This is a genomic window from Microbacterium sp. SL75, from assembly GCF_026625865.1.
Classification (GTDB): Bacteria; Actinomycetota; Actinomycetes; order Actinomycetales; family Microbacteriaceae; genus Microbacterium.
Genome location: NZ_CP113067.1, coordinates 625,155 through 680,451, shown reverse-complemented (window position 1 = coordinate 680,451; position 55,297 = coordinate 625,155). Strand labels below are relative to the sequence as shown.

Here is a 55,297-nt window from a genome sequence, read left to right as displayed (position 1 = left end):
TGGGAGAACGTCTACGCCGACAAGCTCTGGACCTACTCGCTGGATGCCGTGTGGTCGGGCCTGCAGGCCGCGTACGCCGCACTGGTCGCCGACGTGCAGCAGCGCTTCGGCGTCACCCCCGAGCGCTACGCCGCGATGGGTGTGTCGGCGATGATGCACGGCTACCTCGCGTTCGACGCCGAGGGCGAGCTGCTCGCCCCCTTCCGCACGTGGCGCAACACCAACACCGGTGTCGCTGCCGCGGAACTCACCGAGCTGCTAGGCGTGAACATCCCGCTCCGGTGGTCGATCGCTCACCTGCACCAGGCCGTCGTCGACGCCGAGCCCCACGTGCCCGAGATCCGCTTCCTCACCACCCTCGCCGGCTACGTGCACGGGAAGCTCACCGGCGAGAAGGTCCTGGGCGTGGGGGATGCCTCGGGCATGTTCCCCATCGACTCCGCGACCCGCGACTACGACGCCGAGCTCGTCGCCCGCTACGACGCGCTCGCCGCGGGGCGGATCCCCGCCCTCGAAGCCCTGCTGCCGAAGGTGCTCGTCGCGGGTACGGCTGCGGGCGCCCTCACCCCGGAGGGAGCCCAGCTCCTCGACCCGACCGGAACCCTGCGTCCCGGCATCCCGTTCGCTCCTCCCGAGGGCGACGCGGGCACCGGTATGGTCGCCACCTGCGCCGTCGCTCCCCGCACGGGCAACGTCAGTGCCGGCACGAGCATCTTCGCGATGCTCGTGCTCGAGCGCCCGTTGAGCCGGGTGCACCACGAGCTCGACCTCGTCACGACGCCGTCGGGCGATGCGGTCGCCATGGTCCACTGCAACAACGGCGCGAGCGAGCTCGCCGCCTGGGCGGACATGTTCACCGCGTTCGCCGCCGCGGCCGGCACCCCGGTGACGCCGGATGCCACGTACACGGCGCTCTTCGAGGCGGCGCTGAACGGCGAGGCCGACGCCGGCGGGCTCCTCGCGTACAACCACCTCGCCGGAGAGCCCATCGCGGGCCTCGACGAGGGGCGCCCGCTCGTGGTGCGCACGCCCGACAGCCGCCTGACCTTGCCGAACTTCATGCGCGCGCAGCTGTACGGCGTCTTCGGCACGCTCGCGCTCGGCATGGACGTCCTCCACGGCGAAGGCGTGCAGCTCGACAAGATGTACGCGCACGGCGGCATGTTCCGCACTGCGGGAGTGGCCCAGCGCTTCCTCGCGGCGGCTCTCGACGCACCCGTCGCCGTCGCCGAGACGGCCTCCGAGGGCGGCGCGTGGGGCATGGCCGTGCTCGCGGCCTACGTCGCCGACGAGTCGGGTCGCGACCTCGACACGTGGCTGCGCGAGACGGTGTTCGCCACCGCCCCGATCGTCACCGCCGAGCCCGAACCCGCCGATGTCGCCGGCTTCTCGTCCTACCTCGACCGCTATCGCGCCGGACTCGCCGTCGAGGCCGCCGCCGTGGCATCCCTTTGAAGACCCCTCACGAAGGAAAAGACATGACCCGCACTCCCCTCAAGAACGACCTCGGCGGCTACGAGGTCTGGTTCGTCACCGGCAGCCAGAACCTCTACGGCGAAGAGACGCTGAAGCAGGTCGCCGAGCAGTCGCAGGCCGTGGTCGAGGGCCTTTCCGGCCTGCCGGTGAAGGTCGTCTGGAAGCCCGTGCTGAAGGACTCCGACAGCATCCGACGCATGGCGCTGGAGATCAACGGCCGCGACGACGTCATCGGCGTGATCGCCTGGATGCACACCTTCAGCCCCGCGAAGATGTGGATCTCGGGGCTCGACGCCCTGCAGAAGCCGCTGCTGCACCTGCACACGCAGGCCAACGTCGAGCTGCCGTGGAACGACATCGACTTCGACTTCATGAACCTCAACCAGGCCGCCCACGGCGACCGCGAGTTCGGGTATATCCAGACGCGCCTGGGTGTGTCGCGCAAGACCGTCGTCGGTCACGTCTCGAACCCCGCCGTGCGCCAGCAGATCGAGGACTGGGAGCGCGCCGCCGCCGGCTGGACCGCCGCCCGCACCCTCAAGCTCGCCCGCTTCGGTGACAACATGCGCTTCGTCGCCGTCACCGAGGGCGACAAGACCGAGGCCGAACTGCGCTTCGGCGTGCAGGTCAACACGTGGGGCGTCAACGAGCTCGTCGAGGCCGTCGAGCAGGCATCGGATGCCGACATCGACGCGCTCGTGCAGGAGTACATCGACAGCTACGACGTCGTCGACGAACTGCTCCCGGGCGGCGCGCGTCATCAGTCGCTGCGCGACGGCGCGGCGATCGAGCTGGGCCTGCGCTCGTTCCTCGAGCAGGGCGGCTTCGGCGCCTTCACCACCTCTTTCGAAGACCTGGGCGCGCTGAAGCAGCTTCCCGGTCTCGCGGTGCAGCGCCTCATGGCCGAGGGCTACGGCTTCGGCGCCGAGGGTGACTGGAAGACGGCGATCCTCGTGCGCGTCGCCAACGTCATGGGTGCGGGCCTGCCCGGCGGCGCCTCGCTCATGGAGGACTACACCTATGACCTGGTGCCCGGGTCGGAGCGCATCCTCGGCGCGCACATGCTCGAGGTCTCGCCCTCGCTGACCACGAAGAAGCCTCGCCTCGAGATCCACGAGCTCGGCATCGGCGGCAAGGACGACCCGGTGCGCCTGGTCTTCACCGCCGACGCGGGTCCCGCGCTCGTCGTCGCGATGAGCGACATGCGCGACCGCTTCCGCCTGGTGGCCAACGTCGTCGAGAACGTCGACGCGCCCGACCTGCCGAAGCTGCCCGTGGGCCGCGCGGTCTGGAAGCCCGCCCCCGACTTCGCGACCTCTGCCGGCTGCTGGCTCGCCGCCGGTGCCGCTCACCACACCGTCATGACGACGGCCGTGGGCATCGAGGTGTTCCGCGACTTCGCCGAGATCGCGAAGACCGAGCTCGTCGTCATCGACGAGGACACCACGGTCCGCGGCTTCCAGAGCGAGCTGCGCTGGAACCAGGCGTACTACCGCCTGGCCCAGGGCCTCTGATCCCCGCCGCCCCGGGAGCGCGAGCCCCGGGGCGGTGCGGCACGTGCCCGTTCCGTTCGCTCGGAACGCGCCCCGCTCGCCGAGGTGCCCCTTACCGCCTCGGCGAGCGGACCGTGCCCCGGATCCCTGGTGGCGGTGGGCTGCCCGGGATCCGGGGCACATCTCGTTCGCGGGGTGCGCGCTCCGCGCGTGAGCGCCCCGTCCCGGTCTCGGTGGGTTCGTGTCCCGGATCGTGCGGCCTTCAGGGTGCTCGGGCCGCCTTTTTCGGGACATGGATGCCGTGGCATCCGGGGTCGCGGCGTAAGCCGACCGATCAGGGCGACGCCGTCGGGGCGTAGGACGCCGGCGCCGCGCGGGGGCGGCCGAAGCGGCACGGACCTGGGGAGCGACGAGCAGGCGAGGAATACCCGCCGAGCAACCACGGTTGCCCCTCGTTCACCTCGACCGATGGGAACCCTCGTTTTGACTGACTCCTCACATGCCCTCGTGGTGGGCGCGACCGGTATCGCCGGCGGCGCCCTGCTGGATCGACTGATCGACGACGGCTGGGAGGTGACGGCGCTGTCGCGACGGGCCGGGGCGGCGCGACCGGGAGTGACCTGGCGGTCGGCGGATCTGCGCTCGCTCGAGGCGCTGACGTCGGCGCTGCGGGGTGTCCCGGTCACGCACGTCTTCTTCACCGCGTGGTCGCGGCAGGACACCGAGGCCGAGAACATCGCCGTCAACGGCGGAATGGTGCGCGATCTGCTCGCGGCGCTCGCCGACGCGCCGGTGCGGCACGTCGCTCTGATGACCGGGTTGAAGCACTATCTCGGCCCGTTCGAGGCCTACGGCCAGGGCGAGATGCCCGACACCCCCTTCCACGAGGACGAGCCGCGCCTCGACGTCGACAACTTCTACTACGCGCAAGAGGATGAGCTCTTCGCCGCGGCCCAGCGTCAGGGATTCACCTGGTCGGTGCACCGCTCGCACACCGTGCTCGGGCACGCGGTCGGCAACGCGATGAACATGGGCCTCACGATCGCCGTGGCCGCGGCGATCAGCCGTCACACGGGTCGCCCGCTCGTCTTCCCCGGCAGCGAGACGCAGTGGAACGGCCTCACCGATGTGACCGATGCCGATCTGTTGGCGAATCAGATGGTGTGGGCGGCGACTCATCCCGAGGGCGCCGACGAGGCCTTCAACACGGCCAACGGCGACGTGTTCCGCTGGCGCTGGATGTGGCCGCGCATCGCCGCAGACCTCGGAGTGGAGGCCGAGGGCTTCGACACCTCCCCCCGACCGTTCGCGCAGCAGATGGCCGACGCGGCACCGGTGTGGGCCGAGATCGTCGCGCAGCACGGTCTCGTCGAGCCCGACCTGGAGCGCGTCGCGTCGTGGTGGCACACGGATGCCGATCTCGGACGCGACATCGAGGTGATGACCGACATGTCGAAGAGCCGCCTGGCGGGCTTCACCGAGCATCACCGCACGCGCGACTCGTTCACGCGCTTGTTCGAGCGGTATCGTGCGGCGCGCCTGATCCCCTGAGGTCGCGGACGCCCTGGCATCCGCCGGCGCTCGGCCCTACAGCCGCTGCCCCAGCGCCCACAGGCGGTCGGCACGCCCCGAGATCGCCTCCGACAGCGCGAAGGCCTGAGAGTCGGTGAGCGATGCCACGTAGTCGACGATCCCGCGGGAGCGCGCGAGGCGTTCGGCGTCGGCATCCGAAGGGCGACGTTCCGCGGGCAGGGTCGCGTACTGCTCGCGGGCCAGGGCGATGAGTTCGCGCAGACGCCGCGGGGTGCGCGCGCGATCGAGGTCGTCGTCGAGCCACTCGCCCAGCGCCCGCACCGACCGCGCGAGGATGCGACTCATCCCGCGCTGCTGGATCGCCAGGTCGGGGCGGCTCAGCACGAAGCGCTTGTGCACGAATTTCAGCACCTCGACGTGGTGCCAGGCCCAGGGTGACAGCACGACCGGCCCCGCTCGGGGGGTGTCGAGGGGGCGCAGACGCGCCGACTCCTGGAACCGGCGGATCCACCGATCGGTGAAGGCGGCGAGTCGGCGCTCGGCCGTCAGCGAGCCGTCGAAGGGGCGCGCGAGCAGGTCGGTGACCATCTCGGCATCCACGTCGCTGACGGCGGCGAGGAAGGCCTCGTCGTCGGCGATCCACGGGTCGTCGCGGCGCATCTTTCTCCGCAGGCGTTCGAGGCCCGCCCCGGGCATGAGCTCGGCGCGCACCTCGGTGTCGTCGCGGTCGCGCCACTCGAGCACGTCGTCGAGCCAGCCGCGGAACTCCGCCGCGATGGGCGCGTGGTCGAGGATCCCCGCTCGGTAGAAGTCGTCGACGTCGTGCACCGAGTACGCGATGTCGTCGGCGAGATCCATGACGGCGCCCTCGATGCTCTGGCGCAGGGGTTCGGCATCGACCCCGTGCCGGGCCTCGACGAGGTCCTCGAGGTCGAGGTCGTACGCCGAGTACTTGTGCACCCGGTACGCGCCGTCGGGAGAGCGACGGATGCCGCGGGGCGGGCCGATCCGCTCGACGTCGGCCGCGTCGACCGACGGCGCCCACGGGTACTTCGCCGAGGCGGTGCGCACGGCCGCGGTGAGGTTGAGTCCGCGGGGGGCGTTCTCGACGACGTCGAGAGCGGTGAGGATGCGGTAGGTCTGGGCGTTGCCCTCGAAGCCGTCGGGCAGGCCCAGTTCCTCGCGCGCGAGGCGGTCGAGGGTGGTCTCGCCGAGGTGGCCGAAGGGCGGGTGCCCGAGGTCGTGGGCGTAGGCGGCGGCCTCGACGACCGTGGCGTTGCAGACGTCGCCCTCGCCGGCCTGCCGCGAGCGCGTGTTGAGCTGCAGGGCGACGACGCGTGCGATCGCGCTGACCTTGAGCGTGTGGGTCAGTCGATTGTGCACGGGTGCCCCGCCGATCGACGGCGACACGACCTGCGTGACGGCCGACAGCCGCGAGAAGTACGGCGAGAACTGGATGCGCTCCAGGTCGATCGACCACGGGTCGGCGCGAGCGTCGTCGTGGTCGGGATGCACACGGGATGCCGGGTTGCCGACGACGGCGCCTTGGTCGACGTCCACGCGCTCCGGGCGCGCGGCGAATGCCGGGGGAGTGGTCTCGTTGTGGAGCAAAGCGGTCCTCTCGCGGCGTCGACGACGTGGATCCACGCTAACGCGCCGTCTCGGCCGTGTCGTTCCCCGTTGACGGCGGTGGTTCTGGCGGCGAGGGCTCTCCTGCGTGGGGCGAGAGAGACGGCCGCCGCTCCCGCGGCCCCCCGTCGGTCCCTTGCGGGGTGGCCTTCAGCTCGGCAGGGGGCTGCGGTCAGGTTGTGGAAGGCGGAGTCCCGTGGCGGGCCGAATCGCAGAGAGTCACCCCTGGCGGGAGGTCTCGATCGTCTTCTCTGCGGCATCCAGGCCGGCCCGCAGGCCCTCGATGAACCCCGGAAGGAAGGGGGGCTGGAACGACGGGCGCGTGACCACCAGGATCTCCCGATGCCAGGGCTCGATCCCGGCAGGAGGGTGCACGATCTGTACGCGAAGGCCCCGCTCGAGTCCCGCGGCGACGACGGTGGCGGGCACCACGCTGACCGCGAGGCCCTCGCTCGCAAGAGTCAGCAGGCAATTCGGGTCCGAGCTCTCGAAGGCCACGTGGAAACGAAAGCGCAAGCGCTCCGACCAGGAGCCCAGAAGACGTCGATCTCCCAGAGAGCGATGCCCGAGGGCCCAATCCTTGTCGACCAGTTCCTCGAATGTCAGACCCGCCTCCGGCGCGGCCACCAGCAGCATGGGCTCCCTGCGCACCAGCGTCACCGTCAGCGGATCGTCGGCCCGCGGCGAGTCTGCGGGCAGGTACCGGTAGCCGACGAGCAGATCGAGCGCCCCGGATCGCACGAGGGGGATGGCATCCGGCGTCTCCATTTCGCGAACGTTCACACGCGGCCAGGAAGGGTCCTTCTGCAGGGACGAGAAGACGCGCGGAAGCAGGTACTGCAGTGCCGTTCCGTGCGTTCCCAGCGTGAGATCGGGGGCCTCGGAGCGGCTTATCGAACGCAGGCTGTCGGAGAATTCGGAGTTGGCGATCAGCAGCGGACCGGTGGCCGCCAAGAGGGCGCGGCCGGCGGCCGTGATGGCGATCCGACTCCCGGGTCGGCGGACGAGCAGTTCCACCCCCAACGCCCGTTCGAGTCCGGCGATGTGCTGGGTGATCGCCGACGGCACGTATCCCAGTTCCGCGGCTGCGGCCGCCATGGAACCGTGTTCCACGACCGCCGTGAAGCTGCGCAACCAGCGGAGGTTCATCGGGTCATTCATGAAGTGTGAACTCTCCCTTTAGAAAGCATCAGTTTACGCGAACGGGTCGAGAGGCCACGATGGACGACAGCGTCGCTCGTTGCCCCGGCCGGGGGACAGAGCCCGCACCCCGATGCACCGGTCATGCACCCCGCGAAAGAAGAGTCATGAAGCCCTCCACGGTCCCCTCGACGCTGGATGTCGACGACATCCGTTCGCACTTCCCCGCGCTTCGTGGCGGCACCGCGTTCTTCGACAGCCCCGGCGGGACACAGACTCCGACCAGCGTCGCTGCCGCCATCGGCGAGGCGCTTCTCGCTCCGCTCGCCAACCGGGGTCTCGTCACTCAAGCCGAACGCAACGCCACGAGCATCGTCGAGGCGTGCCGGTCCGCACTCGGAGATTTCTTGAACGTCCCGAGCCAGACGGTCGTCTTCGGACGAAGCGCGACGGCGCTCACCTTCGATCTTTCTCGGGCCATCTCGCGGACGTGGAAGGCCGGTGACGAGGTGGTCGTCACCCGGCTGGACCACAACTCCAATGTGCAGCCCTGGCTGATCGCGGCCGAACGCACCGGAGTGACCGTCCGATGGGTGGACTTCGACCCGGCGACCGGAGAGCTGTCGACGGATGCCGTTCGCGAGCAGCTCTCGGAGCGCACCAGGCTGGTGGCGGTCACCGCCGCATCCAACGTCCTCGGCACCATGCCGGACATCCCCCGGATCGCCGAGGCGGTCCATGGCGTCGGAGCGCTGTTGTACGTCGACGGCGTGCACTACGCCGCACACGCGCTGGTGGATGTCCCCGCGCTCGGTGCGGACTTCTTCGTCTGCTCGCCGTACAAGTTCCTCGGACCACACTGTGCGGCCGTCACGATGCGATCGGATCTTCTCGGCCAGCTGCAGCCCGACAAGCTGGCGACCTCGCCGAACACCGATCCCGAAAGATACGAGCTCGGCACCCTGCCCTATGAGCTGATGGCCGGCACGACGGCCGCGGTCGAATTCATCGCCGCGATCGGCGGCCCCGAGGGAACCCGCCGCGAACGCCTCGTCCGAGCGGTCGAAGCGATCGACGAGCACGAGACCGATCTGCGAGAAGTCATCGAGACCGGCTTCGCCGCCTTCGACGACCTCACCGTGCACTCGCGTGCCGCGCGTCGGTCTCCGACCCTGTTCATCTCGGTCGCGGGCGGTCGCGATCAGGAACTCGCCCGTTTTCTCGCGAGCCGCGACATCAATGCCCCGGCCAGTCACTTCTACGCCATCGAGGCCTCACGACGACTCGGACTCGGCGATGGTGGTGCTCTCCGTGTCGGGCTTGCGCCATACAACACGCGGGATGACGCCGACCGGCTCCTGAACGCGACGGCGGACTTCCTGGCATCCCGCCGGCCGTGAAAACCCGAACCCGGCGCCCACGCCGGGCGGCACCGTCGTGACCGTGGCGCTCGCCGGGAAAACGCAGCTCCCTCTTATACGCCTCGATGCTGACCGACGCAATCGTCCGAGTCGCCGAGCGCTCGAAAAGTACCCGGGTTAGCGTTGCGAACATGACGCTGAATCATGTTCGACGCGGGAGTGGCAGCCCACTGCTGCTGGTGCACGGCCTGGGCGCAGGCTGGCGATCTTGGACTCCGATCCTCGATGAGCTGGCCCGGCACCGTGAGGTCATCGCCATCGACCTGCCGGGATTCGGTGAGACACCGCCGCTGTCCGGTGACGTCTCGATTGCCACGCTGGCCGACTCCGTCGCGGACTTCATCCGCGAGCAGGGACTGGAGGGGGTCTCAACCGTCGGGCAGTCGATGGGCGGCCGAATCGTGCTCGAGCTTGCGCGGCGCGGAGTGGGCGGGGACAGCGTCGCTTTGGACCCTGGCGGGTTCTGGAGTCCCCGCGAGCGCGCTGTCTTCGCCGCCACGCTGCGGCCGTCGATCGTGCTGGTTCGCGCATTGCGCGGCGTTCTGCCCGCCTTGCTCAGTAATCCCGTCGGACGGACGGTGCTTCTGGCGCAATTGTCAGCGCGACCGTGGGTCCTTTCGCGGGAAACGGTGCTGCCGGACGTGCGCGGACTGGCCGATTCCCCCTCGGTCGGAGCCGCCATGAATGCCCTCACCAAGGGCCCCCTGCAACAGGGCGCCCCCGCGGGCACGGTACCCGGCCGGGTCACGATCGGGTGGGGTCGGCGCGACCTGGTGACCGTGCCCAAACAGGCCGATCGCGCCATCCACCTGTTCCCCGACGCTTCGCTGCACTGGTTCGAACGATGCGGCCACTTTCCGCAGTGGGACGTTCCCCACGAAGCGACACGACTCATCCTCGACAGCACCAGCTGAAGCGCGGGGCTGCGTGCGTCACCGGTCGCCACTGCTCGCCGCGCGGTTCCGAGCAGGTGCAAAAACCGGTGCGAGAGCCGATGCGGTGGTCTGTCTCGCACCCCGCCCGCGCCGTCAGCCCCGCCGCACCTCGACCTCGACGATCCGCGCGTCCTCGACGCCCAGCTCGTACGTCGGCCCGACGATCCGCAGCGCCACCGCTTCGTCGACGTCGGCGCACGAGGACCCGAGCCGCAGCTCCACCTCGCCCGCCTCGACGACGCGCCGCATCGAACGGTCGCTGTAGGCCAGCCGCGAGGCGGGCACGGTGAAGCGCACCTCGGCGCTTTCGCCGGGCGCGAGCTCGACCCGCGCGTACGCCACGAGCTGCGCCACCGGGCGTGTCACGCTGGCCACCGCGCGGTGCGCGTACACCTGCACGACGTCCGCCCCGTGCCGGTCTCCGGTGTTCGTCACGCGCGCCGACACGGTGAACGCGTCACCGGCGCGCACCTCGGCAGAAGCTCCGGATGCCGACACACCGGCGCCCCGCTCAACGCTCAAGCCGACGCCCTCGGCAGGTGCCGCTCCGGCGGACGCGACCCCGTCCGCCCGCAGCTCGCCACGCTCGAACGACGTGTACGACAGCCCGAACCCGAACGGCCGCACCGGAGTCGGGTCGGTGCTGGTCACCCCCGAGGGTCCGCCGAGCAGCGGGTGCAGGTACGAGTACGGCTGCGCGCCTGCCGAACGGGGGAGCGAGACGGGCAGACGGCCCGAGGGAGTGGCATCCCCCGCCAACAGCGCTGCCAGCGCCGGCGCGCCCTCCTCACCGGGGAAGAACGCCTGCAGCACCGCGGCGGGACCGCCCGCGGTGTCGAGCGCCCAGTCCAGGGCGTACGGACGGCCCGTCAGCAGGACGAGTACGACAGGGGTTCCCGTGGACACGACCGCCTCGACGAGCTGGCGTTGCACGCCCGGCAGGTCGAGGGAGTCGGCGTCGTTGCCCTCGCCGACGGTTCCGCGCCCGAAGAGCCCGGCGCGGTCGCCGACGACGACGATCGCCACCTCGGCGTCGCGGGCGAGGGCGGCCGCCGTGTCCAGACCCGAGAGATCGGTCCCCTCGACCGTGCATCCCTCGGCGTACGCGATCTCGCCGAAACGCTCGACGAGGGCTTCGCGCACGGTCGGCAGTGAGAAGCCGAGCGGGAAGCTCGGGTGGTGAGCGAGCACGTGGTTCGCGAACGAGTAGCAGCCCATCAGCGCGTCGGTACTGTCGGCGTTCGGGCCGATCAGCGCGATCCGTCCGGGTGAGGCGAGCGGCAGCACGCCCTCGTTGCGCAAGAGTACGACGGACTCCTCGGCCAGACGGCGCGCGAGCGCGCGGTGCTCGGTGTCGTCGAGGTCGACCGCGGTCGGGGCCGCGGAGAAGTCGGCATCCAGCAGCCCGAGATCCTCCTTCTCGGCCAGCACGCGCAGGACGGCACGGTCGACCACGGCTTCGGGGAGGGCTCCGGATGCCACCCGCTCGGCCAGGTGCGGATACGCGTCGGGCCCCGGGAGTTCGACGTCGATCCCCGCCTCGAGGGCGAGTTGCGCGGCCTCGCCGCGGTCGGCCGCGATCCCGTGCATCGATCGGAGGAACTCCACGGCGAAGTAGTCGGAGACGACCGTGCCGTCGAAGCCCCAGCGTCGGCGCAGCAGATCCGTCAACAGCTCGGGGTTCGAGGCCACCGGTACGCCGTCGATCTCGGTGTACGAGTTCATGACGCTGCGCACCCCGCCGTCGCGCACGGCCATCTCGAACGGGGGGAGGAAGACATCCTGCAGCTCGCGCCGACCGGCCGACACGGGTGCGTGGTTGCGGCCGGCGCGTGAGGCGGAGTAGCCCACGAAGTGCTTGAGTGTCGCGTGCACGCCCGCCGCCTGCAGCCCGCGCACGTAGGCCGTTCCGATGGTCCCGACGACGTAGGGGTCCTCGGCGATGCACTCGTCGACCCGGCCCCATCGGGCGTCGCGTACGACGTCGAGCACCGGCGCCAGGCCCTGGTGAACCCCCACCTCGCGCATCGATCGACCGATCGCGGATGCCATGAGTTCCACGGCATCCGGATCGAAAGAGGCTCCCCAGGCGAGGGGGGTGGGGAAGGTCGCCGCCTTCCACGCCGCGAAACCGGTCAGGCACTCCTCGTGGACGAGCGCCGGGATGCCCAGGCGCGTCTCGTCCTGCAGGCGGCGCTGTTCGCCCCACAGCCAGGCGGCGCGCTCGACGGGGTCGACGGGCCGCGTGCCGTAGACGCGCGTGAGGTGGCCGAGCCCGTGAGCGGTGGCATCCACGTAGGCGGTGGAGGTGACCTTCTCGCCCGAGAGCGGGGCGACGACCTCGTCGCCCTGGTCGACCCAGTACCCGACGAGCTGGGCGAGCTTCTCGTCGAGGGTCATGTCGGCCACGAGGGCCTTCACCCGAGGGGTGATCCCCCGTGTGCGGGCAGCGCCGACGTCGGTGTTCTGAATGGTCATCGTGGGATCAGCCCTTCACGGCACCGGTGAGTCCGCCCACGATCCGTCGCTCGAACACGCTGAAGAACAGCAGAGCGGGGATCATCGACAGAGAGGTGAAAGCGAGTACTCGGGCGGTGTCGACCGAGTACTGCGAGGCGAACGCCTGGGTGCCCAGCGGCAGCGTGTAGGCGGCCTCGTTGTTGAGGATGAACAGCGGCAGCATGTACGAGTTCCAGCTGTTGACGAAGGCCAGGATGCCGACCGTCACCACCGCGGGCACCGCGAGAGGCAGCACCATGCGCCAGAAGAAGCCGAGACGGCCGAGCCCGTCGATCGAGGCGGCCTCCTGCAGCTCGCTCGGAATGGCGGCGAGGAACGGCGACAGGATGATGATCGTCAGGGGCAGGGCGAAGGCGATCTGCGGCACGATGACGCCCGCGAGCGAGTTCGTCAGGCCGAGATTGCGCACCAGGATGTACAGGGGCGTGATCGCGACGGTCATCGGGAACATCAGGCCCGCGGTGAACAGGGCGTACACGGCTCCGCGCCCGCGGAAGCGGTACCGGGCCAGGCCGTAGGCCGCCATCATGCCCAGCGCGACGACGAACGCCGTCGTCGCGATCGCGGCGATCGCGGAGTTGCCGACCTGGCCCCAGAACGCGGGGCTCGCGAGCACGTCGGCGTAGTTCTGCCAGTTCCAGGTGGTGGGAAAGCCCGAGGGATCCACGGTGATCTCGGCGTTCGAGCGGAAGCCGCCGAGGATGATGTAGACCACCGGGGCGAGCATCATCCCGATCAGCAGCAGGGCGACGAAGCCGACGAACACCGAGCTGCCGCGGTTCGCTCCGGCGGGGCGTCGGCGCGGGGTCCTCCCGCCGCGAGGGGTGACGAGGGTGGCGGTGGCGGTCATTTCGAACCTCCCGTGAGAGCGCCGGCCGTGTCGCGCCGCAGCACGAAGCGCTGATAGACGAGGGCGACGGCGAGCGAGATGAGGAACATCACCACGGCCACGGCGCTGCCGTACCCGAAGCTGCCGGCATTGCGACCGTTGGCGACCATGTAGGTGGCCATCGTGGAGGTCCCCGCCGTGGAGGCGACGTACTGGCCCCAGACGATCCAGACGAGGTCGAACAGCTGGAGGGAGCCGATGATCGACAGGAACGCCCAGATGCGTATCGTCGGTCCCATGAGGGGCAGGACGATGTGGCGCTGGATCTGCCAGTACGAGGCACCGTCGATCGCGGCGGCCTCGCTCAGCTCCTCGGGAATGCCCTGGAGACCGGCGAGGAAGAGGATCACGGCGAAGCCGATGTACTTCCACGTGATGATGATGAGCAGCGTCCAGATCGCCAGCGCCGGATCGGAGATCCAGTCCGCGCGGAGCGAGCCGAGCCCGATCTTCTCCAGAGCCCCGTTGAGCGCGCCGCCCGACTGCAGCATGAGGCCCCAACCGAGACCCACGACGACCTCGGAGATGACGTAGGGCACGAAGATCAGCACGCGGATGAGCGACTGCGCGCGCATCTTGCGATTCAGCAGCAGCGCGAGGCCCAGCGCGAGAGGTCCCTGCAGCACGAGGGATCCGACGACGATGAACGCGTTGTGGCCGAGGGCTTCGTGGAAGGCCGGGTCGGTGAGGATGGTGATGTAGTTTCGCAGCCCCACGAAGTCGACGGGAGCGCCGAAGCCCGACCACTTGTAGAAGCCGTAGTAGGCGGCGAGGGCGACGGGCAGGATGACGAACGACACGAACACCACCAGGGCGGGGCCCAGGAGGATCGCGAGTTCGCCGCGGATGCGCCAGTTCTCGAGCCGCCGCCGCGCGGTCGGCCGCCCGGCCGAGGGGGCGCGTGTGGCGCCATCCCCGGCCGGGCGGCCTGACCCGGCGTCGGTCGCCGAGGTGGCGAGCTGGGTGGTCATGGTCGGCGTCCTCAGCGGGAAGCGGCGGCGTTGACGGCGTCGACGATGCCCTGCGGGCTGCCCTTGCCGGCGAACAGGTCGACGACGGCGACGTTCAGGGCGTTGCCGACGTTCTGTCCGTACAGGGTGTCGAGCCAGACCGAGACGTAGGGGGCGTCGGTGTACGCCTTCAGCGCGGACTGCAGGGCGGGGGTGGTGACGGCATCCGTCGCCTCGCTCGAGGCGGGGATGGTCTGGAAGGCCGCGGCGTACTTCTCCTGGTTCTCCTTGTTGACGAGGAAGTTCAGGAAGTCGGTGCACTGCGCGGGGGCGTTGACCCAGCACGAGTAGCCGTCGACGCCGCCCATGATCGCGCCCTCTTCGCCCTTGCCGCCGGGAACCTCGGGGAAGGGGAACCAACCGAGGTCGGCGAGGGGCTTCTCATCGGGCGTGAGCGAGGCGATCACGCCGGGGTTCCAGGCACCCATGAGTTCCATGGCGGCCTGGTGGTTGGCGAGCAGGCCCGCCGACGAACCGGCACCCTGCTGGGCCGCCGTGGTGAGGAAGCCGTCGTTGAAGGGCTGGGTCTTCAGGAACGACTCGAGGTTCTCACCCGCCTGCAGCCAGCACGGGTCGTCGAAGCTGCGGCTCTGCGCCGCGGTGTCCAGGACGTCCTTCGAGCAGGCGCGCAGCGCGAAGTTGTAGTACCAGTGGGCCGCGGGCCAGGCGTCCTTCGCCCCCACGGCGATCGGGGCGACGCCCGTGGCGCGGATCTTCGCGTCGGCGGCCTGCAACTCGTCGATCGTCTCGGGGGCGGCGGAGACGCCGGCCGCGGACAGGAGATCCTGCGAGGTGAAGATGCCCGAGGGGAGCACGGCGACGGGCATGCCGTAGTTCTTGCCGTCGACCTCGAAGGCGCCGAGCGAGTTGCCGAGAGCGGTCTTGACCTCGGGCGTGATCTTGTCGGTGAGGTCCATCGCCTGGCCGGCCGCGACGATGTCGGCGAGCTTGCCGCCGCCGCGAGCCATGAACAGGTCGGGGGCGTCGCCCGAGTTGAGGGCGGTCTGGAGCTTGCCGTCCATCTCTTCGTTCTGCAGGGCCTGGATCTCGATCGTGACGCCGGGATTCGCCGCCTCGAACGCCGCGGCCGTGTCTTCCCAGTACTTCTTGCCGTCACCCGTGGTGGAGTTGTGCCACAGCGTCAGCGTGACCGAACCGTCGGCGTTCTGGCCGCCGCCGCCCGCGGCGCAGCCACCGAGGGCGAGTGTTCCGGCGACGGCGAGGGCCGCTCCGGCGAGGATTTTGCGCGTGTTCATGTGATTCCCGTTTCTCTTCGTCGAGGTGCGCCGTGGGACGCGTCGGTGTTCGGCTGCTTCGCCGTTCGTGCGCTTCTCGGGGTCTGCTGCCCGCCGAGGTGTCAGCAGTGTCGCCCGGGTCTCGCGCGAACGTCAAACGTTTTCGAAAATGTTTTCCACGCTATGGTCGGATGCCATGACGAGGCGCGCGACCATCCACGACGTCGCCGCGGCGGCCGGGGTCTCGGTGGCCACGGTGTCGAAGGCGGTGAACGGGCGCTACGGGGTGTCGCCCGAGACCGTGGGGCGGGTCCTGGACGCCGTGAAGACCCTCGGGTACGAGTCGAGCCTCGTCGCCAGCAGCATGCGCTCGCGCCGGACGGGCGTGATCGGCGTGCTCGTGGCCGACATCGAGCCGTTCTCCGCCGAGATCCTCAAGGGAGTCGGGGGAGCCCTGTCCGACACCGGGTACGACCTCTTGGCCTACACGGGCGCGCGTCGCGACGGCGAGGGCTGGGAGCGCCGCTCGCTGAGCCGGCTGAGCGGCACGCTCATCGATGCGGCGATCATCGTCACGCCCACGGTCGTCAACGTCTCGGGAGAGGTGCCCATCGTGGCCATCGACCCGCACACGGGCCGGGGAGACCTGCCGACCGTCGAGTCCGACAGCTACACCGGCGCGCAGCAGGCCGTGCACTATCTCGTGCAGCTCGGTCACCGGCGCATCGGCTTCATCGCGGGGCGGCCCGATCTGCGCTCCGCGGTCGCCCGCGCCTCGGGGTACCGCGCGGGGCTCGCCGCCGCGGGGATCCCGTTCGACTCCGCGCTGGTCGGCGTCGGACGCTACGAGCAGGACGTCGCGCGCGAAGCCGCCGAGGCCATGCTCTCGCTCGACGACCCGCCCACGGCGGTGTTCGCCGCGAACGATCTCTCGGCGCTGTCGATCATCGAGGTCGCCGCCGCGCGGGGGTTGAGCGTGCCCGGCGATCTGTCGGTGGTCGGTTTCGACGACGTGCCCGAGGCCGCCCGCGCGCAACCCGCCCTGACCACGGTCCGCCAGCCGATGAAGCGCCTCGGCGCCGAGGCCGTGCGGATGGTGCTCGCGCTGCTGGCCGGGGAGACCCTGCCCGAGACGCACATCGAACTCCCGACGCGCCTCGTCGCGCGGGCGACGACCGCGCCGCCGCGCTCGCGCTGAACCGCGTGGGGCCCCGGCATCCGGTGCCCGCCCGCGTCGAGTGTCCATGACACGCCGCGCGGGACCGTGCCGACGCGGCGTGTTCTGGACACCCGACGAGTTCCTTCCCGGGGCGCGCGAAACGCCCGCTCCGCCCGTCGCGCGCCGCACCACCCCGCGGCTCGGGTACCGTCGAGGTGTGCCCACTGCCAGCAGTAAAGACGACGAGGTCGACCTCCTCATCGACGCCTGGTCGCAGTTGCTGCCCGACGTCGACCTGACGCCCCTCGACGTGATGTCGCGCCTGCGCCGCGCGGCCTTCCACCTGTCGAAGCTCCGCGCCAAAGCCTTCGCCAGCGCCGACATCGCCGTCTGGGAGTTCGACGTTCTCGCCGTGCTCCGCCGCGCCGGCACCGAGCTCAGCGCAACGCGCCTGATCACAGCGACCATGATCGGCAGCGCCGCCATGACGAACCGCCTCGACAAGCTCGCCGAGCGCGGACTCGTCAATCGCCGCCCCAACCCCTCCGACGGCCGCGCGATCCTCGTCGCGATCACCGCCGAGGGCATCGAGCGCGTGGACGCGGCGATGACCGAGCTCGTCCGCCTCGAAGCCGACGCGCTCCGCGATGTCAGCCGACACGACCAGGCCCTTCTCGCGAGCGCTCTGCGCGTGCTCGCGGCGGGCGAGACGCACGAGGCGTGATCGACCTCGTCGCCACCGTGACCCGACGCCCCGTCGTCCTCGACGGCGGCCTGGGCACCCTGCTCGAGGCGCGCGGCAACGACGTCACCTCCGCGCTGTGGTCGGCCCGCGTGCTGCGAGACGAGCCCCACGAGGTGCGCGCGGCCCACGCCGAGTTCGTCGCCGCGGGAGCCGAGGTCGTCATCACCGCCTCGTACCAGCTGAGTTTCGGGGGAGAGATCCCGGATGCCGAGGTCGAGGCGCTCCTGCGCCGCTCGGTGTCTCTCGCGCGAGAGGCCGGCGATGTGGCGGTCGCGGCCTCCGTCGGCCCGGTGGGTGCCCTGCGCGCCGACGGCAGTGAGTACACCGGCTCCTACGGGCTGAGTCTCGACGAGCTGCGCAGCGCGCATCGCCGCCGCTTGCACGTTCTCGCCGAATCGGGTGCCGACCTCCTCGCCGTCGAGACCATCCCCTCCGTTCTCGAAGTGGAGGCGCTCGCCCTCGAACTCGATGATCTCGGTGTCCCCGCCTTCGTCAGCGTCTCCGCCGACAGCACCGGTTACGCGCACCGAGGCGCCCGCGCCGAGGCCCTGCGCACCGCGGCATCGGTCTCGAGCGTGCTCGCCGTGGGCGTCAACTGCTGCGCGCCCGAGACGGTGCTTCCCGCGCTCGCCGAGGCTCCCGGCATCCCGCTCCTGGCGTATCCGAACACCGGTGAGAGGTGGGACGCCGCCACACGCACCTGGCATGGCGGTACGGCGCCCCTGGCCGACGCGGCACCTTCGTGGGTCGCCGCCGGCGCGCGTCTGGTGGGCGGTTGCTGCCGCTCGACGCCCGCCGACATCGCGGCGATCGCGGCCGCGGTGCGCTGAGGCCGCGATCGGGTGCGCAGCCCGACGGTTCGGGGCTCTCGGTTGCTCTCGGACCTGTTGCGGAGCAGCCGTGCGACGGCACCGGTCGATGACGCGGCCGAGGCAACGCGCGTGCGGGTGCGAGCGCTCAGACGGTGATCCGCGGCCGCCGCCGGGGTGTCGCGTCGGTGAGCAACTCGACCTCCTCGGGGCGCCAGCCGTAGTCGGCGGCCAAGCGCTCCCGCAGCGCGGATATCGCCGACGGCACAGAGATCTCCACGCCGTGCAGCGAGTCGACGGTCGAGGGGTCGAGATCTCGCGCGGCCCGGCGCAGATCCAGCAGCAGAACGCGGACGCGTTCGCGGCCGAAGGCGGCGGTGGCGAGATTCCAGTCGCCGATCGAGATCGAGGCCCCCCGGCGGCGGCCCCCGGCGGTGGCACCCGCGGAGGGCAGGCCGATGATGACGATCGAGACGCCGGTCAACAGCATCGCCGAGATGCCGGCCACGATGACACCGGTGGGGGAGAACACGGGGTCGAACGAGTCGCTCTCGAGCGAGAGGACGCCACGAGCCGTGGAGTACAGCGCGTATGCGCCCATCGCGGTGGTGAGCACGAAGCGGGATCGGCGGGGCAGCGCGCTCGCCCGGAACGCCAGGACGGCGCAGAGGCCGCAGGCGAGGGCGAGGGTGAACGCCTTGATCGTCGTGACCGCGGCGGGCGCGAGGGTGAAGCCCAGGGCGGCCACGGCGGCGACGGCCACCGCGATCGGCAGGGATCGGGTGAGGGGGCGATCGGGCGTCACGACGAGGGCGGCGCACAGCAGTGCGGGGGCGAGGATCATCGTGGTGTCGGCGGCGACCCGGGTCAGGTCTCCGGCTCCGTTCGACGCCATGATGTCCAGCACGGCCGCACCGACCGAGACCGCTCCCGAGAGGGCTCCGACCCTCAGGAACACACCGAGAGCGCCCGCGCTGCCGATACGCGGGAGGATCACGCAGATCACTCCGATCGCCAACACCACGCACATGACGGCTACGCCGATCGACAGCACCATGAAACCCCCCGGGGTCTCATCATGGCGGCGCCGTCTGGTACGCCGGCCGTCTTGACGGCGGCCGTGCCGGGGACTATCGACCCGGGCGGGGTCAGTCGAAATCCGCCGCCAGGGCGTTGCGGTGGTACTCGAAGATGATGCTCGTGCGGGTGGAGGCCACGCTGTGCCGGGCCGAGAGGTGGTCGACGACGAAGCGGCGCACGGCCGAGGAATCGTCGACCGCGATGTGCACGAGGAAGTCGTCCGCCCCGCCCAGGAAGAACAGCTGGATCACGTCCGGATGGCGGCGGATCTCGTGCGCGAACGCGCGAATGCTCTCCTGACGCTGCCCCGGTCGTAGCGTCACGCCCACGATCGCCTGCAGGCCCCGGCCGAGACGGCTCTGGTCGACGGCGGCGTGGAAGCCGGTGAGCAGACCGCGGTCGATGAGCCCCCGCAGTCGGGTATGAGCGGTGGATGCCGCGACCCCGAGCGCCTCGGCGAGCGCGGCGTTCGTCATGCGGGCGTCGGCGGACAGCAGCTCTATCATCCGGGCGTCGAGCGGGTGCAGATCGTCCCCGGCCATCGCAGATCCTTCGTTTCAGAGGACCGAAGAAGCCCTCGGTATCCGATGATATCGCCGTCCTCGCCGTAAATACCGACCTTTCTTCGGGGAAACACCACGGAAACACGCTTTTCTGCGATTCTCTCCGCAACGCTCATCCGCTCGAGGAGGAACCCATGCGCGTCTGCGTGCCCACCGAGATCAAGAACAACGAGAACCGCGTCGCGATGACACCCGCGGGAGTCGATGCGCTCGTCCACCGCGGCCACGAGGTGCTCGTCCAGGCGGGCGCGGGCGAGGGCAGCGGCTTCGCCGACGAGCAGTACCGCGCCGCGGGCGCCGAGATCGTCGCCACCGCCGACGAGACCTGGGCACGCGCCGAACTCCTGGTCAAGGTCAAGGAGCCCATCGCCCCCGAATACCGGTTCCTGCGCGCCGATCTCACCCTCTTCACCTACCTGCACCTCGCCGCCGATCGGCCGCTGACCGATGCGCTCATGGCCGCGGCGACCACGGCTGTCGCCTACGAGACCGTGCAGACCGCCGATCGCGCCCTGCCGTTGCTGGCGCCGATGAGCGAGGTCGCCGGACGCCTGTCGATCATCGAGGGCGCCCACCACCTGCTGCGCGCCTCGGGTGGCCGGGGTCTGCTCCCCGGCGGTGTGCCCGGCACCCCGCGGGCCAAGGTGGTCGTCATCGGCGGCGGCGTCGCCGGCGAGCACGCCGCGGCGAACGCTCTCGGTCTCGGTGCCCGTGTGACGGTCGTCGACATCTCGCTGCCCAAGCTGCGTCAGCTCGAGGAGCGCTTCGGCGGCGCGATCGAGACCCGCGCCTCGACCCGCCTCGAGATCGCCGAGCAGCTGGCCGACGCCGACCTCATCATCGGCTCGGTGCTCATTCCCGGGGCCGCCGCGCCCAAGCTCGTCACCGACGACATGGTCGCGGCGATGAAGCCCGGCTCCGTGCTCGTCGACATCGCGATCGACCAGGGCGGCTGTTTCGAGGGCTCGCGTCCCACGACGCACGACGAGCCGACCTTCCGTGTCCACGATTCGCTGTACTACTGCGTCGCGAACATGCCCGGCGCGGTGCCGCACACCTCGACCCGGGCCCTGTCGAACGCCACCCTGCCCTACATCACGCGCATCGCCGACCGGGGGTGGGAGGCCGCGGCATCCGCCGATCCCGCCCTGGCCAAGGGCCTGAACGTGCGCGCCGGCGTCGTGGTGAACGAGGGCGTACGCGCGGCGTTCGACCTCTGATCCGCGTCCCCGCGGTGGACACTCGACGAGGGCGGGCCGCCGCTAGCCGCGGAGCCAGGCGTAGGTGATCTCGGGGCGGCCCTGGCCGCCGTAGCGGGGTTCGCGGCGGACGCGACCGACGTCGGCGAGGTGCTCGAGGTAGCGCCGGGCGGTGACGCGCGACATGCCCTCGCTCTCGCCGACCTCGGTCGAGGACACGGCGCCGGAGGCCGTGCGCACGCGCTCCGCCACGGCCTGCAGCGTCTCGTCGCTCAGGCCCTTCGGCAGGGTCGGGGCAGCGATGGTCCGAAGCGTGCCCAGCAGCGCGTCGACCTCGGACTGCGTCGCCTCTCCCGCCGCGCGATCCAGGCCCTCGACGTAGGACCGGTACGCCTCGAGACGCTCGCGGAAAGCGGCGAACGCGAAGGGCTTGATGAGGTACTGTACGACGCCGATCGAGACCGCCGCGCGCACGGTCGCGGCATCTCGAACCGCGGTGACGGCGATGATGTCAACGCGAGACCCCATCGCGCGCACGCGTCGGGCGACGTCGAGACCGGTGCCGTCGGGCATCGTCATGTCGAGAAGGACGAGGTCGATACGGCGCTCGGGATCGCTCAGGGCGGTGAGCGCCGCGCGGGCTCCCGCGGCATGACCGGCGACCTCGAAACCGGGCACTCGAGCGACGTAGGCGGAATGCAGCTCCAACGCCAGCGCGTCGTCGTCGACGACCAGCACCCTGATCACGGCGCCACCTCCTCGGCGACGGCGGGAAGGAAAACGCGCACGGTCGTGGGGTCCTCCACCACCTGCAGCGTGCCGCCGTGCGCCGCGACGATGTCGCGCACGAGGGCGAGACCGACACCGCGGCCTCCGGCGGAGTGCGCCGGCTTGGTGGACGCGCCGAACGCGAAGGGATCGGCGAGCGCGGGGTCGAACCCGGTGCCGCTGTCGGACACCTCGAGCACCACGTCGCCTCCGCCTGCGCGAAGCGCCGCGTGCACCCAGCGGGGTTCGGCGCCGGCCGCCGCGGCATCCAGAGCGTTGTCGACGAGGTTTCCCACCACCGTCACCGCCTCGGCCGCGGGGAGCGGCAGCGCGGGCGCCGGCTCGGCGACGTCGAGGTCGAGGTGCACGCCGCGCTCGGCGGCCTCGTCGAGTTTGCCCAGCAGCAGGGCGACCACCACGGCGTCCTCGTCGTCCGAGACCAGGCGGTCGGCGAGCTCCTGACGTTCGCCGGTCGAGGCCACGATCAGACGGCGGGCTTCGTCGATGCGCCCGAGCTCGAGCAGGGCCAGCAGCGCGTGCAGGCGGTTGCCGTGTTCGTGGGTCTGCGAGCGCAGGGTGTCGCTGAGCGTGCGGACGCCCTCGAGCTCGCCGAGCAGCGCCTGCAGCTCCGACCGGTCGCGCAAGGTCATGACCCGACCGCGTTCCGGAGCGCGCCGGCCCGCCAGATCGCGCGCCTCCTCCTGGTTGACCAGCAGCACCCGCTCCCCGTTGACGACGGTCTCTTCGACCATGCGTCGACCGCTCGCGATGGCCTCGGCGAGGCCGGCGTCCATCTCGATCTCGCGGGGGTCGAGCGATACCTGCCCCGAGCGGGCCGGGGGCAGGCCCAGCAGGTCGGCGGCCTCGTCGTTGTAGAGCACGATGCGCCCGGCGCGGTCGGTGACCACGAGCCCCTCGCGCAGTGAGTGCAGCACCGTCTCGTAGCTCTCGACGAGACGCGACAACTCGGCGGGCGTGTACGAGCCGGTCACGCGTCGTGCGCTCTGTCGGACGTAGAGGGCTCCCAGTATCCCCATGCCGACGATGGCGGCGGATGCCAGGACGATCAGCGGTGCGCGAGCGGCGAGGTCCTGCTGCACGGCGCCGAGCGTGACGCCGACGGCGACCAGGCCCACGATGTCGCCGCTCTCGTCGCCCCCGTCGCGGATCGGCGCGATGGTGCGCACCGAGGGCCCGAGGGTTCCGTCGTAGACCTCGGTGTGCGTCTGGCCGGCAAGCGCCTCCGATCGCGAACCGAGGTACTGCTCGCCGATCTCGGACCTGTTGCGGTGGGTGAGACGGATGCCGTCGGGCGTCATGATCGTGACGAACGACAGGTCGGCGTCGGGGAGGATCTGCTCGACCATCGGCTGCAGGGCGCCGGAGTCGCGCCGCACGACCAGAGCGGCGACGTCGGGCTCGTGCGCGAGGGTCTCGGCGACGGAGCGGGTGACCTTCTCGGCCTCACGCTGGCCGGAGTCGTTCAACTGCACCGACAGCAGCGCCGCCAGCACGCCGGCGACGAGCACGACGACGCCCAGGGACACCAATGCCAGGCGTCCACCCACGCTCAGTCTCATCACCACGCCCTTCTCCGCGCTTGCCGTGAACAATACGACCACAAATCGCCGACGCGTCCGGCGTCGATCAAAGTCGTCACATCGACCGGCGCCCCCGCCGGACTCAACAAAGGCGTTAGAAAAGGGGAAGTCGCTCATGGCACTCTCACTCCGCACCACACGCGACGGCAGGCCGCGTAAGAAGATCGACCGCAACCACTGGCTCTACATCTCCGTCATCGTCGCGGTCGTGGCCGGTGTCATCGTGGGCCTGGTCGCCCCGCAGTTCGCCACGGCCCTCGAGCCCATCGGCAAGGGCTTCGTCAGCCTCATCAAGATGATGATCGCCCCGGTCATCTTCTGCACGATCGTCGTGGGAATCGGCTCGATCGCCAAGGCCTCCACGGTCGGCAAGATCGGCGGCCTGGCGATGGTCTACTTCCTCGTCATGTCGTCGTTCGCCCTGATCATCGGCCTCGTCGTCGGCAACATCATCCACCCGGGCGAGGGACTGAACATCGCGGGCGCCCAGTACGACGCCCCCGCGGCCGAGGCGACCTCCACCCAGGAGTTCATCCTGGGCATCATCCCCACCACGTTCTTCTCCGCCTTCACCGGCGGCAGCATCCTCCAGGTGCTGTTCATCGCCCTTCTCGTCGGCTTCGCCCTGCAGGGCATGGGCGAGCGCGGCGTGCGCATGGTCGAGGGCATCCGTAACTTCCAGGTGCTCGTCTTCCGCATCCTCGGCATGATCCTGTGGCTCGCCCCCATCGGCGCCTTCGGTGCCATCGCCGCCGTCGTCGGCAAGACCGGGTTCCAGGCCGTGATCAGCCTCGGCATCCTGATGGGCGCCTTCTACATCACGTGCTTCCTCTTCATCGCCGTGGTGCTCGGCACGCTGCTGTACGTCGTGACCCGCGTCAACATCTTCACGCTGATGAAGTACCTGGGCCGCGAGTACCTGCTCATCGTCGGTACCTCGTCGTCCGAGGCCGCTCTTCCCCGCCTCATCGCCAAGATGGAGCACCTCGGTGTCTCGAAGCCCGTCGTGGGCATCACCGTCCCGACCGGGTACTCCTTCAACCTCGACGGCACGGCGATCTACCTCACGATGGCCTCGCTGTTCATCGCCACCGCGATGGGCTCGCCCATGTCGATCGGTGAGCAGATCGGTCTCATGATCTTCATGATCATCGCCTCGAAGGGCGCCGCCGGCGTCACCGGCGCCGGTCTCGCCACCCTCGCCGGTGGTCTGTCGGCCTACCGCCCCGACCTGGTCGACGGCGTCGGCGTCATCGTCGGCATCGACCGCTTCATGTCCGAGGCCCGCGCCGTCACCAACTTCACGGGCAACGCGGTGGCCACGATGCTCATCGGCGTGTGGACCAAGCAGTACGACGGCCAGCGCGTCCGCGAGGTGCTCGCCGGCACCATCCCGTTCGACGAGACGATCCTCACCGGTCACGACCACTCGGCGACTCCCGCGGCGGATGCCAAGGAGCAGGCCTCCGCGGAGGTCGGCGCGGGCCCCGCGGCCACCGTCGACACGCAGTCGCTCGACGCTTTCCGCGCTCAGGCGGAGGCGGAGACGGCGGCACGGGGTCGCTCGTGACCCTGACGCACGACACCTCGGCGGGGGCGGCTTCGGCCGCCCCCGCCCCGGCGCGTGTCGACCTCGCGCGCACCTGGATGCTCCGCTCGCCGCTGGCGGGCGGTCTCGAGACCGCGGCCGACGTACTCGTGATCGACCTCGAAGACGGCCTCCCCGCGGGGCGAAAGGCCGAGGGCCGGGACCGCGCTCGGCGGGCCGCTGTCGACGCCCCGGTGTGGTTGCGCATCAGCGCCGCCGGGACGCGCGACGGAGAAGCCGATCTCGCGCTGGGCCGTGACCTCGACGATCGCCTGGCCGGGGTCGTCCTGGCCATGTGCGCCGGTCCCGACGACGTGGCTCACGTCGCGGCATCCCTTCCGGCCGGCACCCCGATCGTCGCGATGGTCGAGTCGGCCGCGGCGCTGCTGGCGGCACCGGCCATCGCCGCCCACCCCGCGACCCGTCGCCTCGCTTTCGGCACGGGCGACTTTCGTCGCGACACCGGGATGACCGCCGACCGCATCGCGCTGTCGTGGCCGCGCGCCCAGCTCGTCGTCGCCTCGGCCGCGGCGGGTATCGCGGGACCCATCGACGGCCCGTGCGGCCCGGTCGAGCAGGCTCGGGATGCCGCGCTCCACGCCGTCGCGATGGGCTTCACCGGCACGCTCGCGCTGAGGGATGCCGCCATCCCCGGCGCCCACGCCGGCTTCACACCCGCACCCGCCGACGTGGAAGCCGCCCGGTCGCTGCTGTCGACGACCCCCGATGGTCCCGTCGACGGCTCGTACGCGCCGGCACTCGCTCGGGCCCGGGCGCTGCTCGAGCGCGCGGAGGCGCTGGCAGCGCTCTGACGGCGCGGCGGGTCCGCGGCCCCCCCCGACCGCCCCGCGACATCGCACGGTCCTCCGAGACGACGCGGCGTTTACATGCCGAAGCGGGTGCGCAGGCGCCGATCGTGTGATCCAGACGTCAGCCGGGGAAAGCAACGCCGGTCAGGAGCGCCGGAACCAGCGCCGCCGTCGTTCCGGCGCCGCCCGTGCCGCCGCCTCCACGCGTGCGCGACGTCGTTCGATCCAGGCCGCCACCTCGGCCTCGACGTCCACCGTCGGCGTCACCACGGGCGGGCCGCCCTGGAGCTGCCGCCGAGCCTCGACCACGCGGCGGTTGAAGTCTTCGACCGCCTCGCGCACCTCGGGTTCGCGGGCGATGGCATCCAGTCGCTCCGCCAACTCGGCGTGCTCGACGCGCAGGGTCAACGCCGGAGGGCCGAGACCGGTGAGCTGTTCGGTCTCGATCTTGCGACGGATCCACCAGTCGGGGTCGTGCGAGCTGCCGAGGTCGGGGAGGGGCTTGCCGGCGCCGGGGAGGTTGTCGAACTCGCCGCGGCGGATCGCCTGTTGGATCGAGGTCTCGACGAAGGCGGCGCGCTCGGCAGCGGTCGAGCCCAGCGAGGGTCCCTCGGGTTCGGCGGATTCGGGCGCGAGACCGGCCTCGCGCAGCTGCCGGTCGAGCCGGTAGCGTTCCGCGGCCTGGCGGGCGTCGTCGCTCACGCGGCCTCCCGTCCGTCACGCTCCAGCCGGGCCAGTCGCAGCCGCGCCATGTCCTGGGCGCGGGGGCCCGAGCCCAGCGCGCGCTCGGTGACACGCAGGATCACGCGAGTCAGCGTCAACACGGGAAGAGGCCAACGCCGCACCCCGAGCATCTTCCGGTAACGACCGGGGATGGTTGCCACCGCTGCGGCGAACAGCACGCGGTAGGACAGACCCATGAGCCCGGAGAACGGCGGCTTGCGCAGGAACCTCACCACGTCGGCCACGCGTTCGTCGCCGCGCAGCTCGCCACGGTCGGCGAAGCCGTCGATCTCGGCGCGGAGATCTCGTCTGGTGAGGGGCGGGTCGACGACCCGCATGAGTCGACCGGCGGTGGCCCAATCGGAGACGTACGCGTCGGGTCCGCCGGGAATGGGCTTGCGCGACACCTCGTGTCCGGCGAGGAACGCGTCGGTGGAGGCGAGGTGCACCCATCGGACGAGGTCCGCCGCCTCGGCGGTGTACGCGCGTTCGCTTCCGTCGCCGCCGACGTACTCGCCCTCCACGCGGCGGTGAAACCTCCCGACGCGTGCGGTCTCGGCATCCGCCTGCGTCCTCGACCCGTACGTCAGCGTGATGACCCAGCGCACGGTGCCGGTGAGGCGACCGATCGGATCCTCGCGATAGCGCGACCAGTCGTGCACGCCGGCGAGCGCTCCCGGGTGCAGGGCCTGGAGAAGAAGGGCCCGGATGCCGGCCACGAGCGTGCCCATCCCGGCGTGCACGGTCCACGCGGGGCCGTTCTCGACGAAGTAGCCGGTGTCGTCTCCATCGGCGATCGCGCGGACGTAGGGGGCCATGCCGGTGGGATCTCCCGCGAGAGCGACGAGGATCTTGCCGCGCAGCGACTGGATCCAGCCGGGAGCGGAAGAGGAGGCGTCTATCGTCACCCTTCCAGCGTGCCACCGTCTGAGCGGGTGGGCTCCGTGAGAGGGATCAGTGTCCCTCGTGCGAGATGACGGGAACGGTGCCGTCGTCGCGCAGGAGGACGGCGTTCTGCGTGGCCCCGAGAGCGGGGGTGACGACCACGGCGATGACCGCAGCGGCGACGAGCAGTCCGACGACGCTCATCGGCTGGGCGGTGCGCGTCGGATTCGGACCGCGGCTCACTCGGCGAAGATGAACGGCCGCGGTGGCACCCACGACGACGAGCAGGGCGCACGCAGCCGTGACGCCGAGGATGCTCGTGTGAGCGGGAGCTGCGAACATCAGGCCCGCCGTGAGGGCGAGGGCGACGAGCGCTCCCGCCAACGTGATGCGGGGGACGACGAGACGGCCCGTCGACAGCGTGGCCGCTCCCCACGCGAGGCAGGCCAGACCGAGGACCACCATCCCGATCCCGAGGCCGCTTGCGACGGCCCCGGAATCGGGACGGATGATGGCACCCGCGCCGAGGGCGGCGGTGATGAGACCGGCCCCCCACGCGGATACGGAGGGCCACGACCTCACGAAGGTCGCAGCAGTCATGCTCAGACCGCCGCGGTACGCGGGACGTTGCGCTCGGTGCCGAGGCCGACACCCAGCAGCACGACGGCGCTGGCGAGGTGGAGGAAGTGGTCGGGCACGTTCAGCGCGAGGATGTTCGCGGCGGTGCCCACGAGGAAGAAGCCCACGATGCCGAGGAGCAGGTAGACGGCGCCGACGGTCGTGTTGACGCCCTTCGCTGCGCGAGCGTTGGCGAGACCGGCGACCAGCAGTGCGGCACCGATCAGGAGGTGGGCGATGTTGTGGAGCGGGTTGACCTCGAAGATGCCGAGGAGCAGTCCGCCCTGTGTGGCGATGAAACCGACCCCGCCGGTGACGGCGAAGCCGAGCAGACCGACGAGCAGGTAGACAGCGCCGAAGACGGTGGCCACGAGACGGTTGGGTGATGAGCTCATGATGAACCTCCCAGAGTGTTGGCAGCGACCGTCCGGCCGCCTCATCACATCTTCGGAGACAACGCTCGATTCGGATTGGGCTTTGCGCACACCTGGGTGTTTCCTGTATGCATCCGGAAATGACAGAAGGCCCCCGAGTACTCTCCGAGGCCCTCCGCAACAAAACCGACCATAGGCAGTCCCGCCGCGCGGATGGAGGGGATTGCATTCGGGTCGTTGTTCACTTAGAGGCGAAGCTCACCTGAGCGATCGGTGCGCCCCGGACGATAGCCTGGACGGGGAGGTCACGTGGGGCGCACGAAGGAGGCCATCGCCGAGGGGCTGTCGATCGCGACAGCCGCGGCGCGGCTCGCCGTGCGCAACCGGATCCTCGTCGACACCATCGCCCGCGGGGGCCACTTCGACGGCGAGGTCTTCGCCGAGCTGGCCCGCGAGACGCTGCGCTCCCTCGCCGACGAGCAGGACCAGGCGGCGGAGCGGGTCACCCATCAGCGCAAGCGCGCGTGGGGCCGGTTCTCGGATTCGTCGGGCACCCACGATTACCGCGACCGTGACACGCGCAACCTGCGTCGTCGTGCCAAGCAGTCCCGCGGTGTCGCCAAGGAGCTGCGCGCCCTCGCCGACGATCCCGAGCGGGTCAAGGTCCTGGTCGCCGACGCCCGTATCGCGGCGTGGGGCGACGTCGAGGCGAACCTCAGCCAGCGTCTCGACGTCGAGGGCATGACCGCGGACGCCGATCCGGATTACGCCCGAATGCGCAAGGCGCGCATGGACGCGCTCCGCATGGTCGACCTCGCGCGTCTCGCCTCGCAGGCGAAACGTCGAGCGAAGGACCGGGCTGCTGCCGACGAGGCGGGGGCGACGAAAGATTCACCCGAGCCCGAGACGCACAAGGGCGGCAAGAAGAAGAAGTCCGCCGCGCGCTGACCCCGGTTCCGCGCGCGCCCGGGGTAGCCTCGGCGCCAACGGAAGGCGGATGCCATGGCACGACGACGATTGGGACGCGCGAAGCGCGTCGCTCGGCCGGGGTACGCCCTGGTCGCGGTGAGTGCACGCGACGCGAACGGCTTCGTGCACCACTACGACGAGATCGAGACGCCGCTCGGTTCCCTCCACGAGGCCGTCGCGATCCTTCAGCTGCACTCGACCGCGATGGATGCGGCCCATGCGGAGGAGGCGGCCTCGGCCTGAGGTCCCGCGGACCGGCTGGGTTGTCGGCATCCGGGCAGAGAAAAAGCCCCGGCGGAATCTTTTCACGCCGGGGCTTCTCTTACTGTCTCAACACAGTGTGCGCCCGAAGGGACTCGAACCCCTAACCTTCTGATCCGTAGTCAGATGCTCTATCCATTGAGCTACGGGCGCAGGGCCTCCGCGCGAAACGGCGCGCAGGCCGTGGTCCAGCATAGCCGGACCCATCGGAGACGTCTAATCGGCCCGGAACGGCGTGCATCCCGGGCGTGGCGCAGTGGTGACGAGCAGGTGTCGCGACGGGGCGCGACGTACGCTGGCCGCATGAGCGCATACACCTCCGCGTTCGAGCTGTTCTCCATCGGGATCGGACCCTCGAGCTCCCACACCGTCGGCCCCATGAAGGCCGCCCTCCATTTCGTCGCGAGACTCGAGGATGCCGGCGTCCTCGAGCGGGTGGCATCCGTCTCGTGCGCGCTGTACGGCTCGCTCGGAGCGACCGGCATCGGCCACGGCACCCCCGACGCGGTCGTCGCGGGCCTGCAGGGGCTGGACCCCGAGACCGTCGATCCGGATGCCGTCCGGCGGGCGTGGTCGGACTGGCCCGAGGGGCAGAGTCTGGCGCTCTCGGGCCGGCACGAGATCCCGTTCGGCAAGACCGACATCGCCCTCGAGCCGCGCACCCGACTGCCCGGCCACCCGAACGCGATGACGCTCGTCGCGCGCGACGGGGACGGCGCCGTCGTTTCGGAGGACACGTTCTACTCGATCGGCGGCGGCTTCATCCGTCGCGAGGGCGAGCCCGCGCGCGTGGCCGCGACACCGGTGCCGCTCGACTTCGACGACGCGGCGACCCTCATCGAACTGTGCGACGAGCGCGGCATCACGATCGCCGAGGCGGCACGCCTGAACGAAGCCGCGCTCCGCTCCGACGAGGAGATCGCGGCCGGGTTGGATCGCATCTGGGATGCCATGGCGGCGTGCGTGAACGCCGGGCTCGAGAACGATGGTGTGCTGCCCGGCATCCTGAAGGTGAAAAGGCGAGCCGCGGTCATCCGGGGCCAGCTTGATGCCATCGAGGCCGAGGGGCACCGAGAGCTTCCGGGGGAGTGGCTGGGCGCTTTCGCGCTCGCGGTCAACGAGGAGAACGCGGCCGGTGGGCGCGTCGTCACGGCCCCCACCAACGGTGCCGCGGGGATTCTGCCCGCGGTGGCGATGTACTGGTGGCGGTTCTTGGCCGACTCGGGTCTCGGTGCCGGCAACGCGGTCACGCCCTACGGCGAGCTCGTGGGCAGTGCGCTGCTCGGCTACGACGGGCACGCGGTGACGCGCGGCGAAGTGGCGGGATGGGACGACGGTGACGTGGCCGAGGCCAACCGCCGACGCGGTATCCGCCGGTTCCTCCTCACCGCGACGGCGCTGGGGTCGCTCTTCAAGGCCAACGCGTCGATCTCCGGCGCCGAGGGCGGGTGCCAGGCGGAGGTCGGCTCGGCGTGCGCGATGGCCGCCGGGGGCCTCACCGCGGTGATGGGCGGGACGAACCGGCAGATCGAGAACGCCGCCGAGATCGCGATGGAGCATCACCTCGGGCTCACGTGCGACCCGGTGGGCGGCCTCGTGCAGATCCCCTGCATCGAGCGCAACGCGATCGCCGCATCCACGGCCGTGACGGCGGCGCGGCTCGCGCTGCGGGGCGACGGGTCGCACTATGTGTCGCTGGATGCCGTGGTCGAGACGATGCGTCAGACCGGTATCGACATGTCGACGAAGTACAAGGAGACCAGCGAGGGCGGCCTGGCGGTGAACGTCATCGAGTGCTGAGGCGCCGGCTCGGGGTCAGTCTCGCCCGCGCAGCTTCGCGGTGAGGGTGTGCAGCTGAGCGAGCTCGTCGTTGTCGAGGCGGGCCATGCGCTCGGCGATCGACCGACCGTGCGCCGCGGCGAGGCGGCGGAAGGCGACGGCCCCGTCCTCGGTGGCGGTGACCAGGGATCCGCGGCCGTCCTCGGGGTCGGCGCACTTGGTCAGCAGACCCCGTGACACCATGCGCTCGACCAGGCGCGAGACGCTGGGCTGGCTGATGAGCATGTTGCCGGTCACGTCGCGCAAACGCGCCGTCATGCGGGGCGCCCGCGTGACGGTGAGGAGCACGTCGTACTCGGCCTGGGTCAGTTCGGTGCTGTCGAAATCCGACCGGATGTCTTCGAAGACTTCGTGCTGAGCGCGAAAGAGGCTCTCCCAGGCCTGCACGGCGAGACGGCGATCGGTCATACGTTCAGCGTAGGGCCGTCGGCGACCCGTTCGCCGCGCGTGCCGAGCAAGAGTAAGGGCCGGTCGGAGAGGCTTCCGACCGACCCTTGTCCCTGCACCAAGAGTGTCCTGCAATCACATGTCGGTAGCTGCCACAGCAAAACAACTACCGTGCATGCACTCTATAACGGTGAGGTAACGGAGGGGAAGAGGGTGTCGTTATATTTTCGTGATCACTTTCGAGCGGTCCGACCTCAGCGGCCGCGCACGTGATTCCACTGCGTGATGACCTCGGAGCCGTGCTCGAAACCGAGCTCACTGACGGCGGAGGTTCCCAGCACGAAATACCGGCCGCCCGCGGCCGTCAGGCCCAGCCATGTGCCGGCGAGGGCGCGGAGGAAGTGCGCGTGCGAGAACACCAGCACCTGTTCTCCCGCGCGCACGCGCGGGCGCAGGTCGTCGAGGAGGGATTCGGCGCGAGCCGTGACCTGTTCCACCGTCTCGCCCGGGGTGGCGCCGGCGGGGGCGCCCGCCTGCCAGATCGTCCACGGGCGGCCCAGCTGCTCGACGATCTCCGGCGTGGTCAGTCCCTCGTACGCGCCGTAATCCCACTCGACGAGGCGCGGCTCCGGCTGCGCGTCGGGGTAGCCCGCACGACGGGCGGTCTCGACGGCGCGCTGCAGGGGGCTCGTGAGCACGAGGTCGTAACGGCGGGTCGCCAGGAGGGTGCCCGCCAGCTCGGCCTTGTAGGCGCCCGTCTCGGTGAGGGGGATGTCGGTGAGGCCGGTGTGCTTGCCGGTGCGGCTCCACTCGGTTTCGCCGTGGCGGACGAGCACGAGGCGCCCGTCGGGTTCGGTCAGATCGTCGTCCTTCACGTCTTCATCCTGCCTCGTGGGCGTCCGCAGGGGGCATCCGACGGCGAGGAACGGACGAAGGGCCGGTCGGGAGATTCCCGACCGGCCCTTTCCTGCACCAGAGTGTCCTGCAATCACATGTCGGTAGTCGCCACAGCAAAACAACTACCGTGCGAGCACTCTATAACGGTGAGGTAACGGGGTGGAAGCGGTTCGTCGGCGTTCATTTCTCTTTCATAGGTCGCGTTCGTAGGGGCTCCTTCCTCCCCAGCTGCGGCGTCTCGCGATCCCTCCCCACAAAGCCCCTTCCGGCTCAGAGGATGTCGGAGGTGCTCGCTAGCATGCACACATGCACTCGCCGACGCCCGATCCCGCCGAATCCGCGGGTTCGGGCGTGCGCGAGGCACTCGTGGCCGAGGCCCTCGCTGCCGATGCCGCCCTCGCCGCGGCCGAGGCTCGGCGCACGCGGGCATATGCCGCTCTCGGTCAATACGGTCTGACGCGCGCCGCCGAGCAAAGGGCGTCGGTGCGGGCGTCCGACATGGCGATGAGAGAGATCGCGTCGGAGGTGGCCGCGATGAAGCACCTCTCCGACCGGACGGTGCAGACGCACATCGGTCGAGCGCTGCAGCTCGTCGACGACTACCCGACGGTCGTCGACGCCTGGGAGGCTGGTGCGCTCACCCGAGCCCATGTGCGTGTCGTGACGGATGCCGGAGCCGCCCTCCCCGAAGATCGTGTGCCGGAGTTCGACGCGCTCGCCGCGAGGCTCGCCGCCGAGCTCAGCCCCGGGCGGTTGCGCTCGCGGTTGGCCGCGCTCGCCGAGAAGCTCAACCCGACGACGCTGACCGAGCGGCACCAGCGGGGCCGCGAGACAAGGTGCGTCCGCGTGGTGCCGGGTGTGGACGGCATGTCCGACCTCATCGCGACCCTTCCTACCGTGCTCGCGGTGGGGATCTACGACCGGCTGACGCTGCAGAGTCGCGCTCTGATCGACGCGCGAGAAAGCGGCGGGCTGCGGGGTATGAGCGGCGCGGCGGCGGCCGGGCTGCCCGCCGGGTCGGCCGCAGATGCGACCGCCGTGCCGTCCTCCGGGCCCGCCGCCGCGGCATCCGCTCTCGACGAACGCACGACCGATCAGCTGCGCGCCGACATCCTGGCCGATCTGCTCCTCGCCGCCGCTCCGGTTGCCGACCCCACGCGCTCCGGGGACGGCCCCGGTGTACTCGGCGCAATCCGCGCCCGCGTGCAGGTCGTCGTGCCGGCCCTGTCGATGCTGCGGCCCGAAGAGGAAAGCCTCGACCCCGCGGAACTCGTCGGTCACGGTCCCATCGATGCCGAGACCGCCCGCAGCCTCGCCGCATCCACGACCGTTCCGTGGGACCGTGTCATCACCCACCCGATCTCGGGATGCGTGCTCTTCACCGACACGTACCAGCGGTCTTCGGCAATCGACCGCCACCTCCGCGCCCGCGACCGGCGCTGCCGGTGGCCCGGTTGCGCCGTCCCCGCCGCGCGGTGCGAGGTCGATCACACCATCGATTGGGCGTCGGGGGGAACCACTCGCGTCGACAACCTCGCCCACCTCTGCCAACGGCATCACTCGCAGAAGCAATTCACCCGCTGGAAGGTGTCGCAGAGAGCGGGCGGGATCCTGGAATGGACCTCTCCGTCCGGTCGTGTCTACGCGGACGAACCGCTGCCGTACGCGCCCGCCGTGCGATTTCTGCCCGACGATCCCTCGCCGCCCGACGACGAGCCAGCTCCGTTTTGAGAAGTGCCGTCGAACTCGCCCAGGGCCAGCGGGCGCGACCAGGCCATCTCGCGCTCGAGCTGGCCCGTGCTCCGGAACAAGCGCACCTGATGGGTGTCAGCCAGCACCGCGGCCAAATCGTCACGATCGGCGGGGTGAAATCCCACGCTCTGCCAGAAGGGCCCCGAACGACGGCTGAACAACCATGCGCGCGAAGCCCCCTCCTCGGCGGCCCGCGCGAGAGCGAAGCGTGCCAGGCCGGTGCCGCGCCCCCGAGAACGCCCTTCCGGGATGACCGCCACGCTGCGGATGAGGGCGTGACGGCCGTCGCCGCTCAGCTCGTACCCGGTGCTGCCGACCACGGCGCCGGCGGGGTCGCGCTCGACCCACAGGCGGACGCCCGCCGCATCGAGACCGCTCAGGGTGAGATCGACGCCCCCGAGGAAGTGCGTCAACGCTCCGACGTCATCCGGTCGGCACCGTTCGAGGCTCATTCTCTGAGTCAATCAGCCCTCCCGCCGAGCGCGAACCGCGCGCCGCCCGCCTGGGAGGATGGGACCGTGACCCACGACATCCGCCTCATCGCCGTCGACATGGACGGCACCCTGCTCGATGGCGAGGGGAACGTCCCTGCGCCCCTGTGGGAGCTCCTGCCGCGGCTGGCGGAGCGCGGCGTCGCCTTCGTTCCCGCCTCGGGGCGGCAGCTCGCCACACTGCAGCGCTCGTTCGGCGACGCGGCCGGCGAGATGACGTTCATCGCCGAGAACGGTGCCTACGTCGTGAGCGAGGGCGTCGAGGTGTCATCCGACACCATCGATCGCGAGATCGTCGAACGCGTCATCCGGCACCTTCGCGACCTCGTTCAGCGGGGGTTCGATCTGGGCGTCGTGCTGTGCGGAAAGCGTTCGGCGTACATCGAGCGCAGAGACGATGCCTTCCGTGCCGAGGCCGACACGTACTACGCGGCTCTCGAAGCCGTCGATGACGTGCTCGCGGTCGACGACGACGTTCTGAAGATCGCGATCTACGATTTCGCCGTCGCCGAGCACAGCGTCGCGCCCGCCCTCGAAGAGGTCGCCCGCACGCACCGGGTCGTGGTGTCGGGGCGCCACTGGGTCGACATCATGAACCTCGACGTCGACAAGGGTGCGGCCCTGCGCCGCCTGCAGCACGCGCTCGACGTGACGCCGGCACAGACGGCCGCGTTCGGCGACTACCTGAACGACCTTGAGATGCTGGATGCCGCGGACTGGTCGTACGCGATGCGCGAGGCCCACCCCGAGGTCGTCGCCCGCGCCCGCTACCGCGCTCCCTCGAACCTCGACCACGGCGTGCTCACCACGATCGACGAGCTGTTCCCCGACGCCTGAGCGCTCGGGCACCCGGCGCCTTCCGCGCCGTCGCGAGGTCGGGGAGGGTCTCGGCGGGGTCTTCGAGCTCCACCGGCGGGCGGAGGTGCCCGATGAGCGTCGCCAGCGGTCATGAACTACTCTGACCTGCGGTCGCCCGAAACACGCGGGCTCGACGACGAATGCGAGAAGCCCCATGAACCGACCCTCGGGTCCCTCCGTCGAGACCGCCGGGTCGTCCGAGCCGCGGCAGCTCCGCCGGGCGATGAGCGCTCGGCACCTCGTCATGATCGCTCTCGGCGGTGTCATCGGGTCGGGGCTGTTCCTCAGCTCGGGATACACGATCGCGCAGGCGGGTCCGCTGGGCGCCGTGCTCGCGTACCTGCTCGGCGCGTTCGTCGTGTGGCTGGTCATGGTGTGCCTGGGTGAGCTCGCGGTGACCTATCCCGTCTCGGGCTCGATCCATATCTACGCGGCCCGCACCATGGGACCCGCGACCGGCTTCGCCACGGCATGGCTGTACTGGCTGTGCTGGGTGGTCGCTCTCGGCTCGGAGTTCACGGCATCCGGGATCCTCATGCAGCGATGGTTCCCGAACGTCGACGTGTGGGTGTGGTGCGTCGTCTTCGCCGCCATCCTGTTCACCCTCAACGCGATCTCGGCCCGCGTGTTCGGCGAGACGGAGTTCTGGTTCGCCCTCGTCAAGGTGCTCGCGATCGTGGCGCTCATCGTCCTCGGCGGCATGGCGATCTTCGGCTTCACCCCGCTGTCGTCCGAGCCGCACGAGGCGGTGCTGCTGAGCAACTTCGTCACGCCCGAGGGGCTGCTGCCCGCCGGTCTCGGCGGGGTGCTCATCACCTCGCTCGCGGTGTTCTACGCCTTCAGCGGCGCCGAGATCGTCGGAGTCGCGGCGGGGGAGACCAAGGATCCGGCCCGCAACATCCCCCGGGCCCTGCGTTCGACCGTGCTGCGCTTGCTCGTGCTGTTCGTCGGCTCGATCGTCGTCATCGCCGCGCTCCTTCCGTACGACAAGGCGGGAGTGAGCGAGAGCCCGTTCGTCGAGGTCTTCGACATCGTGGGCGTGCCCTACGCCGCCGACATCATGAACTTCGTCGTCATCACCGCCCTGCTCTCGGTCGGCAATAGCGGGCTGTACTCGTGCGCGCGCATGCTGTTCTCCCTCGCCGAAGAGGGGTACGCGCCGCGCGCCTTCACGAAGCTCACGCGCCGTGGCATCCCGATGGTGGCGCTGCTGGTCAGCCTCGCGATCGGACTGGTGTCGCTCGTGACGAGCGTCGTCGCCGCCGAGACGGTGTACATCGTGCTCGTCTCGATCGCCGGCTTCGCGGCGGTGGCGGTGTGGATGGCGATCGTCGCCGCGCAATTCTTCCACCGGCGCCAGTTCCTGCGCGAGGGCGGCGACCTGTCGACCCTCGCCTACCGCACGCCGATGTACCCGCTGGTGCCGATCCTCGCGTTCGTGCTGCTCACCGCGTCGATCGTGGCGATCGCGTTCGACCCGAACCAGGTCGCGGCGCTGTACTTCGGCATCCCGTTCGTGGGCCTGTGCTACCTGTTCTTCTGGCTGCGGTACGGACGCAAGGGCCTCACCCCCACGCGCCGCGACGAAGAGGCGCCCCTCGCCTGAGTCGAGACGGGCTGTACGCGGCGTCTAGTCCGCCCGCTCCCGAGCGCCGGAATGGCGGATGCCGGGACCCCGCCGCCCGCAGTAACGTCGCCGCAACACCGAGCACGCGGGAGGGCCCATGGAAACCGTCGATACCGTCGTCGTCGGGGCGGGGGTGTCGGGGCTCGCCGCCGCTCGCCTGATCGCGCGGGGTGGACGCCGGGTCGTCGTGCTCGAGGCCCGCGACCGCGTGGGCGGACGCGTCTTCACCGACCGCTCCGGCGGGCACGTCACCGACCGCGGCGCCTCGTGGATCCACGGCATCGTCGACAGCCCGGTCGCCGAGGCCGCCCGAGCCTTCGGCATGCCGATGGTCGAGTTCACCGTCGGCGGGTACCAGCCCGATTCCCGGCCCCTCGCCTACTTCGACGCCCACGGAAAGCGACTCGGCTCCGAGGCGGTGCGGCAGTACGCGGCCGACATCCGCGCGCTCAACGCGACGCTGATCGAGGTCATCGGCCGGGCGGAGCCCGAGGCGACCTATGCCGAGGCGGTCGAGCGGGCTCTCGCCGCGCAGGACTGGACGGACGAACGCAAAGAACGCGTGCGCGAGTACAACGACCGCCGGGCCCAGGAGCAGTACGGCACCGGCATGAGCGAGCTCGGTGCGCACGGCCTCGACGACGACACCGTCAATGGCGACGAAGTGGTCTTTCCCCGCGGCTACGACGAACTCGCGACCCATCTCGCCGCGGGCCTCGACGTACGCCTCGAGCACGTCGTGTCGCGCGTCCAGCGTTCGAGCGCCGGCGTCGTGGTCGAGACGGATCGCGGAGCCTTCTCGGCGCGCGAGGTGGTCGTGACGGTCCCGGTCGGAGTCCTTCACGCGGGCGATCTGTCGATCGAGCCCCCTCTCCCCGGAGCGCCTCGGCGAGCCCTCGGGCTGCTTCGCATGAACGCGTTCGAGAAGGTCGTGCTGCGCTTCGCCGAACGGTTCTGGGATGCCGGGGTGTACGGCATCCGTCAGCTCGGCGACGAGGGGGAGTGGTGGCACTCCTGGTACGACCTCGGCCGGCTCCACGACGAGCCCGCTCTGCTGACCTTCGCGGCCGGTCCCGCCGCGGTCGCTACGCGCACTTGGACCGATGACGAGATCGTCGCCTCGACGATGGTCCAGTTGCGCCGGCTCTACGGCGATGCCGTTCCCGAGCCCGAGAGCGCGGTCGTCACGCGCTGGCAGGACGATCCCTTCTCGCGCGGGTCGTACGCGTTCATGCTCCCCGGTTCCGTCGGAGCCGACCACGACGATCTCGCCGAGCCCATCGACGGCGTCCTGCACCTCGCCGGGGAGGCGACCTGGGGCGACGACCCCGCGACGGTCCCCGGCGCGCTGCTCTCGGGGCACCGGGCGGCGCAGAACGTGCTCGGCGCCGAGATCCCCGTCAGCGACCTCTGGGCCGAGGCCGTCAGCGCGGGTCGGGTCCCGTCGCGACCGGGAGCTCGGGGTGGTTCGACCACTGGCTCCACGAGCCCGGGAACAGCCGCGGTTCGAAGCCCGCGAGGCTGAGCGCGACGGCCTGGTGCGCGGCGGTCACTCCCGAGCCGCAGTAAACGCCGACGCTCGCGCCCTCCCGGGCGCCGAGCATGCGGAATCGCGACCGCAGGTCGTCGGGCGAGCGGAACCGTCCGTCGTCGCTCACGTTCTCGGTGGTCGGCGCGCTCACCGCTCCCGGGACGTGTCCTGCCCGAGGATCGATCGGCTCGGTCTCCCCGCGGTACCGCTCGCCGGCTCGCGCGTCGAGAAGGAGTCCGTCGACCGCGAATCCGGCGACGTCCTCGAGTGCGAGCGACGGCAGAGCCCCGTAGGAGAGCTCGACGGATCCGGGCGCGGGGGCTTCGGCATCCCCTTCCTCCAACCGATGGCCCGCATCGGTCCATGCGCGCAGGGCGCCGTCGAGCAGACGCACGTCGGCGAACCCGGCGTAGCGCAGGAGCCACCAGGCCCGGGCGCTCGCCATGTTCTTCGCGTCGTCGTAGACCACGACGGTGTCGCCGGGATCGATTCCCCAGCGGCGGGCCGTCGCCTGCAGATCGTCGATGGAGGGGAGCGGATGCCGCCCCTCGGTGACGGGAGCGTCATGGTCGGCGAGGTCGTGATTGAGGGCGACGTACAGCGCCCCGGGGATGTGGCCCGAGCGGTAGTCCGGGCGCCCGTCGGGGCGGTCGAGGCGCCACCGCACGTCGAGCAGGCGGACGGGTCCACCGTCGTCGTAGCGGCCGGTGGCCAGGGCGTCGTGCAACTCTTCGGCGGTGGTGAGGATCGCGGCCATGCGTTCAGTCTGCCGTCTCGCCGTCCGTGGCGCCGCTCCGGGTTCGTCCGTCGGCGACCCGGGCCTGCGCCCGGTCGTGACGCGAGGCCACGGGGACGATCATGGTCGCCTTTGGAAGGCCCATGGGCGGGGTGGCGACGTAGATGGTCTCGGCGCGTTCGACGACGTGTGTCTCGTGCCAGATGCCGACGGCGCCGGGCGCCGAGCGGGCACGCTTGTTGAAGCGCGTCCACGCCGGCCGGTGTTCCTGCGACGGCGCCGACGCGTAGGCATAGAGCTTGTCGAGCGACGACCAGTACTGCACGAGGTAGGGCCCGCGAGAGCCGAGCAGCATCGTGAACCCGAGCAGCCCCGACTCGGGGTCGGTGGCCAGCTCGGTCAGCATCTTGGGCATGTCGCTCATCAGCGGCATCCACTGGTCTGGTCTCCACCACTTGTTGATGGTCATGCCGATGTGGAAGACGACGAGCTCGTCGTCCCACTGATGGGTCATTCGGCCGGGATGAATAGCTGGCATGGCTCGTCCTCACTGGATAGTGTCACTATCCAGTGTTAGATAAAGTGACTATCCAGTCAAGAGGGGGGTGCATGCGGATCTCGGAACTGGCGGAACGCAGCGGAGTGCCCGTCGCCACGATCAAGTACTACCTCCGCGAGAAGGTCCTGCCCGAGGGGGAACGGTCGTCGCCGACGCAGGCGTCGTACGGCGAGGCGCACCTCCGGCGTCTCGGGGTCATCCGCGCCCTGGTCGATGCAGGAGTCGGCATCGCGGGGGTGCGCAGGGTCGTCGCCGTTCTCGAAGACCCGCCCGAGAACCCCTACGACCTGCTCGGCGCCGCCAACGCCGCAGTCACGCCGGCCTTTCCGGAGGGCATGGACCTGCGCGAGGCGAACGCGCTGCTGACGCGGATGGGGGGATCGCCGCAAGCGTGTTTCCCCGACCAGGTCGCGGCCGTCGCCCACGCGCTCTCCGCTCTCGAGCGAGCGGGCTTCACGGTGCCGCCGTCCGTCATGGATGCCTACCTCGAGCACTTGTCTGCCCTCGCCGAGGCCGAATTGGCTGCAACTCCCGACACCTCGCTCGAGGATGCCGTGCGTTATGTCGTGCTGGGAACGGCGCTCGTCGAGCCACTCATCCTCGCCCTGCGGCGCGCGGCCGAGCAGATCGCGGCCTCGCGACGCTTCGGGGCGCCAGGGGACTAGGCGCGGGCCGGGATCGAGCGCCGCGCCGGCGTTGTACGGTCGAGGGATGCCCGTCACCGTGCACCGTTCGCCCGTCGCCGACATGGCCCCGCTGACGCTCTACCGCATCCTGTGGATGCGTGTGGCTGTGTTCGTCGTCGAGCAGGAGGCCGCGTACCCCGAGATCGACGGGCGCGACATCGAGCCCGGTGCGGAGCTGTTCTGGGCGGCGGACGGCGACGACGTCCTCGCCACGCTCCGCGTGCTCCGCGAGCCCGCCAATACACGCATCGGACGCGTCGCCACCGCTCCCGAAGCTCGAGGCCGCGGCATCGCCGCCGACCTCATGCGCGCGGCGATCGAACTCCTGGATGCCGAGGCCCCCGGCATCCCGATCCTGCTCGATGCCCAGGCCCACCTCGCATCCTGGTACGGGAGGTTCGGTTTCGTCGTCTCGGGAGCGCCCTTCGCCGAGGACGGGATCCCGCACGTGCCCATGCGGCGCACGCACCTCGCCACCGAGCGCCTGGTCCTGCGGGAGTGGACGCGCTCCGACGACGATCGAGCCTTCCTCTTCGACATGTACCGCCGGCCCGAGGTGCGGCAGTACCTCGGCAACGGTCGGGTCATGGCGGATCCGGTCGAGGTCGACGGCCTGCTCGACCGCTGGCAAGGGCTCGGCGAGGGGATCCTCGGCGTGCGGGCCGTCGAGACCGCCGGCGGTGAGCGGGTCGGCTCGGTGCTGCTGAAGCGCATTCCGTGGTCGAAGACCGTCGCGGGCGGTCGCGACGAGGAGATCGAGATCGGCTGGCACCTCCATCCCGATGCGTGGCGACACGGGTACGCGACCGAGTCGGCAGGCGCGGTGCTCTCCCTGGCTCATCGGCACGGGATCGATCGGGTCATCGCGTGACCAACCCGGCGAACACCGCCTCCGGCGGCGTGGCCGAGCGCATCGGTATGGGCGCCGAGGGCGTGACGCGGGACTACTACGACGCGACGTGCAAGCTCTACGTCTCGGACGGGCGCGTGTAGGGTCGTCTTCCCGCCGGTCGAGAAGCAGGCCTCGAGCGGCCCGAGGACCTCGCCGACGCTCGACGACGTCTTCGGGACTCCCCATCGAGGACCGTATCCGCCGGCGGTGTCCTACCGGTGAGACCTCAGAGCTGGATGCCGTTGTCTTCGTCGTTCACGCCGACATTGCGGCCGCGACTCGATTCGTAGGCGATCAGCCACCCGACCGACACCGCGGCGGCGATGACCATGCCGAGCCAGATGTTCTGCCAGACCAGGCCGAACAGCACGCCCAGACCGAGCAGCAGCAGACTCCCGAGCACCCAATAGGTGCGTCCGCGCGGCCAGCCCGTTCCTGTCTGCATCATGCGCCCCAGCCTAGGGGAGGGCTTCGTCGCCCTCGCCGACGGTGCCCATGCAGACGCGATCCTGAGGCGATCGACCAGAGTCACCGGCGCGGTGGACGACGACCTCAACGGTCGCGGTGGTCTTCGGGATGAAGGCGCGGGCCGCGGCGCGGCTCGAGCGCCGATCCGGCGTAGATGAGACGGATGACGCGCTGACGGTGCCCCGCGAAGGGTTCGAGCAACTCGAGCATGCCGTCGTCGTCGGTGCGATGCCCCGTGAGGGCGAAACCCACCTGGTGCGCGAGATGGTAGTCGCCGACGCTCACGGCATCCGGATCGCCGAAAGCGCGGATGCGCGTCTCGGCACTCGTCCAGATGCCCACCCCGCGCAGGCTGATGAAGACGCGGTCGCGGGCCTCGCCGTCGGAGGCCGCGCTCGCCGCGCGCACGATCGAGGCGCCTCGACGCGACGTCTCGACGATGGTGCGGGACTGCGGCGGCTCGAGACCGGCGCGATGCCACGCCCACGAGGGGACGAGTCGCCAGCCGTCGATGTCGGGCGGGGCGAACATGGGGCGCGGGGTCGGCCCGGGGGCGCGCTCGCCGTACCAGGTGACGATGCTCCGCCAGGCGGAGAAGGCCTGCAGGCTCGTGACCTTCTGCTCCATGATCGCGCTGACGAGCGCGTCGAAGACGAGATCGGTCCGGCCGATGCGCAGATCGGGGTGCCGGCGATGCCACTCGGAGACGGACGGATGCCGCGACGCGTCGAACCCGTCGGGATCGTCGTCGCGGCCGCACAGGGCGGGCAGCTGGTCGAGGGCCCACTCGGATCCCGCTCCCCACGCGGCGGCGCGAACGGTGCCGTTCGCCGTCTGTCGCAGGGCGACGGTCGCGACTCCCATCGGGGTGCGGCTGGCCCTCCAGACGATGCCTCCTGCCGAGAGGGGAAGCGATGCGGCGAAAGTGGGGTCGTTTCGTCCGTGACGCTGTGCGAGGACCGCACGACCCACATCCGTGGGTACTGCCGGCCGGTACTCCGACTCGATCGGCTTCTCGACCGGGCCGCCGAGCTCGCGCGACGCGTGCCGCGTGCGCACCCCGGTCGATCTCATGCCGTCACCCTACGTCGCCCCACCGACATCGCGGCATCCGGGCGACCGGTCGGGCCGTCGCTCAGAAGCGGTCGGGCGAAGGCGTTCCGTGGCCGTAGCGGATCGACACGTCGGCGTGACGGTCGAAGCGGTACCCGACGCCGCGCACGGTGCGCACGATGTCCTCGTACACGCCGAGCTTGGCGCGCAGACGCCGCACGTGCACGTCGATGGTGCGCTCGCCCGGGGCGTCGTCGTCGGTCGAGCCCTCCCACAGCGAGGCCACGAGCTCGGTGCGCTCGATCGTGCGGCCCTCGCGGAGCACGAGGTACTGCAGCAGCTCGAACTCCTTGAACGTGAAGGCGGCAGACTCGCCGTCGATGAGCACGCGCTTGCGCGAGATGTCGACCACGACGCCGCCGGGCGCGCGATCCTCCTCGGCGGGCTCGTCCTTCGTGCGGGCGACAGCGGACGGCTCGTGCAGCGCGAGGCGCACGACGTCGACATCGCGGCCGCCCGAGCCGACGGGGGCGAGGGCGACCGTGGCGTAGGTCTCGGCGGCGGGGGCCAGCTCGCCGAGAGTGCGACGCAGGGCCTCGACGAGGGTTCCGAGGCTGACGCCCGCGGCGGCGGCCTTCGCCTCGTCGATGCCGACGTACAGAGCGAATCCGCGCGGGGCGGTCGTCGCGGGAGCGGCGGGGCGCGGGGCGGGTGCTGCCGGGCTGGCCGCGGCCGGGGTTGCGGCGCGGGCGGCGAGGGGGCGGATGGCGGCGGGGCGGTCGAGAACAGCGGAGATCGACATGAGGAGAAAGTCCTTGAGAGTGTGAACCCGGGCGTCAGACACAGCGGGGTTCGACGGGAGGTAGAGGCCGAGGGGCCGGAGCGCGGTGACCGGAGTGCGCGTGATCGACGCGGACGTCAGGAGACCGGGGGATGACGTCGGTGTTCAGAAACCGAGGTGATCCGGGCGAGGGTCGCTGTTAGCGGCACATTCGACAACACATCGCAACGCGGCCGGGCATCATCATGCCGGCAGTCCTGTTCGCCTCCCGGGCGGACAGAGAACGCGCGTTGAGAGTCATGGGGGGATTATGACGCAGGACGTCGGACTTCGTCAAATCGCACGAGGTGTTCGAGTATGGAGCATCCTGCTCAGATCGGATGGCTTCCAGAGGCCTCGGACCGTGCAATCTGCGCTAACGGAGCCAGGGGGTCGTCATCGGCGTAGCCTCTCGACCATGGCCGATCTGCTTTTCGCCGACGACAAGACCGCGTCCCGCTACACCCTGCACAACGGGGACGACCTCGTCTCCGTGCTCGACTACCGCGACGACGGACGCACCGTCGCTCTCACGCGCGCGTTCACCATCCCCACCTTCCGCGGCCACGGGTACGCGGCCGTGATCACGGAGCGGGCGGTCGATGCGATCGAGGCGGCGGGCGACCGTGAGATCCTGCCCGTCTGCTGGTACGTGGGGGAGTGGTTCGAGTCGCACCCCGAGCGCGCGGGCCTGCTGCACCAGCGCCCCGCGGGCTGAATCCGGCGCCTACGCAGCCCGTGCGCGGTCGTCAACCCCTGCCCGGTCGGATGCCGGTGAGACGAAGCTGTATCCGGAGAAAGGGGAAGTCATGACAGACGACCGCGACCTGCCCGAGGGCGTCATCGACGCCGACCCCGCCGGTGGCTGGGAGAGCGGCGCCGTCGCAGACGGCGAGACCGCAGAACAGAACGAGCACGCGAAGGGCTCGCCGCGACTGAACGACGCGGAGCCCTCGGACCCCATCGAGGGGGATGCCGCCAGCCAGGGCATCGACCCCGATCTGAGCACGGAGGACTGACATGTCGGATGACACCCGGGCGCCCCAGCCCAGCAGCGGCCCCGACGGCGGCGCCGACGCGGCGGACTCGGTGGGCGGCGCTGTCCACCAGGACCGCAAGCTCTCGCACCCCGATGAGCAGTCGGAACCGGCGATGGACATGCATGCGACCGACGACACCGCCCGTATCCAGGGCGTCGTCGTGCAGACGCGTGCCGACGTCGGAGACAAGAGCGAGGAGCGGATCGCCGACGTGCTGCGCCAGCGCTTCCTCGACATCGGTCTCGACCTGGGCGACGACCGTATCCGGGCCCTGGCCGCCGAGGTCGCCGGCTCCTGATCCAGCGGTAGCGCCTCACCCCGGGAACACCCGGCGGTGAGGCGTTTTCGCGTCTGCGGGGAGAGTGGTCGGGCGTTTGCTGCGAGCCGATGTCGGAGGGGCGACGTACCGTGTCTGCATGCGGATCCTGCACACCTCCGACTGGCACATCGGGCGCTCCTTCCACGGGCACTCGACGCTCGACGCACTGGGCAGCGTCCTCGAAGCCCTCGTCACGCAGGTCCGCGAGCACGCGGTCGACGTGGTGATCGTCGCGGGCGATGTCTTCGACTCCGCCGCCCCCTCCGCGGCCTGCTACCCGGTCCTCTCTTCCACCTTGGCGGCGCTCGCCGATGCCGGCGCACGGGTCGTCGTCACGAGCGGCAACCACGATTCCGCCGCCCGCCTCGGTTTCCAGTCCGCTCTCCTTCGGAAGGAGATCACGGTCGTCACCGATCCGCGTTCCGTCGGCACCCCGGTGACCGTCGACGACGAGCACGGTCCCGTTCACATCTACGGCATCCCGTACCTCGAGCCCGCCATCGTGCGCCATCTCTGGGACGGCGTCGAGCTGCGCAGCCAGGCGCAGACGATGCAGCACGCACTCGACCTCGTCCGCGCCGACCTCGGCGAACGCGGCGGGCGCTCGGTGGTCGCGGCGCACTGCTTCGCCGCGGGGGTCGATGCCACCCCGGGAGTCGAACGAGAGATCCGACAGGGCGGCCTCGACGTCGTCCCGCTCCCCGCGTTCGACGGGCCCGACTACGTCGCCCTCGGCCACATCCACGGTCGTCAGCAGTTGTCCGATCGCGTCCGTTATGCCGGCGCCCCGGTGCACTACAGCTTCGGCGAGGCAGGAAAACCCCGTGGTTCGTGGCTCGTCGACCTCGACGCCGAGGGGCTGGCCGACGTGACCTGGCTCGATCTGCCGGTGCCCCGTCCGCTCGTGACGCTTCGCGCCCGCCTCGACGAGCTGCTCACCGACGAGAGCTTCGCAGGCCACGACGAGCACTGGGTGCGCGCCGAGTACACCGATTCCACGCCTCAGCCCGATCCGATGCGGCGACTGCAGTCGCGCTTCCCCTGGTGCGCGACGGTGGTCCATCTGCCCGCCGAGACGCAAGCCGACGACGGCGCCGGGTACGCGCGACGTGTGCGCGCCGCACGCGACGACGCGGAGATCGTCGAGACGTTCCTCGCTCACGTCCGTGAAGGAGAGGGGGCGTCCGAAGCCGAACGTGCGCTCATCCGCGACGTGCTCGACGCGCGGTCCGTCGCGGAGGCGAACGCATGAAGCTCCACAGCCTCGTCCTCGAAGGGTTCGGTCCGTTCCTCGAGGCGCAGACGGTCGACTTCGACGCGTTCACGCCAGACGGCATCTTCCTCATCACGGGGCGCACGGGCGCCGGCAAATCGAGCGTGCTCGACGGTGTCTGCTACGCCCTCTACGGAGGCGTGCCGCGATACGACGGCGCCGACCGCCGGTTGCGCAGCGACCATTGCGAACCCGACGACCCCACGCGCGTCACGCTCGAGTTCAGTGCGGAGGGGGAGCGGTGGCGCATCACCCGCTCGCCCGAGTTCGAACGTCCGAAACGGCGCGGTGGGGGGACGACGAAAGAACCGCACCGCGCCCTCCTCGAGATCCTCGCCCCCGAGGGCTGGACCGGAGTGGCCGCACGGCCCGTCGACGTCGCCGCGCGCCTCGACGAGATCCTGGGCCTGACCCAGCAGCAGTTCCTGCAGGTCATCCTGCTGGCGCAGAACCGGTTCGCCCGATTCCTGCTCGCCAAGAACGACGAGCGCCTGAGCCTGCTGCGAACGCTCTTCGGCACGCGCTCCTTCGAGCAGTACGCGGCGAACCTCGAAGAGCGTCGCAAGAGCGCGGCGCAACGTCTCGCTGCCGAGGGCGTCGAGGTGGCGACGCTCCTCGACGAGGCGGAGCGTCTTGCCGGTGAACTCGAGCCCGAAGACGACCTCGTCGCCGCCGAGATCGCCGAGACCCCGGCAGGTGCACCCGTCAGCGTGAGCGAACGGCTCGTCCGCGTCGTTCGAGCCGTGGAACGCGCCGACTATCGCGTCGAGACCGCCGCGCGAGAGCGCGACGACAGCGATGCGCGACTCGATCGAGCCTTGGCCGCTCAGCGGGAAGCGGCCACGCTCCACGAACGCCAGCAGGACCGATCGCGACTGCGGGACCGTCTGGCGGTTCTCGAGGCGGACGAGTCGCGCATCACCGCCGCGCGCGAGGAGTCGCGCTGCGCGGCCGAAGCCGAGACGATGCGGGCCGCGATCGATGCGGCCGAGATCGCACGGAAGGCGCTCGTCTCCGCCGGGGACGCCGCCGACACGGCGAAAGAGAAGGCGGGACGGCTCGCGGAACCGCGTAGCGCGGACGCCGCCGTCGAACCCTCGACGGACACGACGGCAGGCCCCGTCCCTTCCGGCGGAGCCGCCCTCGATCGGGCCGTACTCGTCGCCCGCGACGACGAGCTCACCGCGCTGCTCGCGCGGGGACAGTCCGCTCTGAGCGCCGAAGCCGAGCTCGACGTCCTCGAGGCGGAGCTCGATCGGCTCACGACCCTGGTCGCCCGGACCGCCGCCGATCGCGATGCCCTCGTCGAGGGCCGAGCCGAGGTTCCCGAGACCCTGCGTGCTCTCGACGAGCGCCTCGAGCAGCTCGCCGGCGCCGAGACCCGCAAGACCACCGCGACGAGCGCGCGTGACGAGCTGGTTCGCCGCGTGCAGGCCGCGCGCCGGGCGGCGCAGCTGCAAGACGAACGCGATCAGGCCGACCTCGCATCTCTGGTGCGCGCCGACGAGGTACAGCGCGCCGTCGACTCGTGGACCAGCCTCCTGCGTCGCCGACTCCAAGGCGCGGCCGTCGAGCTGGCCCATGACCTCGTCGACGGAGAGCCGTGCGCCGTGTGCGGTGCACGGGAGCACCCCGCTCCCGCTCGCGGCGACGAAGAGCCCGTGACCGATGACGAGATCACCGCAGCAGAAGACCGCAAGAACGCGGCGGTCGAGCAGGACCGCCTCGCCTCCGACGCGGCTCGCGTCGCGCGTGACGCTCACGCTCTCGCCGCAGCCCTCGCGGGCGGAGAAAGCGTCGAAGCCCTCGAGGAGAGGTTCGCTCAGACCGATGAGGCGCTCGCGGCGGCCTCGGCCGAGGTCGCCGAGCGCGAGAGCCTCCAGGCGGAACGGGCGCGCGTGGCCGACCTGGATGCGGCGGTCGCCTCGCGTATCGACGCTCTCGCGAGCAGGCTCGCGAGCACGCAACAGGATCTCGCTCTGGCCGAGCAGAGGGTGACGGGTCTTCGTAGCGAGGTGGCCGCCGCGCGGGGAGACTTCGACAGCGTGATCGCGCGCCAGCGCGATCTGCGTTCCCGGCGAGATGCGGTGCGCGAATTGGTCGCGGCAAGAGACGCGGTCGAGGCGGCGACCGCGCACGAGCTCGAGGCGGCGGACACCGTCGCGTCGCGCGTGAGAGAGAGCTCCTTCGCCGACGTCGACGCCGTGGTCCGGGCGCTCCGGCCGGCAGCCGATCGCCGTCGCCTCGATACCGCCATCGCCGAACACGATGCGGCGAGTGCCTCGATTCGCCAGCGGCTGCTCGAGCTCGAGCTCCTTCTGGTCGATGCCCCCGATGAGCCCGTCGACCCCGCTCCGTACGCCGAGGCCGTCGCCCGGGCCCGTGAGGTCGTCCAGCGCACCACCGCTGCGCACGCGTCCGCTCGAGCTCTTGCGGAGCGGCTGAGAGGGCTCGCCCAGCGCGCCGACGACGCGCACGCGGCTGTGGCGGCGCTTTCCGACGAGCACGCCGTGATCGCTCGACTTGCCGATACCGTCGCCGGGCGTGCGCCGAACACACGTCGCATGACCCTCGAGACCTTCGTGCTCGCCGCCGAGCTCGAAGAGATCGTCGCCGCTGCCAATCTCCGCCTCGATCACATGTCATCCGGTCGCTACCGTCTGCAGCACAGCGACGCGCTGGCAGCCCGCGGTGCGGCGAGCGGACTGGGACTCGAGGTGGTCGACGCATTCACGGGCCAGAGCCGACCCCCGCAATCGCTGTCGGGTGGCGAGACGTTCCTCACCTCCCTGGCCCTGGCCCTCGGCCTCGCCGAGGTCGTGACGGCGCGAGCGGGCGGCATCCGACTCGACACGCTCTTCATCGACGAAGGCTTCGGCTCGCTCGACGACGACACGCTCGATCTCGCCATGCGCACCCTCGACGAGTTGCGGCAGGGCGGCCGGACCGTCGGGGTGATCAGCCATGTTGCGGCGATGAAAGACCAGCTCCCCGCGCAGCTCCATGTCGCGGCCACGCCGCGTGGGCCGAGCGTGATCCGGCAGGACGCCCCGGCGCTGATCGGCTGACGCCGAGATCGGGACTCGAACCCGCGTCCGCTCGGGTGGTGCGGGATCGCGGGGCACGGCGCCCCGCCGGGCCATTCGACAGGCTCCCGCTCTAGGCTGGGCTCATGCGCAAGAGCACCCTGTGGACCATCCTCGGCGTCGTCGTCGCCGTGATCATCGCCTGGGTGCTCGTGAACATCCTGTTCTCGCTCATCGCGTTCGTCTTCCGCTTGATCGCCGTCGCGGTCGTCGCATTCATCGTGTTCCTCGTGCTGCGGGCGGTCTTCGCCCGCAGAGACGTCGACTGACGCGTTCGGTCGCGGGAGCCGCGGCGCCCCGCGGCGCAAGCCCGGAGGCGGTGTCCGAGACCCGGAGTACCGTCGGCAGCGATGACTCCTCCCTCCACGTCCACGGATTCCGCCCATCCCCCCACACGTGACATCGTGCTGTCGCAGAAGCACCGGTGGCGCGCCTACTGGGTGGCGGTCGCTGTCGCCGCGCTCACGATCCTCGACCTCACGAAGGTCAACGTCGCGCTCCCGTCCATCGAAGCGGCGCTGAACGCCGGCCCCACCGAGCTGCAGCTCGTGGTGTCGGGCTACATCCTCACCTTCGGTCTGGTGCTGGTCCCGGCCGGGCGCCTGGGAGACCTCCGGTCGCGGCGCATGCTCTTCCTCGTCGGCCTCTCGCTGTTCCTGGTCACGAGCCTCGCGTGCGCCCTCGCGCCGAACACGACCGTGCTCCTCGTCGCCCGCTTGCTGCAGGGAGTTGCGGCCGGCATCCAGATGCCTCAGGTTCTCGGTCTCGTGCAGCAGCTGTTCCAGGGCAAGGAGCGCGGCCGCGCCTTCGGTCTGTTCGGTGCGACGATCGGCATCGCGACGGCCTTCGGCCCCACACTGGGCGGTCTGCTCATCGCCCTGGGCGGAGACACCGACGGCTGGCGGCTCATCTTCTGGATCAACGTCCCGCTCGTGGCGATCGTCATCGCGCTGGCGGCGTGGCTGCTGCCCGACACCCGAACCAGGTCCCACCGCAAGCTCGATCTCGATCCGGTCGGCGTCGTGCTCTTCGCGTTGACGATCCTGTCGTTGATGTGGCCGTTCCTGTTCACCACGGGGAGCCCGGACGACAACCCGCACCGCTGGTGGTTCCTGGTGGCGTCCGTGATCTTCGCCGCGGGGTTCGTGTTCTGGGAACGTCGATACGGGGAGCGGGGACGGATGCCGCTCATACCCTTCGCGATCTTCTCGCTCTCGTCGTACCGCAACGGTGTGCTCATCTCGACCGCCTACTTCTCCGCGATCCCCGCCATGTTCCTCCTGGGAACGCTCTTCCTCCAGGGAGGCCTGGGCCTGGAGCCCGTGTTCGCCGGTATGGTCACGATCGGTTTCGCCGTGGCATCCGCGTGGAGTTCGTGGATCGGCGGCAACCTCGTCACTCGCCTGGGGCGTCCGCTCGTGGTCTGGGGAATCGTGGGCATGGTGGCCACGGCGGGCGGGCTCGTGCTCGTCGCGCTCTTCACGCCGCCCGGATGGACACCCTGGGCGATGGCGGCGGTGATGACCTTCGGTGGCTTCGCCGGCGGTCTCGTCATCTCGCCCAACCAGACGCTCACCCTCGCCGACATCCCGGTCAAGAGCGGCGGCGTCGCGGGATCCGTGGGTCAACTGGGCCAGCGCATCGGCACGGCCGTCGGCACGGCGATCGCCCTCGCCCTGTTCTACGCGACGGTCTACCGCGAGCAGGGGAGCGTCGATGACGCGGCGGTGCTGTACCACGACGCCTACGCGTCGGGGATGATCACGGTGGGCATCTTCCTCGCGCTCGCGCTCGTCGTCGGCGTCACCGATCTCGCGGGGCGGGCGCGGTCGGGGTCGCAGACGCCCTAGGCGCGTGCGATCCCCGGGGCGGAATCAGACGCCGTAGCGGGCGCGGATCTCCGCGCGCAGCTCGTGGCTGCACCGCTCCACGACGTCGTCCCACAGCTCGGTGGCGCCGTCCTGCGCGCGATCCGACACGGCGCGCAGGATGCGGATGGGCACGCCGAACTGGCGGGCGACCCAGATGAGCGCGTACGACTCCATGTCGACCAGGCGGGCACCGAGACCGCGAATGAGGCGCACGGCCTCCGCATCGTCGACGAAGTGGTCGCCGGTCGCGATGACGACGCCCTCGGACCCGGTCTCGACACGGGAGGGCAGCGACACATGCTCTCCGAAGGTGCCGTCCAGGCCCTTCACGTCGTGCTGGATTGCAGCCGCGATGTCGTAGATGCCGCCCTCGACGTCGTCATCGATCGCTCCCGCCGTGCCGACGACGACGATCTCGTCGTAGTCGCCCTCGCAGAGCGCACGCGTCAGCGCGTAGGCCGCGGGGATCTTGCCCACCCCGGTGAGCAGACGATCGAAACCGGGGATCTCCGCCTCGAAGGCGGTGAGTTCGGACGCATGGGCGGCGACGAGGAGCTTCACGTCCTCATTCTCGCCCACGGCGGGTGTCGGCGTAGCGAGTCCCACCGCGAGGAACGCCCGCCGTAGGGGGGAACACGCTGCGCGCGGATCCCGGTACGGCGGGCGTTCCTCGGCCGAGGGGGCGAAGGCGCGGGCTGTGCCCGCGCATCCCGCCCCGCGCCCTGCTCAGCCCTGGGCGGGCTCGGACACGGCCGAGAGGTGCGCGATCTCGTCGGCCGTCAGCTCGAGAGAGGCGCTGGCGAGGAGATCGGCGACCTGCTCCACCTTCGAGGCGCTCGCGATGGGAGCGGCAACGCTCGGCTGGGCCCGCAGCCAGGCCAGGGCGGTGGTGGCGATGGAGGCGCCGTGCGCATCGCCGACCTCTTTGAGCGCGTCGATCAGCGCCAGTCCGGCCGGAGTGGCCAGCTTCGCGGCGCCTTCCGCCCGGGGCGAGGTGCCGGTGGCATCCGACGAACGGTACTTGCCGGTGAGGAATCCGCTCGCGAGCGCGTAGTACGGAACGAGCGACATGCCGTACCGCTCGGCCACGGGCACGATCTCGCTCTCGACATCGGTGCGGTGCACGAGGTTGTAGTGCGGCTGGACGGCGACCGGGAGATCTGCTCCGGAGGCCTCGGCGAGCGAGATCCATTCGCCGATGCGCGCCGCGGTGTAGTTCGACACCGCCACGTAGCGCACGAGCCCGTCGCTGACGAGGTCGGCGAAGCCGGCGACGGTCTCTTCGAGGGGCGTCTCGGCGTCATCGAAGTGGGCGTAGTAGAGGTCGATGGTGTCGATTCCGAGGCGCTTCAGCGAGGCTTCCGCCGCGGCGCGGATGTTCTTCGCGCCCAGTCCGCGGAACTCGGGGTGCTGGCTGACCTTGGTGGCCACCACGACGTTCTCGGGCTTGCGGGAGGCGAGCCACTCGCCGATGAGGGTCTCACTCTCGCCGCCCGAGTTGCCGGGCACCCAGGCGCTGTAGGCATCGGCGGTGTCGATGAAATTGCCACCCCCGGCATGGAAGGAGTCGAGCACCGCGAACGAGGTGTCTCGGTCGGCGGTCCAGCCGAAGACGTTGCCGCCCAGTGAGAGGGGGAGGATGTCGAGGTCGCTGCGTCCGATACGCGTCATGATGCCCTTCCTGTCGAAATCGGTGACAGGGAGGTCAACGATCGTCGTCGGAGGGCATTCCCACGACGCGCGGGTTCAGCTGCCTCCGGAGAGGATGCCGATCAGCCCGCTGACGAGGAGCCACAGGCCGATGCCGGCGCCGGCGATCCAGATGACGACGGTGCCCGCGGGGTACTTCTTCTTCCCGTCGGGGCCGCCCGGGGTCTCGGGAGCGCTCACGAGCGCACCATCGTGATGATCGAGACGATGAGCACGGCGAGACCTCCGATGACGGCGATGGCGGCGATGACGGGCCCTCCGCCGGCGAGGTAGGCGGCGACGCCCAGGGCGAGGAAGAGCACGGCCAGCACGATGCCGACGATCTGGTAGACGCGATAGCGCCGCCCGACCGGCGTCGTCCTGTGTTCGCTCACTGTTCCCCCTCGACTTCCAGGCTACCGAAAACCTGTGCGCTTCCTGAGCCGGTATCCGGGGAATCGCCCGAGTGTCCAGATCGCGGCGTAGCGTGGGCGCATGCCGCGCCCCGTACCCGACCCCGTCCGCCCCGGTCAGGAATCCGTGTGGGACTACCCTCGGCCCCCGCGGCTGGAGCGCGTCCGCAAGCGCGTGCAGATCGACTTCGGCGGCGTGCGCATCGCCGACACCGACGACGTCGTCCGGGTGCTCGAGACCAGTCATCCGCCCGTGTACTACGTGCCGATCGCCGCGTTCGGCGATGCCCTCACCCTCGGAGAAGGCGCCTCGTTCTGCGAGTTCAAAGGCGGCGCCCGGTACTTCGACGTGCACGGGGGAGGGGGAGCGGTTGCGCCGCGCGCCGCCTGGAACTACCCGCACCCCATGCCGGGGTACGAGCTGCTCGAGGACCGCGTGGCCGTCTACGCGGGCCCCATGGACCGCGTCGTTCTCGGCGGCGAGACGGTGAAACCGCAGCCCGGCGGGTTCTACGGCGGCTGGGTCACGAGCGACCTCGCGGGGCCGTTCAAGGGCGTCCCCGGTTCGATGGGCTGGTAGTCCGCGTCGCCAGGGCCGGGGCGTGCCCCGAGCGGATGCCGTGGCTCAGTCGCCGCGGAAGGCCTGCGGCACCGCCGCGTGCAGGTCGGCGAGCCACGCGCGAGCGTTGCCGTCGGAGGGGGCGCGCCAGTCTCCGCGCGGAGAGAGCGAACCGGCGGGCGACACCTTCGGCCCGTTCGGGATCGCGGTGCGCTTGAACTGCGCGAACCCGAAGAAGCGCTTCAGGAACACCTCGAGCCATCTCGCCACGGTGACGAGGTCGTACGCCGGGCGCTCTTCTTCGGGGTAGCCGGGCGGCCAGGCGCCGGCATCCGGATCATTCCAGGCGTGCGCCGCGAGGAAGGCGATCTTCGACGGCCGGAACCCGAAGCGCAGGACGTGGTACAGCGTGAAATCGTGCAGGTTGTAGGGGCCGATGCGGTCCTCGGTGGACTGCATGCGGCCGTCCTGCCCCGCGGGCACCAGCTCGGGGCTGATCTCGGTGTCGAGCACGGCCTGCAGCACCTGGACCGTGTCGTCGCTGAGCTCTCCCGAGGAGATCACCCAGCGGATGAGGTGCTGGATGAGGGTCTTCGGCACCCCGGGGTTCACCGAGTAGTGGCTCATCTGATCGCCCACGCCGTAGGTGGACCACCCGAGCGCGATCTCGGACAGGTCGCCGGTGCCGACGACGATCCCGTCGTTCTGGTTCGCGAGACGGAAGAGGTAGTCGGTGCGCAGCCCCGCCTGCACGTTCTCGAAGGTGACGTCGTGCACGGGTCGTCCCGCGGCGAAGGGGTGTCCCATGCGCGAGAGCATCTCGGTCGCCGCGGGACGGATGTCGATCTCTTCGATCGAGGCGCCGACGGCCTCCGCCAGGGCGATCGCGTTGCGCTTGGTCTTCTCGCTCGTCGCGAAGCCGGGGAGCGTGTAGGTGAGGATGTCGCTACGCGGACGCCCCATCCGGTCCATGGCGCGCGCGATGACGAGAAGGGCGTGCGTGGAGTCGAGTCCGCCGC

Annotated in this window: 56 protein-coding genes and 1 tRNA gene (2 of these 57 only partly in view); 29 read left to right on the top strand and 28 right to left on the bottom strand. The window is 70.5% G+C overall.

The annotated features are described in order from the left end of the window. The 3 genes from OVA17_RS03210 to OVA17_RS03200 all read left to right on the top strand — a co-directional run. A protein-coding gene (locus OVA17_RS03210; RefSeq protein WP_267788136.1) for a xylulokinase crosses the window boundary here: on the top strand, window positions 1-1,455 show its 3' portion. It extends 117 nt beyond the left edge of the window; 1,455 of the gene's 1,572 nt are visible here — the last part of the coding sequence; its start codon lies beyond the left edge, outside the window; its stop codon occupies window positions 1,453-1,455. A gap of 23 nt (window positions 1,456-1,478) precedes the next feature. Next, a complete protein-coding gene (gene araA / locus OVA17_RS03205) occupies window positions 1,479-2,990 on the top strand; it encodes an L-arabinose isomerase (protein WP_267788134.1) in 1,512 nt (503 codons plus the stop codon). Window positions 2,991-3,437: 447 nt separating this feature from the next. After that, on the top strand, window positions 3,438-4,520 hold the full coding sequence (locus tag OVA17_RS03200; protein ID WP_267788132.1) for an SDR family oxidoreductase: 1,083 nt from the start codon (window positions 3,438-3,440) through the stop codon (window positions 4,518-4,520). Window positions 4,521-4,556: 36 nt separating this feature from the next. Here the strand turns inward: OVA17_RS03200 and OVA17_RS03195 are convergent, their stop codons facing one another. Beyond that, window positions 4,557-6,113, bottom strand: coding sequence for a deoxyguanosinetriphosphate triphosphohydrolase family protein (locus OVA17_RS03195; RefSeq protein WP_267788131.1), 1,557 nt, complete (start codon window positions 6,111-6,113; stop codon window positions 4,557-4,559). Between the two features lie 237 nt (window positions 6,114-6,350). Further along, window positions 6,351-7,292 (bottom strand): LysR family transcriptional regulator, encoded by a 942-nt coding sequence (locus tag OVA17_RS03190; protein ID WP_267788130.1) that lies wholly within the window; start codon window positions 7,290-7,292, stop codon window positions 6,351-6,353. A 146-nt stretch (window positions 7,293-7,438) separates the two neighbouring features. On the opposite strand from OVA17_RS03190, the gene OVA17_RS03185 reads away from it, so the two are divergent. Together OVA17_RS03185 and OVA17_RS03180 are read left to right on the top strand one after the other, a co-directional pair. Then, entirely contained in the window at window positions 7,439-8,671 is a 1,233-nt protein-coding gene (locus tag OVA17_RS03185; protein WP_267788128.1) for a cysteine desulfurase-like protein, read from the top strand. Window positions 8,672-8,757: 86 nt separating this feature from the next. Then, window positions 8,758-9,606, top strand: coding sequence for an alpha/beta fold hydrolase (locus tag OVA17_RS03180; protein WP_267788127.1), 849 nt, complete (start codon window positions 8,758-8,760; stop codon window positions 9,604-9,606). 114 nt (window positions 9,607-9,720) lie between these two features. On the opposite strand, the gene OVA17_RS03175 is transcribed toward OVA17_RS03180, so the two are convergent. From OVA17_RS03175 to OVA17_RS03160, 4 genes are read right to left on the bottom strand one after another with little or no spacing between them, the layout of a single operon-like run. After that, window positions 9,721-12,105 carry a glycoside hydrolase family 3 N-terminal domain-containing protein gene (locus OVA17_RS03175; RefSeq protein WP_267788126.1) on the bottom strand — a complete coding sequence of 795 codons (2,385 nt, stop codon included), beginning with the start codon at window positions 12,103-12,105 and terminating at the stop codon, window positions 9,721-9,723. Window positions 12,106-12,112: 7 nt separating this feature from the next. Further along, a complete protein-coding gene (locus tag OVA17_RS03170; protein ID WP_267788125.1) occupies window positions 12,113-12,997 on the bottom strand; it encodes a carbohydrate ABC transporter permease in 885 nt (294 codons plus the stop codon). After that, a complete protein-coding gene (locus OVA17_RS03165; protein ID WP_267788123.1) occupies window positions 12,994-14,007 on the bottom strand; it encodes a carbohydrate ABC transporter permease in 1,014 nt (337 codons plus the stop codon). Before OVA17_RS03165 ends, OVA17_RS03170 begins: the two co-directional genes overlap by 4 nt. A gap of 11 nt (window positions 14,008-14,018) precedes the next feature. Then, window positions 14,019-15,302, bottom strand: a complete 1,284-nt coding sequence (locus OVA17_RS03160) for an extracellular solute-binding protein (protein WP_210072900.1) — start codon at window positions 15,300-15,302, stop codon at window positions 14,019-14,021. Window positions 15,303-15,477: 175 nt separating this feature from the next. Here OVA17_RS03160 and OVA17_RS03155 point away from each other — a divergent pair, with 175 nt between their 5' ends. The 3 genes from OVA17_RS03155 to mmuM all read left to right on the top strand — a co-directional run bounded on the left by OVA17_RS03155 (window position 15,478) and on the right by mmuM (window position 18,015). Continuing rightward, a complete protein-coding gene (locus OVA17_RS03155) occupies window positions 15,478-16,479 on the top strand; it encodes a LacI family DNA-binding transcriptional regulator (protein ID WP_267788122.1) in 1,002 nt (333 codons plus the stop codon). 178 nt (window positions 16,480-16,657) lie between these two features. Further along, window positions 16,658-17,164 (top strand): MarR family winged helix-turn-helix transcriptional regulator, encoded by a 507-nt coding sequence (locus OVA17_RS03150; protein ID WP_210072902.1) that lies wholly within the window; start codon window positions 16,658-16,660, stop codon window positions 17,162-17,164. Next, window positions 17,161-18,015, top strand: a complete 855-nt coding sequence (gene mmuM, locus OVA17_RS03145; protein WP_267788120.1) for a homocysteine S-methyltransferase — start codon at window positions 17,161-17,163, stop codon at window positions 18,013-18,015. The genes OVA17_RS03150 and mmuM overlap by 4 nt, the downstream gene beginning before the upstream one ends. Window positions 18,016-18,142: 127 nt before the next feature. On the opposite strand, the gene OVA17_RS03140 is transcribed toward mmuM, so the two are convergent. Both OVA17_RS03140 and OVA17_RS03135 read right to left on the bottom strand, forming a co-directional pair. Continuing rightward, window positions 18,143-19,051, bottom strand: coding sequence for a hypothetical protein (locus OVA17_RS03140; RefSeq protein WP_267788118.1), 909 nt, complete (start codon window positions 19,049-19,051; stop codon window positions 18,143-18,145). Window positions 19,052-19,142: 91 nt separating this feature from the next. Further along, window positions 19,143-19,616, bottom strand: a complete 474-nt coding sequence (locus tag OVA17_RS03135; protein ID WP_267788116.1) for an Lrp/AsnC family transcriptional regulator — start codon at window positions 19,614-19,616, stop codon at window positions 19,143-19,145. 155 nt (window positions 19,617-19,771) lie between these two features. Between OVA17_RS03135 and ald the strand changes: the two genes are divergently transcribed. Next, window positions 19,772-20,857: an alanine dehydrogenase gene (ald, locus tag OVA17_RS03130; protein WP_267788115.1), complete on the top strand. Its 1,086-nt coding sequence runs from the start codon at window positions 19,772-19,774 to the stop codon at window positions 20,855-20,857. A gap of 42 nt (window positions 20,858-20,899) precedes the next feature. Here ald and OVA17_RS03125 read toward each other — a convergent pair whose 3' ends face one another. Both OVA17_RS03125 and OVA17_RS03120 read right to left on the bottom strand, forming a co-directional pair. Then, the gene (locus OVA17_RS03125) at window positions 20,900-21,583 is read right to left on the bottom strand and encodes a response regulator (RefSeq protein WP_210072912.1); all 684 of its coding nucleotides are present in this window, start codon (window positions 21,581-21,583) and stop codon (window positions 20,900-20,902) included. Further along, window positions 21,580-23,184, bottom strand: a complete 1,605-nt coding sequence (locus OVA17_RS03120; RefSeq protein ID WP_267789350.1) for a sensor histidine kinase — start codon at window positions 23,182-23,184, stop codon at window positions 21,580-21,582. Before OVA17_RS03120 ends, OVA17_RS03125 begins: the two co-directional genes overlap by 4 nt. Before the next feature lie 136 nt (window positions 23,185-23,320). On the opposite strand from OVA17_RS03120, the gene OVA17_RS03115 reads away from it, so the two are divergent. Continuing rightward, a complete protein-coding gene (locus OVA17_RS03115; RefSeq protein ID WP_267788112.1) occupies window positions 23,321-24,775 on the top strand; it encodes a cation:dicarboxylate symporter family transporter in 1,455 nt (484 codons plus the stop codon). Then, a complete protein-coding gene (locus OVA17_RS03110) occupies window positions 24,772-25,605 on the top strand; it encodes an aldolase/citrate lyase family protein (protein WP_267788110.1) in 834 nt (277 codons plus the stop codon). Before OVA17_RS03115 ends, OVA17_RS03110 begins: the two co-directional genes overlap by 4 nt. A gap of 141 nt (window positions 25,606-25,746) precedes the next feature. On the opposite strand, the gene OVA17_RS03105 is transcribed toward OVA17_RS03110, so the two are convergent. From OVA17_RS03105 to OVA17_RS03090, 4 genes are read right to left on the bottom strand one after another with little or no spacing between them, the layout of a single operon-like run. Then, window positions 25,747-26,304 carry a DUF1992 domain-containing protein gene (locus OVA17_RS03105; RefSeq protein ID WP_267788108.1) on the bottom strand — a complete coding sequence of 186 codons (558 nt, stop codon included), beginning with the start codon at window positions 26,302-26,304 and terminating at the stop codon, window positions 25,747-25,749. Next, complete coding sequence (locus tag OVA17_RS03100) at window positions 26,301-27,233, bottom strand: oxygenase MpaB family protein (protein WP_267788107.1); 933 nt, start codon at window positions 27,231-27,233, stop codon at window positions 26,301-26,303. Before OVA17_RS03100 ends, OVA17_RS03105 begins: the two co-directional genes overlap by 4 nt. A 46-nt stretch (window positions 27,234-27,279) precedes the next feature. After that, window positions 27,280-27,810, bottom strand: coding sequence for a hypothetical protein (locus OVA17_RS03095; protein WP_267788104.1), 531 nt, complete (start codon window positions 27,808-27,810; stop codon window positions 27,280-27,282). Between the two features lie 2 nt (window positions 27,811-27,812). Next, the gene (locus OVA17_RS03090; RefSeq protein ID WP_103205818.1) at window positions 27,813-28,223 is read right to left on the bottom strand and encodes a DUF4383 domain-containing protein; all 411 of its coding nucleotides are present in this window, start codon (window positions 28,221-28,223) and stop codon (window positions 27,813-27,815) included. Window positions 28,224-28,511: 288 nt separating this feature from the next. On the opposite strand from OVA17_RS03090, the gene OVA17_RS03085 reads away from it, so the two are divergent. Both OVA17_RS03085 and OVA17_RS03080 read left to right on the top strand, forming a co-directional pair. Then, the gene (locus OVA17_RS03085; RefSeq protein ID WP_210072924.1) at window positions 28,512-29,150 is read left to right on the top strand and encodes an asparagine synthase; all 639 of its coding nucleotides are present in this window, start codon (window positions 28,512-28,514) and stop codon (window positions 29,148-29,150) included. 54 nt (window positions 29,151-29,204) lie between these two features. Beyond that, window positions 29,205-29,414, top strand: coding sequence for a hypothetical protein (locus tag OVA17_RS03080; protein WP_267788102.1), 210 nt, complete (start codon window positions 29,205-29,207; stop codon window positions 29,412-29,414). A 98-nt stretch (window positions 29,415-29,512) separates the two neighbouring features. Here OVA17_RS03080 and OVA17_RS03075 read toward each other — a convergent pair. After that, window positions 29,513-29,585 (bottom strand) — tRNA-Arg (locus tag OVA17_RS03075). Window positions 29,586-29,735: 150 nt separating this feature from the next. On the opposite strand from OVA17_RS03075, the gene OVA17_RS03070 reads away from it, so the two are divergent. Then, complete coding sequence (locus tag OVA17_RS03070; protein ID WP_267788100.1) at window positions 29,736-31,232, top strand: L-serine ammonia-lyase, iron-sulfur-dependent, subunit alpha; 1,497 nt, start codon at window positions 29,736-29,738, stop codon at window positions 31,230-31,232. Window positions 31,233-31,247: 15 nt separating this feature from the next. Here OVA17_RS03070 and OVA17_RS03065 read toward each other — a convergent pair whose 3' ends face one another. Next, on the bottom strand, window positions 31,248-31,679 hold the full coding sequence (locus OVA17_RS03065; protein ID WP_210073036.1) for a MarR family winged helix-turn-helix transcriptional regulator: 432 nt from the start codon (window positions 31,677-31,679) through the stop codon (window positions 31,248-31,250). Between the two features lie 233 nt (window positions 31,680-31,912). Further along, on the bottom strand, window positions 31,913-32,533 hold the full coding sequence (locus tag OVA17_RS03060; RefSeq protein WP_267788099.1) for a histidine phosphatase family protein: 621 nt from the start codon (window positions 32,531-32,533) through the stop codon (window positions 31,913-31,915). A gap of 328 nt (window positions 32,534-32,861) precedes the next feature. Here OVA17_RS03060 and OVA17_RS03055 point away from each other — a divergent pair, with 328 nt between their 5' ends. After that, complete coding sequence (locus OVA17_RS03055) at window positions 32,862-34,286, top strand: HNH endonuclease signature motif containing protein (RefSeq protein ID WP_267788098.1); 1,425 nt, start codon at window positions 32,862-32,864, stop codon at window positions 34,284-34,286. On the opposite strand, the gene OVA17_RS03050 is transcribed toward OVA17_RS03055, so the two are convergent. Beyond that, window positions 34,196-34,759: a GNAT family N-acetyltransferase gene (locus tag OVA17_RS03050; RefSeq protein WP_324289910.1), complete on the bottom strand. Its 564-nt coding sequence runs from the start codon at window positions 34,757-34,759 to the stop codon at window positions 34,196-34,198. The genes OVA17_RS03055 and OVA17_RS03050 overlap by 91 nt on opposite strands. Before the next feature lie 66 nt (window positions 34,760-34,825). Between OVA17_RS03050 and OVA17_RS03045 the strand changes: the two genes are divergently transcribed. The 3 genes from OVA17_RS03045 (at window position 34,826) to OVA17_RS03035 (ending at window position 38,808) form a co-directional block, all read left to right on the top strand. Then, on the top strand, window positions 34,826-35,635 hold the full coding sequence (locus tag OVA17_RS03045) for a Cof-type HAD-IIB family hydrolase (protein WP_267788097.1): 810 nt from the start codon (window positions 34,826-34,828) through the stop codon (window positions 35,633-35,635). Window positions 35,636-35,810: 175 nt separating this feature from the next. Next, on the top strand, window positions 35,811-37,262 hold the full coding sequence (locus OVA17_RS03040) for an amino acid permease (RefSeq protein ID WP_267788096.1): 1,452 nt from the start codon (window positions 35,811-35,813) through the stop codon (window positions 37,260-37,262). A 118-nt stretch (window positions 37,263-37,380) separates the two neighbouring features. Then, entirely contained in the window at window positions 37,381-38,808 is a 1,428-nt protein-coding gene (locus OVA17_RS03035) for a flavin monoamine oxidase family protein (protein WP_267788095.1), read from the top strand. Here the strand turns inward: OVA17_RS03035 and OVA17_RS03030 are convergent. Together OVA17_RS03030 and OVA17_RS03025 are read right to left on the bottom strand one after the other, a co-directional pair. Then, the gene (locus tag OVA17_RS03030) at window positions 38,708-39,571 is read right to left on the bottom strand and encodes a sulfurtransferase (RefSeq protein WP_267788094.1); all 864 of its coding nucleotides are present in this window, start codon (window positions 39,569-39,571) and stop codon (window positions 38,708-38,710) included. The genes OVA17_RS03035 and OVA17_RS03030 overlap by 101 nt on opposite strands. A 4-nt stretch (window positions 39,572-39,575) precedes the next feature. Further along, window positions 39,576-40,064, bottom strand: a complete 489-nt coding sequence (locus OVA17_RS03025; RefSeq protein ID WP_267788093.1) for a DUF4188 domain-containing protein — start codon at window positions 40,062-40,064, stop codon at window positions 39,576-39,578. A gap of 95 nt (window positions 40,065-40,159) precedes the next feature. Between OVA17_RS03025 and OVA17_RS03020 the strand changes: the two genes are divergently transcribed. The 3 genes from OVA17_RS03020 to OVA17_RS03005 are packed head-to-tail and all read left to right on the top strand — an operon-like array spanning window position 40,160 to window position 41,788. Beyond that, the gene (locus OVA17_RS03020) at window positions 40,160-40,774 is read left to right on the top strand and encodes a MerR family transcriptional regulator (protein WP_267788092.1); all 615 of its coding nucleotides are present in this window, start codon (window positions 40,160-40,162) and stop codon (window positions 40,772-40,774) included. A 46-nt stretch (window positions 40,775-40,820) separates the two neighbouring features. Next, on the top strand, window positions 40,821-41,666 hold the full coding sequence (locus OVA17_RS16375) for a GNAT family N-acetyltransferase (RefSeq protein WP_324289909.1): 846 nt from the start codon (window positions 40,821-40,823) through the stop codon (window positions 41,664-41,666). After that, a complete protein-coding gene (locus OVA17_RS03005) occupies window positions 41,663-41,788 on the top strand; it encodes a hypothetical protein (RefSeq protein WP_267788091.1) in 126 nt (41 codons plus the stop codon). The genes OVA17_RS16375 and OVA17_RS03005 overlap by 4 nt, the downstream gene beginning before the upstream one ends. Window positions 41,789-41,913: 125 nt before the next feature. On the opposite strand, the gene OVA17_RS03000 is transcribed toward OVA17_RS03005, so the two are convergent. The 3 genes from OVA17_RS03000 to OVA17_RS02990 form a co-directional block, all read right to left on the bottom strand. Continuing rightward, a complete protein-coding gene (locus OVA17_RS03000) occupies window positions 41,914-42,135 on the bottom strand; it encodes a hypothetical protein (RefSeq protein ID WP_267788090.1) in 222 nt (73 codons plus the stop codon). 104 nt (window positions 42,136-42,239) lie between these two features. Continuing rightward, a complete protein-coding gene (locus OVA17_RS02995) occupies window positions 42,240-43,229 on the bottom strand; it encodes a DNA-3-methyladenine glycosylase family protein (protein WP_267788089.1) in 990 nt (329 codons plus the stop codon). A 61-nt stretch (window positions 43,230-43,290) separates the two neighbouring features. Further along, window positions 43,291-44,010 carry a winged helix-turn-helix domain-containing protein gene (locus tag OVA17_RS02990; RefSeq protein WP_267788087.1) on the bottom strand — a complete coding sequence of 240 codons (720 nt, stop codon included), beginning with the start codon at window positions 44,008-44,010 and terminating at the stop codon, window positions 43,291-43,293. 436 nt (window positions 44,011-44,446) lie between these two features. Here OVA17_RS02990 and OVA17_RS02985 point away from each other — a divergent pair, with 436 nt between their 5' ends. The 7 genes from OVA17_RS02985 to OVA17_RS02955 all read left to right on the top strand — a co-directional run bounded on the left by OVA17_RS02985 (window position 44,447) and on the right by OVA17_RS02955 (window position 51,596). Further along, on the top strand, window positions 44,447-44,746 hold the full coding sequence (locus OVA17_RS02985; RefSeq protein ID WP_116239305.1) for a GNAT family N-acetyltransferase: 300 nt from the start codon (window positions 44,447-44,449) through the stop codon (window positions 44,744-44,746). A 91-nt stretch (window positions 44,747-44,837) separates the two neighbouring features. Continuing rightward, entirely contained in the window at window positions 44,838-45,047 is a 210-nt protein-coding gene (locus OVA17_RS02980) for a hypothetical protein (protein ID WP_103205833.1), read from the top strand. 1 nt (window position 45,048) lies between these two features. Further along, entirely contained in the window at window positions 45,049-45,366 is a 318-nt protein-coding gene (locus OVA17_RS02975; RefSeq protein WP_210073061.1) for a hypothetical protein, read from the top strand. Between the two features lie 118 nt (window positions 45,367-45,484). Further along, the gene (locus OVA17_RS02970; protein WP_267788082.1) at window positions 45,485-46,639 is read left to right on the top strand and encodes an exonuclease SbcCD subunit D; all 1,155 of its coding nucleotides are present in this window, start codon (window positions 45,485-45,487) and stop codon (window positions 46,637-46,639) included. Continuing rightward, a complete protein-coding gene (locus OVA17_RS02965; RefSeq protein WP_267788079.1) occupies window positions 46,636-49,728 on the top strand; it encodes an AAA family ATPase in 3,093 nt (1,030 codons plus the stop codon). Before OVA17_RS02970 ends, OVA17_RS02965 begins: the two co-directional genes overlap by 4 nt. A 104-nt stretch (window positions 49,729-49,832) precedes the next feature. Continuing rightward, window positions 49,833-50,015 (top strand): hypothetical protein, encoded by a 183-nt coding sequence (locus OVA17_RS02960; protein WP_210073067.1) that lies wholly within the window; start codon window positions 49,833-49,835, stop codon window positions 50,013-50,015. Between the two features lie 81 nt (window positions 50,016-50,096). Then, window positions 50,097-51,596: an MFS transporter gene (locus OVA17_RS02955; RefSeq protein ID WP_267788077.1), complete on the top strand. Its 1,500-nt coding sequence runs from the start codon at window positions 50,097-50,099 to the stop codon at window positions 51,594-51,596. 24 nt (window positions 51,597-51,620) lie between these two features. Here OVA17_RS02955 and OVA17_RS02950 read toward each other — a convergent pair whose 3' ends face one another. The 4 genes from OVA17_RS02950 to OVA17_RS02935 all read right to left on the bottom strand — a co-directional run bounded on the left by OVA17_RS02950 (window position 51,621) and on the right by OVA17_RS02935 (window position 53,701). Continuing rightward, a complete protein-coding gene (locus tag OVA17_RS02950) occupies window positions 51,621-52,178 on the bottom strand; it encodes a nucleosidase (RefSeq protein WP_210073069.1) in 558 nt (185 codons plus the stop codon). A 165-nt stretch (window positions 52,179-52,343) separates the two neighbouring features. Then, window positions 52,344-53,288, bottom strand: coding sequence for an aldo/keto reductase (locus tag OVA17_RS02945; RefSeq protein WP_267788075.1), 945 nt, complete (start codon window positions 53,286-53,288; stop codon window positions 52,344-52,346). 75 nt (window positions 53,289-53,363) lie between these two features. After that, window positions 53,364-53,507 (bottom strand): hypothetical protein, encoded by a 144-nt coding sequence (locus tag OVA17_RS02940; protein ID WP_210073073.1) that lies wholly within the window; start codon window positions 53,505-53,507, stop codon window positions 53,364-53,366. After that, window positions 53,504-53,701, bottom strand: a complete 198-nt coding sequence (locus OVA17_RS02935) for a hypothetical protein (protein ID WP_210073075.1) — start codon at window positions 53,699-53,701, stop codon at window positions 53,504-53,506. Before OVA17_RS02935 ends, OVA17_RS02940 begins: the two co-directional genes overlap by 4 nt. 100 nt (window positions 53,702-53,801) lie before the next feature. Between OVA17_RS02935 and OVA17_RS02930 the strand changes: the two genes are divergently transcribed. Further along, window positions 53,802-54,299, top strand: coding sequence for a DUF427 domain-containing protein (locus OVA17_RS02930; protein ID WP_267788071.1), 498 nt, complete (start codon window positions 53,802-53,804; stop codon window positions 54,297-54,299). Window positions 54,300-54,344: 45 nt separating this feature from the next. On the opposite strand, the gene OVA17_RS02925 is transcribed toward OVA17_RS02930, so the two are convergent. Beyond that, window positions 54,345-55,297: the 3' portion of an NAD(+) synthase gene (locus OVA17_RS02925; protein ID WP_267788069.1), read on the bottom strand. It continues 1,108 nt past the right edge of the window; 953 of the gene's 2,061 nt are visible here — the last part of the coding sequence; the start codon falls outside the window, past its right edge; the stop codon is at window positions 54,345-54,347.

What these genes read in the sequence shown, in the direction of transcription:
- araA (WP_267788134.1), top strand. Translation starts at nt 1,479, where the DNA reads ATGACCCGCACTCCCCTCAAGAACGACCTCGGCGGCTACGAGGTCTGG.
- OVA17_RS03200 (WP_267788132.1), top strand. Translation starts at nt 3,438, where the DNA reads ATGGGAACCCTCGTTTTGACTGACTCCTCACATGCCCTCGTGGTGGGC.
- OVA17_RS03190 (WP_267788130.1), bottom strand. Translation starts at nt 7,292, where the DNA reads ATGAATGACCCGATGAACCTCCGCTGGTTGCGCAGCTTCACGGCGGTC.
- OVA17_RS03185 (WP_267788128.1), top strand. Translation starts at nt 7,439, where the DNA reads ATGAAGCCCTCCACGGTCCCCTCGACGCTGGATGTCGACGACATCCGT.
- OVA17_RS03180 (WP_267788127.1), top strand. Translation starts at nt 8,758, where the DNA reads ATGCTGACCGACGCAATCGTCCGAGTCGCCGAGCGCTCGAAAAGTACC.
- OVA17_RS03175 (WP_267788126.1), bottom strand. Translation starts at nt 12,105, where the DNA reads ATGACCATTCAGAACACCGACGTCGGCGCTGCCCGCACACGGGGGATC.
- OVA17_RS03170 (WP_267788125.1), bottom strand. Translation starts at nt 12,997, where the DNA reads ATGACCGCCACCGCCACCCTCGTCACCCCTCGCGGCGGGAGGACCCCG.
- OVA17_RS03165 (WP_267788123.1), bottom strand. Translation starts at nt 14,007, where the DNA reads ATGACCACCCAGCTCGCCACCTCGGCGACCGACGCCGGGTCAGGCCGC.
- OVA17_RS03160 (WP_210072900.1), bottom strand. Translation starts at nt 15,302, where the DNA reads ATGAACACGCGCAAAATCCTCGCCGGAGCGGCCCTCGCCGTCGCCGGA.
- OVA17_RS03155 (WP_267788122.1), top strand. Translation starts at nt 15,478, where the DNA reads ATGACGAGGCGCGCGACCATCCACGACGTCGCCGCGGCGGCCGGGGTC.
- OVA17_RS03140 (WP_267788118.1), bottom strand. Translation starts at nt 19,051, where the DNA reads ATGGTGCTGTCGATCGGCGTAGCCGTCATGTGCGTGGTGTTGGCGATC.
- OVA17_RS03135 (WP_267788116.1), bottom strand. Translation starts at nt 19,616, where the DNA reads ATGGCCGGGGACGATCTGCACCCGCTCGACGCCCGGATGATAGAGCTG.
- ald (WP_267788115.1), top strand. Translation starts at nt 19,772, where the DNA reads ATGCGCGTCTGCGTGCCCACCGAGATCAAGAACAACGAGAACCGCGTC.
- OVA17_RS03120 (WP_267789350.1), bottom strand. Translation starts at nt 23,184, where the DNA reads ATGAGACTGAGCGTGGGTGGACGCCTGGCATTGGTGTCCCTGGGCGTC.
- OVA17_RS03115 (WP_267788112.1), top strand. Translation starts at nt 23,321, where the DNA reads ATGGCACTCTCACTCCGCACCACACGCGACGGCAGGCCGCGTAAGAAG.
- OVA17_RS03095 (WP_267788104.1), bottom strand. Translation starts at nt 27,810, where the DNA reads ATGACTGCTGCGACCTTCGTGAGGTCGTGGCCCTCCGTATCCGCGTGG.
- OVA17_RS03090 (WP_103205818.1), bottom strand. Translation starts at nt 28,223, where the DNA reads ATGAGCTCATCACCCAACCGTCTCGTGGCCACCGTCTTCGGCGCTGTC.
- OVA17_RS03080 (WP_267788102.1), top strand. Translation starts at nt 29,205, where the DNA reads ATGGCACGACGACGATTGGGACGCGCGAAGCGCGTCGCTCGGCCGGGG.
- OVA17_RS03070 (WP_267788100.1), top strand. Translation starts at nt 29,736, where the DNA reads ATGAGCGCATACACCTCCGCGTTCGAGCTGTTCTCCATCGGGATCGGA.
- OVA17_RS03065 (WP_210073036.1), bottom strand. Translation starts at nt 31,679, where the DNA reads ATGACCGATCGCCGTCTCGCCGTGCAGGCCTGGGAGAGCCTCTTTCGC.
- OVA17_RS03055 (WP_267788098.1), top strand. Translation starts at nt 32,862, where the DNA reads ATGCACTCGCCGACGCCCGATCCCGCCGAATCCGCGGGTTCGGGCGTG.
- OVA17_RS03050 (WP_324289910.1), bottom strand. Translation starts at nt 34,759, where the DNA reads ATGAGCCTCGAACGGTGCCGACCGGATGACGTCGGAGCGTTGACGCAC.
- OVA17_RS03040 (WP_267788096.1), top strand. Translation starts at nt 35,811, where the DNA reads ATGAACCGACCCTCGGGTCCCTCCGTCGAGACCGCCGGGTCGTCCGAG.
- OVA17_RS03035 (WP_267788095.1), top strand. Translation starts at nt 37,381, where the DNA reads ATGGAAACCGTCGATACCGTCGTCGTCGGGGCGGGGGTGTCGGGGCTC.
- OVA17_RS03030 (WP_267788094.1), bottom strand. Translation starts at nt 39,571, where the DNA reads ATGGCCGCGATCCTCACCACCGCCGAAGAGTTGCACGACGCCCTGGCC.
- OVA17_RS03025 (WP_267788093.1), bottom strand. Translation starts at nt 40,064, where the DNA reads ATGACCCATCAGTGGGACGACGAGCTCGTCGTCTTCCACATCGGCATG.
- OVA17_RS03020 (WP_267788092.1), top strand. Translation starts at nt 40,160, where the DNA reads ATGCGGATCTCGGAACTGGCGGAACGCAGCGGAGTGCCCGTCGCCACG.
- OVA17_RS16375 (WP_324289909.1), top strand. Translation starts at nt 40,821, where the DNA reads ATGCCCGTCACCGTGCACCGTTCGCCCGTCGCCGACATGGCCCCGCTG.
- OVA17_RS03000 (WP_267788090.1), bottom strand. Translation starts at nt 42,135, where the DNA reads ATGATGCAGACAGGAACGGGCTGGCCGCGCGGACGCACCTATTGGGTG.
- OVA17_RS02995 (WP_267788089.1), bottom strand. Translation starts at nt 43,229, where the DNA reads ATGAGATCGACCGGGGTGCGCACGCGGCACGCGTCGCGCGAGCTCGGC.
- OVA17_RS02990 (WP_267788087.1), bottom strand. Translation starts at nt 44,010, where the DNA reads ATGTCGATCTCCGCTGTTCTCGACCGCCCCGCCGCCATCCGCCCCCTC.
- OVA17_RS02985 (WP_116239305.1), top strand. Translation starts at nt 44,447, where the DNA reads ATGGCCGATCTGCTTTTCGCCGACGACAAGACCGCGTCCCGCTACACC.
- OVA17_RS02980 (WP_103205833.1), top strand. Translation starts at nt 44,838, where the DNA reads ATGACAGACGACCGCGACCTGCCCGAGGGCGTCATCGACGCCGACCCC.
- OVA17_RS02975 (WP_210073061.1), top strand. Translation starts at nt 45,049, where the DNA reads ATGTCGGATGACACCCGGGCGCCCCAGCCCAGCAGCGGCCCCGACGGC.
- OVA17_RS02970 (WP_267788082.1), top strand. Translation starts at nt 45,485, where the DNA reads ATGCGGATCCTGCACACCTCCGACTGGCACATCGGGCGCTCCTTCCAC.
- OVA17_RS02965 (WP_267788079.1), top strand. Translation starts at nt 46,636, where the DNA reads ATGAAGCTCCACAGCCTCGTCCTCGAAGGGTTCGGTCCGTTCCTCGAG.
- OVA17_RS02960 (WP_210073067.1), top strand. Translation starts at nt 49,833, where the DNA reads ATGCGCAAGAGCACCCTGTGGACCATCCTCGGCGTCGTCGTCGCCGTG.
- OVA17_RS02955 (WP_267788077.1), top strand. Translation starts at nt 50,097, where the DNA reads ATGACTCCTCCCTCCACGTCCACGGATTCCGCCCATCCCCCCACACGT.
- OVA17_RS02945 (WP_267788075.1), bottom strand. Translation starts at nt 53,288, where the DNA reads ATGACGCGTATCGGACGCAGCGACCTCGACATCCTCCCCCTCTCACTG.
- OVA17_RS02930 (WP_267788071.1), top strand. Translation starts at nt 53,802, where the DNA reads ATGCCGCGCCCCGTACCCGACCCCGTCCGCCCCGGTCAGGAATCCGTG.